A 55,378-nucleotide genomic window follows, 5' to 3' on the forward strand; every position below is an offset into this window, starting at 1 on the left:
ATCGTGAACCCGGCGGCGCAGGAAGATCCCAACAGCCCCATCGCCGGGATGCCGGTCCTTGAGGTCTGGAAGGCGAAACAGGTCTTCGTGTCGAAGCGCGGTCAGGGCACCGGCTATTCCGGCATCGAAAACCCGCTGTTCTACAAGGACAACACCCGGATGTTCTATGGCGACGCCAAGAAATCCATCGACGCATTGCTGCCCATGATCGACTGATCCGGGCCCATGTGCCGAAACGATTAAGGCGGGCCAAAGGGCCCGCCTTTTTTGTCACGCCGATCTTGTGGTGGTGGTGGGTATCAAAGAGCCTGGAGCATGGATTTGATGACATCGGCGGGCAGGGCAGGGTGCAACGCCAGCTTCCGCGTGCGCTTTCCCCTGCGGGGGATAAGCAGGGCGCAGCGCGTCGCTACGGCCTGCGAACGCTCGGTCGAACTCGCGACAATGGCGCCGGCACGCCATTTCGACTTGGGACCGAAGCGCATGACAGACTCGATCTGGCCGGGGACATAGCCCTCGGTCTCGATCGAATCGATCAGTTCTTCGTGTATGACTGGGGGCAGATACATAGGCACTCAGTACGGTCTTGGGATTTACTTTCTGTTAATCCCTTGCCGGACAGAATGCCATCTGACCTTTTGAATAGGTCTGCCATACAAGAAAAACGTGCGCTTTCAATGGCTTTTGCAACTTTAGATTGAATTATCCCCAGATCAGGGGGCAATTATGATAGGCGTGCCTTCGCGCAACATGGCATAAATATCCTCCACTTCGTCATCTGTGACGGCGATGCAGCCGACCGTCCAGTCGCGGCGTTGGGGCGCCAGCACCCGGCCTTCTGGGCCTTGGCCATGGATGAATATGTCGCCGCCCGGCAGCTTGCCCTGCGACAGCGCGAACGCGGTATCGTTCGGATTGGGATATGAGACGCCGACCGACAGGTGATAACGGCTGTTGGGATTGCGGCGGTCGATATAGTAGATGCCTTCGGGCGTTTTTCCGTCACCCTCGAACTGCTTGTGCCCGATAGGTTGCGTGCCCAGCCCGATGTCATAGACTTTTACGGCGCGATTACCGCTGACCATATACATCTTGCGTTCGCTTTTCTTGACGATGACCTGCGTGATCGGCGGACCCTTGTAGGTCTTGAACTTGCTGGGCGCACAGGCGGCCAGTCCCAGAATCAGGCCAACGGCCAGCACTTTGACGATCCAGCTTTTCATAATCCTGCCCCATGGCGTTTATTTTGCGCCATTTTGCCTTGTGACGCGGTTTCGGGCAATGATGCGCCATTCACGAAAACCGGAGCCTGCGGCATTTTGGCTCATCCCACCGGGCTTATGCTTTCCATCTTGCTGCGTTTTGGGCGACTGTTATTCATGCAGATATGAAAGACGCAGCCGATCACCCGCTTCGCTACGAACTTGTGAATGAACTTCATGCCCGGCCTTCGCCGCGGCTGGAAGCGCCGTGCACCGGCGTCTTTCTGGCGATGAAGGAACCGATGGACGCGGCGAACCGTGACCGCGTGCGCGACGTTCAGCATCTGGCGCAGCTTTGCGCCCGCCACGGTGCACCGCGACCGGATCCGCAGGCCGGGCATTACAAGGCGACGCTGGGACGCCACAAGCTGCGCTGGGAAAGCCATACCGAATTCGTGACCTATGCCGCGTTTTCGCGCGGGCTGCCGCCACGACCCTTTGATCCCTCGATAGGCGAGGTTTTTCCCGCGGATTGGCAAACCACAGCGCCGGGAAAGCGCGTGGCGGCGGTGATGATCCATGTCGATATTCTGCCCGACGACCCGCGCGACGTTCTGCCCCGGCTTGAGGAATGGTTTGCTGCAGACAGCCTTGCATCGGTCTGGGTGCTGGACCAGTCGGCGGTGGTGGCGGGCGATTTCCGCATCGACCCGGCAGGCTGGATGCGCTTTGCGATTTTCGTGCGCCCGGACACCGCCTCTGGTCGCATCGGGCGGATCGTGCAGCGCCTTCTGGATCTGGAAACCTATCGCGCCATGTCGATGCTGGGTCTGGGCCGTGCCCGCGACCTGACGCAGCAGATGAATGCGCTGGACCCGCTGCTGAACGACATCGTTCAGGGCATGACCGACGATGCCCGCCCGGCCGAGGCGGTGCTGCAGGATTTGCTGTCGGTTTCGGCCCGGCTGGAAAGTGCAGCGACCACGCACAGTTTCCGCTTTGGCGCGACGACGGCCTATGAGGCGATTGTGATGGACCGCGTGGCCTCGCTTCGGGAAACGCGCTTCATGGGCGGGCAGATGCTGACGGAGTTCATGCAACGCCGCTATCAGCCCGCCATGCGCACCGCCAAATCGGCCGAGCGGCGGCTGACCGCGATGCTGGACCGCTGCGAACGGGCGGGCGAGTTGCTGCGCACGCGGGTCGATGTCTGGCGCGGCGCCCAGAACCAGGAGATCATGGAGCGGATGGATCGCCGCGCCGACCTGCAACTGCGCCTGCAGCACACGGTCGAAGGGCTGTCGGTCGTGGCCATCAGCTATTACGCGGTCGGTCTGTTGGGTTATGCGCTTTATCCGCTGGCTCATGCGCTGCACGTGGACAAGGCTGTGCTCATCGCGGGCCTGACGCCCGTGGTCGTGGGCGGGGTCTGGCTGGCCATGCGCCGCATCAAGGCCCGCCTGCACGCCGGGCATTGAGCCTTGGTCTTGAACCGACGATAATCCCGTCATTGCCTGACGGAGAAATTCATGCGCCTGATCCTGTCCCTTGCCGCGCTGCTGTGCCTTTCGGCTTGCGGCGGCATTCCTCTGATCCCCTTGGTGTGACCGTGAAAAAACTGAAGATGTATGGCCTCGGGCATTGCTCGACCTGTCAAAAGGCCCGTGCCGAACTGGAAGCGCAAGGCTGGACCGTCGATTTCCGCGACGTCAAGGACGCGCCGCTTAGCGCTGACGAATGGCAGACGATGATTGCCGATTTCGGTGACAAGCTGGTCAACCGCGCCAGCCTGACATGGCGCGGCATGTCCGAGGATGAGCGCGCCCAGACGCCACTGCAGATGCTGGAGGCCAAGCCGTCGCTGATGAAGCGTCCCGCAATCGTTCAGGCCGAACAGCGCCTGCTGGGCTGGACCGCCAACGTCAAACGCCCGCTGGGCGTCCCGGCCTAGGCGATGTAACGGTCGCGCCGGTGGTTGATCGCAATCACCAGATTAAGCACCAGCGCGCCCAAGGCCGACCATGCCACCGCCTGCCAGTCGCGCAAGCTTAGCGCGACGGCGAACAGGCAGGCATCGAATATCAGCTGCGTCCAGCCAGCGCGGAAACCCGTGGCGTCCTGCAGATAAAGCGCGACGATGCCAATGCCGCCCAGCGACGCGCCATGCCGAAACAGCGCCAGCAGTGCCGATCCGGTCATGCAGCCGATCAGCACTGCGCCCACGGCCGGATGAACCGCGCCGAACTGCAAAAAGGCCGGCAGCCAGCCAACCAGCAACGACAAAAGCGCAACTGCGATGAAGCTTTTGACGACAAAGCGCAGCCCCAGCCGCTTATAGCCCAGCCAATAGAATGGCAGGTTCACGACAAAGAACACCGGCCCGAACCCCCAGCCGGTCGCGTATGAAATCAGGATCGCCAGCCCTGCCGTCTGCCCGGTCACGAAACCCAGATGCGTCAGCAACAACACCCCGACCGAGGCCATGAAGCTGCCATAGGCAATTGCCTGCGCATCGTCGGTCAGATTGTGGCGGTTTGATTTCTGTGGCGTGGTTTCCATGCCGCCTCATGCCTTGCAGTGCGGCATCAGGCAAGGGCGCGAACGCCCCCGCGGTCTTTTTCCATGCCCCATGCGATGCTTATTGCAGCGCCTTGTCGGTGATCGCGTGGCTCCACGCCCCTTCAGGTGCCTTGGAGATCACGGGGTCCGATCCGCCCGACAGCAGCGTGTCCACGGTGCGCTGGTAATCAGCCTCCTCCAGCGCGCCGGTTGAACCGGCGGTCAGCTTGGCGACCTCGGTGGCCATGCGGGACTGATGCTCCAGCGTCTGTGCGCCGGTTTCGTCATTCTCCAGCACGATTTCGGCGGCTTCTTTGGGGTGTTCCTCGGCGTATTTCCAGCCTTTCATGCTGGCGCGGACGAATTTCACCAGCTTTTCCTGCATGGCCGGATCGTTCAGCGTGGGTTCCAGCACGTAAAGCCCGTCTTCAAGCGTGGCCACGCCCTGATCTTCGTATTTGAAAGTCACCAGATCCTCGGGCTTGATGCCTGCGTCCAACACTTGGCCATATTCGTTATACGTCATGGTGCTGATGCAGGCGGCCTGCTTTTGCAGCAGCGGATCGACGTTGAAGCCCTGTTTCAGCACGGTCACCCCGTCGGGGCTGCCATCGGTTTTCAGCCCCAGCGTATTCATCCACGACAGGAACGGATATTCGTTGCCCGAGAACCAGACGCCCAGCGTCTTGCCCTTGAAATCCGTCTTGGGGTCGGTGATCCCGGTTTCCTTCAGGCAGGTCAGCATCATCCCCGAGGATTTGAATGGCTGGGCGATATTGACGATGGGCAGACCCTTTTCGCGCGCGGCCAATGCGGCGGGCATCCATTCGACGACCACATCCGCGCCGCCCCCGGCCAGCACCTGAACCGGGGCTATGTCGGGTCCGCCGGGCTTGATGGTGACGTTCAGGCCCTCCTCTTCGTAAAAGCCCTTGTCCAGCGCGACGTAATAGCCGCCGAACTGGGCTTGCGTCACCCATTTCAACTGCAGCGTCAGATCGTCGGCGGCCTGGGCCGTTCCCGCCATCAGCGCAAGCGTGGCCGCACTTATCAGGTATTTCATCTCTCTCTCCACTGTTGACGGGGTCTGCGCCCCTTACGCGCGCTGCGAGGGGTGCCAGAAGGTCACCCGTTTCTCGATCAGTGCCACGATTCCATAGAACGCGGTGCCAGCCAAAGCCGCCACCAGAATTTCCGCCCAGACCAAAGGCATGTTCAACTGCCCCACGGCGGTGCTGATGCGAAAGCCCATGCCGCGCGTGGGGCTGCCAAAGAACTCGGCCACGATTGCGCCGATCAGGGCCAGCGTGGTTGTGATCTTCAGTCCATTGAACAGAAAGGGCATCGCATGGGGCAGGCGCAGTTTCACCAAAGCCTGCCCGTAGCTTGCGCCCCATGTCGCGATCTGGTCGCGGGCCAGCGCGTCGGTCGCGCGCAGCCCCGCGACCATGTTCACAAGGATCGGAAAGAACACCATGACCACCACGACCGCCGCCTTGGATTGCCAGTCGAAACCGAACCACATCACAAGGATCGGCGCGATACCGACGATCGGCAGGGCCGCGACGAAATTCCCGATGGGCAGCAACCCGCGCTGCAAAAACGACGAGCGGTCGATGGAAATCGCAGTGCCCACCGCCAGCGCGGCCCCCATCAGCCAGCCTGTCAGCGCGCCGCGCAGGATGGTCTGCACGAAATCGCCCCACAGCAGCGGGATATTCTGCATAAACGCCGTCCATATCTGGCTGGGCGCGGGCAGGATCACGGCGGGGATGGCAAAGACATTCACGGCCATTTCCCACATTGCCAGCAGCGTCGCGCCGAAAATCAGCGGGATGGCCGCTCGGGTCAGGCGATTGTCATAGTGTGCAAGCCAGACGTTGATCGCCCAGCCCGCCAGCCATGCGAACAGCAGCGGAAAATACCTTGGCGCAAAAACCAGCGCAGCAAGCGCCGGAGGGGCGACAAAGCTGGCCAGAAACTTCAACTGACGCAGCATCGACACGGTTGGCTCGCCCCAGAGTTCGCCCTTCATCGCGCCAATCCCATGCGGCGCAGCGTCAACCGCTCGATCCCGCCAATGACCGCGACCAAGGCGGCAGCAAGGGCCGCTGCGGCAAACAGCGCCGCCCATATCTGCACGGTCTGGCCGTAGTAGCTGCCAGACAGCAGGCGCGCACCCAATCCCGCAGTGGCACCCGCGGGCAATTCCCCGACGATGGTGCCGACCAGCGCCGCCGCCACCGCGACCTTGAGGCTGGCGAACAGATAGGGCATGGCCGAGGGCAGCCGCAGCCGCCAGAATGTCTGCCGACCCGAGGCGTTCCACGATCGCATCAGGTCCATCTGCATTGTGTCCGGCGTCCTTAGCCCCTTGACCATGCCGACCAGCACCGGAAAAAACGACAGCCAGGCCGAGATCATGGCTTTGGGCACCAGCCCCGTGACGCCTGCGCTGGCAAAGACCACGATCACCATGGGCGCGATGGCAAGGATCGGAACGGTCTGGCTGGCAATGGCCCAAGGCATCACCGACAAATCCATGACGCGGCTATGCACGATCCCCACGGCCAGCAGAATTCCAGCCCCCGCGCCAATCGCAAAACCCGCAAGTGTTGCCGACAGCGTGATCCAGCCATGCCAGACCAGACTGCGCTTCGAGGTGATTTTCTGTCCTACCACTCCGTCCCACAGCCCGATGGCGACCTGATGCGGGGCGGGCAGAACCGGGCGTTCCTGCACCATCGTCGCGCGGACCAGTTGGGGCAGGGACAGGCTTTGCCCCGCCCGCGCCGCCTGATCGCGGGCCCAGGGCGCGTTCATCCCGACCGCTGCCAGATACCAGACCAGCACGATGGCCAGCAGCACGGTCAGAATGGGTAGCAGCCTAGTCATAGCTGTGGCCTTCGCGCAGACCCTCGCGCACCTCTTGGGCGATGCGGATGAATTCGGGCGTATCGCGGATTTCCAGCGGTCTTTCGCGGGGCAGCGTGCTTTCGATGATCCGCGTGATCCGCCCCGGTCGTGGCGACATGACGACGATCCTTGTGGACAGATAAACCGCCTCGGGGATGGAATGCGTTACGAAACCAATGGTTTTTCCGGTTTTCCTCCAAAGCTCCAGGAGCGCCTCGTTCAATCGGTCGCGCACGATTTCATCCAGGGCGCCAAAGGGTTCGTCCATCAGCAGGATATCGGCGTCGAATGCCAAGGCCCGCGCGATGCTGGCGCGTTGCTGCATCCCGCCCGAAAGCTGCCATGGGAACTTGCCGCCAAAGCCCGCAAGTTCCACCAGTTCCAGAACCCGCGCCACACGCGCCTGCCGGTCCGCTTTGGAAAATCCCATGATCTCAAGCGGTAAGGAGATATTCCCCGAAATCGTCCGCCACGGATAAAGCCCCGGTGCCTGAAAAACATAGCCATAGGCGCGTTTCCGGCGCGCCTCATCCGTGGTCATGCCGTTGACGCTAAGATTGCCGCCGGTCGGCTTTTCCAACGCGGCGATGGTGCGCAGGAACGTGGTCTTGCCGCAGCCCGAGGGGCCGATGAAACTGACGAAATCGCCCTTTTCTATCCGAAGGCTGACATCCTTTAGCGCATGGACGGGACCATCGGCGGTCTGGAATGTCAGGCTGACATCGCGGGCATCGACGACCGCCAAATCACACCCCGCTTGCGGGAATGCCGCTGCGTTCGACCGGGCGCGGCGCGGTCAGCTCCTTCCATGCCGACAATGCGCGGTTGACGGCGGGCCGCGCCTCGCGTCCGACGAATTCGCCATGCCCTTCGCGGCTGTCCACCTTGCCATCGGCCACAGCCACCACGCCGCGCGTCAGGGTATAACGGGGCAGGCCGGTGACCTTCATCCCCTCGAAGACGTTGTAATCAATAGCGGATTGCTGACTGGCCGATGTGATGACCTTCTCGGCCTTGGGATCCCAGATCACCAGATCGGCATCGGCTCCGACCAGCACCGCGCCCTTTTTCGGGTAAAGGTTCAGGATCTTTGCGATATTGGTCGATGTGACGGCGACGAATTCGTTGGGTGTCAGTCGCCCCGTGCCCACGCCATGCGTCCAAAGCAGCGGCATCCGATCCTCCAGCCCGCCAGTGCCATTGGGGATCTTGGTGAAATCACCGATGCCGGTGCGTTTCTGCTGGGTCGTAAACGCACAGTGATCCGTTGCCACCACCGACAGACTGCCCGATTGCAGCCCCGCCCAAAGACTGTCCTGATGCAGCTTGTTGCGAAACGGCGGCGACATGACGCGCCGTGCCGCGTGGTCCCAATCGGCATTGAAATATTCGCTTTCGTCCAGCACCAGATGCTGGATCAGCGGCTCACCCCAGACACGTTTGCCGTGTTGGCGGGCGCGGCGGATGGCTTCGTGGCTGTCTTCGCACGAGGTATGGACGACATATAGCGGCACGCCCGCCATATCGGCGATCATGATGGCGCGGTTTGTCGCCTCGCCCTCGACCTGCGGAGGTCGGGAATAGGCGTGGCCTTCGGGTCCGGTATTTCCTTCGGCCAGCAGGCGCGCCGAAAGCTCGGCCACGACATCGCCGTTTTCGGCATGGACCATTGCCAGACCGCCCAGATCGCCGACGCGGCGGAAGCTGGCGAACAATTCGTCATCGTTCACCATCAGCGCGCCCTTATAGGCCATGAAATGCTTGAAGCTGGTGATGCCACGATCCACGACCTCGGCCATTTCATCAAAGACCTGCTGGCCCCACCATGTCACCGCCATGTGATAGGAATAGTCGCAATGCGCGCGGCCCGACTTGTTGTCCCACATCTTCAGTGCGTCCATCAGACCCTGACCGGGCGAGGGCAGCGCGAAATCCACCACCATCGTCGTGCCGCCCGCCAGCGCGGCGCGAGTGCCGGATTCGAAATCATCGGCGGAATAGGTGCCCATGAAGGGCATTTCCAGATGCGTATGCGGATCAATCCCGCCGGGCATGATCAGGCAGCCGGTCGCATCCAGCACCTTGTCACCCGACAGGCCCTGACCGATCGCGGCGATGCGCCCGTCTTCGATCAGCACATCTGCGGGATAGCTTAGATCCGCCGTGACGATGGTGCCGCCCTTGATGACCGTGCTCATGCCCTCATCCCTTCCTTTGTCGAAATCCCGCAAGTCGTCACGCCACGACCTCGGCCGTTTCCAGAACCGCGTGCAGCAGCACATCCGCGCCGGCCGCGGCCCATTCGGGGCTTATCTCCTCGGCCTCGTTATGGGACAGGCCATCAACGCAGGGGCACATGATCATCACCGTCGGCGCGACCTTGTTGACCCAGCAGGCGTCATGACCCGCGCCTGAGACGATATCCATATGGCTGTAGCCCAATCTTTCGGCGGCGCGGCGCACCGTGCCGACCAGCGTCGGATCGAAGGCGGGCGGGTCGAACTGGCCGACGATCTGGCTGTCGAATTCGCATCCCAAAGCGGCGCAGATGTCCGGCGCGCGGTGCAGGAATTCCTGCGCCATGTCCAGCAGCACGGGCAGCAGGTGGCTGCGGAAATCGACGGTGAAGACGACCTTTTCGGCGATGATGTTGCGGCTGTTGGGATAGACATCGATATGGCCGATCGCCCCCACCGCATCGGGCTGGTGCTTCATTGCGATTTCGTGCGCCAGCTCGGTCAGTTGCGCCAGACCACGCCCGGCGTTGCGCCGCATCCGCATGGGGGTCGAGCCGGTATGCTGACCCTTGCCCGTCACGGTGCATTCGATCCAGCGCAGGCCCTGTCCGTGGGTGACGACGCCGATCTCGCGGCCCTCGGCTTCGAGGATGGGGCCTTGTTCGATGTGATATTCGAACATGGCGTGGATCTTGCGGTCGCCGGGCTTTTCATCGCCGCGCCAGCCGATGCGCGTCAGTTCATCGCCGAAGCTGGCCCCCTTGGCATCCTTGCGGCCATAGGCGAAGTCCTGATCGATCACGCCCGCAAACACCCCCGAGGCCAGCATGGCAGGGGCGAACCGCGTCCCTTCCTCATTCGTCCAGTTGGTGACGACGATGGGGCGGCGGGTGCGGATGCCCATGTCGCGAATGGCGCGGATCACCTCCAGCCCCGCCAGCACGCCCAGCACGCCGTCATATTTGCCGCCGGTGGGCTGGGTGTCCAGATGGCTGCCGATATAGACGGGATCAAGCGAAGGCTCGGTCCCTTCGTGGCGAAAGAACATGTTACCCATCTGATCGACGGACATGACCATGCCCGCATCTTCGGCCCATGACTGGAACAGGCGGCGGCCTTGGCCGTCTTCGTCGGTCAGGGCCTGACGGTTGTTGCCGCCTGCAATGCCGGGGCCGATCTTGGCCATCTCCATCAGGCTGTTCCAAAGCCGGTCGCCATCGACCTTCATATTGGCCGTGGGCAGCGCAGCCGAAATCGTTCCGCCGGTGGCAGTGGTCATCGCGTCATCCTTCCTGTCTGGCCGCCGTCTTCTGCGGACGGTCGGTTGGATCGGTGGGGCATGGAGGCGCCACGCAACCCGCGAAAATATTGACCAGTTGGTCAGGATCAGGCTAGCACGGGGCGATTGGCAGTCAAGCGCCGCGATGTCGGGGCGTCGCGCGCCGCAGTCCGGGGGCAGGGGAAACGCGATGTCAGAAAAGCCACGCCGCGTCAGCCGCATCCAGAAAAAGAACCGCGAGGCGATCCTGGCTGCCGCGTTGCAGGAATTTTCGGCACGCGGTTTTGCGGGCACGACCATCGACCAGATCGCCGATGTGGCGGGCCTGTCCAAGCCGAATGTGCTGTATTACTTCGCCTCGAAAGACGCGATCCATACGGAACTGCTGGAGGCGTTGCTGGACCTGTGGCTGGGGCCGCTGCGCGAATTGCAGGCAGCGGGCGACCCGGCGGACCAGATCCTTGCCTATGCGCGCCGCAAGTTGGAAATGTCGCGGGACTATCCACAGGAAAGCCGGCTTTTCGCGAATGAGGTTTTGCAGGGTGCACCGCGACTGGCATCGATCCTTGGCGGGGCGCTGCGCGAACTGGTCGATGAAAAAGCCGCGCTGATCGCCGTCTGGATGGCCGAGGGACGGATCGCACGCACCGACCCGCATCACCTGCTGTTTTCGATCTGGGCGCTGACCCAGCATTACGCCGATTTCGAGGTGCAGGTGCGCGCGGTGCTGGGCGACGGCCATGACCCCTTTGCCGAGGCGCAGGGGTTTCTGGATCAGCTTTACCGACGATTGCTGCGGCCCGGCGCGGATTGAACGGGGCGCAGATCGCTGCGCCCCAACCGCCTAGCTGCGCGAATAGACGTCTTCGTAGCGCACGATGTCGTCTTCGCCCAGATAAACGCCGGTCTGCACCTCGATCAGGACCATCGGCACCTTGCCGGGGTTCTCCATGCGGTGGACCGCGCCCAAGGGCACATAGATCGACTGGTTTTCCGTCACCAGGGTCACGGTTTCATCCACCGTCACGCGCGCCGTGCCCGACACCACGATCCAATGCTCGGATCGGTGGAAATGCGATTGCAGCGACAGCGCCGCGCCGGGGTTCACCACGATGCGCTTGACCTGAAAACGGTCAGCCAGCGCCAGCGTTTCATACCAGCCCCACGGACGGTTGTCGCGCAGGAACGCCTCGGCCTGACGCGCGCCCTTGGTCTTCAGTGCGGCGACGGCTTTTTTGACGTCCTGCGCGCGGTCCATGCCTGCGACCAGCACGGCATCCTTGGTCGATACGACCATCACATCCTTCAGCCCGATGCCGACGACTTCGATGCCTTCATCCTGCGAGCGCAGCAGCACATTGTCGCAATCAATGGCGGTCGAGCGGTCATCCGTCACCGCCCCGCGTTCGGCAGGGACATCGCCCTGCGATTCACGCCAGATCGCGTCCCAGCCGCCAAGGTCCGACCAATGGCCGCTGAAGCGCACGACCGACAGGTTGTCGGCCTTTTCCAGCACCGCATAGTCGATCGACAGATCGGGCAGACGCTCCCACGGTTCTGGGGCAAGACGCAGGAAACCAGATCGCGCTTGGCTTCGGTCAGGGCGGCGCGCACGGGTGTCAGGAATTCGGGTGCGTGCTGTTCGAAAGCCGCAATCAGCGTCCGGGCCGAGAACAGGAAGATCCCCGCATTCCACAGGAAATTGCCCTGCGCGATCATCGCTTCGGCATTGGCCAGATCGGGCTTTTCGACAAAGCGTTTCAGCGTCACCGGACCTTCGCCCACGCCCTCGGCCTCCATGTAACCATAGCCGGTTTCCGGGCGGGTGGGCGTGATGCCAAAGGTGACGATCCGGCCCGCCAACGCGGCAGGAACGCCCAGATCGACGGCGCGGCCAAAGGCTTCGGTATCGGGGACGACGTGATCGGACGGCGCGACCAGCAGCAGCCCCTCGGGGTCTTTTTGCGCCACGGTCAACGCGGCGGCCAGAATTGCGGGGGCGGTGTTGCGGCCCGCAGGCTCGATCAGGATGCCTGCAGGTATGATGCCGATCTTGCCCAATTGCTCGCCGACGATGAAGCGGAAATCGGCATTCGTCATCACCAGCGGGGCGGCATAACGATCGCCCGACAGACGCTTGGCCGAAGCTTGGAACAGCGTATCTTCGCCCACCAGCGGCACGAATTGCTTGGGAAAGCTTTTGCGCGAAACCGGCCAAAGCCGCGTGCCCGAGCCGCCAGCCAGCAGAACAGGGGTAATCACCATGCCATCACTCCATCGGCGCGGGCGCCGTTTTCCTACGCTTTACGGGACCGCAACCTTAGATTGCGGCGCCGCCATCATTTGCCCGATAACATGCTGCCCCAGCCAGCGTAAACAAACGGTTTCAATAGCCGCGTTTTCTATCGACCAGATGCAAAAGCGGCGCACCCTGCATGGCGCGGCGCAGGTTTTCCGCGGCCACCGGCGCAGCGGTTTCGGCCCGCGTGTCGGCGGCGACATGGGGCGTCACAGTCACGTGCCGATTGGTCCAGAACGGATGGTCGGCGGGCAGGGGTTCGGTGCGGAACACGTCCAGCACGGCATGGCCCAGATCGCCGCGATTCAGCGCCGCCAGCAGCGCCGTGTCGTCGATCAGCGTGCCGCGCCCGGAATTGATGATCGTCGCACCCTTGGGCAGCAGGGCCAGCCGTTCCGCATCCAGCAGGTTGCGCGTGTCCGGGGTGTCGGGCAGCAGGCAAATCAGGATCTCGGCCCGCGACAGGGCCTTGGGCAGCGCGTCGCCTGCCAGCATATCGACGCCCGGAACCTCGCGTCCCGATTGCGACCAGCCGGTGACGCGAAACCCCAGCGCCAGCAGCGCCGTGGCGACGGCGCGCCCCAATTCCCCCATCCCAAGAATGCTGACATTGCGCGACGAGGCAAGCGGCGGCATCACGTCGTTGCGCCACACGCCATCCTGCCGATAGACGTGCATTCCCAGATGCGCGCGCATCGTCCAGCCAAGGCAATATTCCACCATGCCACGCGTCAGTCCCGGATCGACCATCCGGCACAAGGGCTGTGTCAGCGTGGTGTTGGTCACGATCCGTTCGACCCCCGCCCACAGGCTTTGCACCACGCGGGCGCGGGTAAAGGGCGAAAAATCAAGCACCGTGCCATCTTCGGGGTAGCCGGGCGCATAGACCAGCGCATCGAAGCCGGCCGGATCGCCGTCGCGGCAAAGCTCGATCTCGGGGCAGGCATTGCGCAGGGCCGGTGCCCATTCATCCCATTGGCGCGCAGGCGCAGCAAACAGCACCCGCATCAGCGCGGCCTGTGAACATGCGCGGATTGCACGATGCCGAAACCCATCAGCAGGATCATCAGCGAGGTTCCCCCATAGCTGACCAGTGGCAAGGGTGAGCCCTTGGCAGGCAGCATTCCCATCACCGTGGCCATGTTGATGGCGAAATACAGGAAGAATGTCCCTGCGATGCCAATTGTCATCAGGCTGGCGAAGCGGTCCCGGTTGGTCAATGCGGAATGCAGGCAAAAGCCAAGGATCAGCACGTAAAGCGTCAGCAGCGATACCGCGCCGACAAAGCCGAACTCCTCGGCCAGCGAGGTGAAGATGAAGTCGGTGTGCTTTTCAGGCAGGAAGTTCAGCCGCGATTGCGTGCCTTGCATGAAGCCGCGACCGGACCACCCCCCCGATCCCAGCGCGATCTGGGCCTGCATGATATTATAGCCCGCGCCCAGCGGGTCCGAGCCGGGATCAAGGAAGGTGTCGATCCGCCGGAACTGGTAGTCGTGCAGCAACTGCCAATCCGTCCCGCGGCTTTCCATCACGGCGGTCACAAGGCCCACGACAATGGCGATCACCGCGCCAAAATACCACAGGCTGACGCCTGCCGCGAACATGACGATGCCGCCCCCCGCGATCAGCATGACCGAGGTGCCCAGATCGGGCTGCATCAGCACCAGCGCCGTGGGTGTCAGGATCAGCAGGATCGGGATCAGCACCCAAAGCGGGCGCGAGACCTTTTCGACGGGCAGCCAGTCGTAATAAGCGGCCAGCGTCATCACGAAGGCAATCTTGGTCAGCTCGGACGGCTGGATGCGGATCGGGCCGATCACCAGCCAGCGTTGGGCGCCCATGCCGACATGGCCCATCAGTTCGACCAGCACCAGCAACAGCACGCAGATCGCATAGGAGAAAACAGAGATTGACCGCCAGAACCAGATCGGAACGAAGGCCAGCGCCACCATGATGACCATGCCCGCTGCAAACCGCTCCATCTGCGGGCCGGCCCATTGGTCGATATTGCCGCCCGAAACGGAATAAAGCATCAGGAAACCGATGCAACTGACTGCAGTGACAAGGAAAACCAGCGGCCAGTTCAGATGCAGAATCTTGCGCCAGCCGGTCGGCACACGCTCGACCGTATAGTCCAGATAACTCATGCGCGGGCCCGTGCGGTATTGGGTTTCGGCTCGGGCATCAGGTTCATGCGCGACCAGATTTCCTGCACCTTGGCGCGTTCACCATCGGGATAGGCGGTGATCGGTGGCAGGCCGTCGGCCAGCGCAAACAGCAGGATGTCGCGCGCAATCGGAGCGGCCACGGTCGAGCCGCCGCTGCCATGTTCGACCACGACCGAGACCGCATAACGCGGCGTGTTATAGGGGGCGTAACAGACGAAAAGCGCATGGTCGCGGCGGTTCCATGGCAATTGTTCGTTTCGGATTACGCCGCGCGCGCGTTCGGCCGCGGTGATGTTGCGGACCTGACTGGTGCCGGTCTTGCCCGCCATTTGCCATTCGGGCGTGATGATGCGAGACCGCCGCGCCGTGCCGCGTTCGGCATTCATCACGGCGTCCATGCCCCCGCGCACCGTGCGCAGGTTCAGCGGATTCAGCCCCAGCTCGGCAAATTGCGGCACGGGTTCCTGCACGCCGTCGATCGAACGCACCAGCCGCGGGATCACCTCAAGACCCGTGGCCACGCGGGCCGTCATCACCGCAAGCTGCAACGGCGAGGCCAGCACATAGCCCTGACCGATCGAGGCATTGAGCGAATCCCCCACCTGCCATTCCTGATCGTAACGCGCGCGTTTCCACGCGCGGTCCGGGGCGATGCCTTCGGTGATGGCCGACATGGGCAGGTCGTGGCGGACACCGATGCCCATCTTGCGCGCCATGGCCGCGATGCGGTCGATGCCCACCCGTTGCGCCAGTTCATAGAAATACACGTCGCAGGAATGTTCCAGACTGCCGATCGCATCGACGGAACCATGCCCCCCCCGGCTCCAGCAGTGGAAGCGGCGCCCGGCCAGTTGCAGATAGCCGGGGCAGAAATAACGCGTGCCGGCGTTGATCACCCCTGCCTCAAGCCCCGCAAGCAGGGTCACCAGCTTGAAGGTCGAGCCGGGCGGATAAGCCCCCTGCACGGTCTTGTCGGCCAGCGGACGATGGTCGTGGGACATCAGCTCGCGGTAATCCGGGCCGCTGATGCCGCGCACGAATTTGTTGGGATCGAACACCGGAGAGGAGGAGATCGCGACAATATCGCCGTTCGTCACGTCTATCACAACGGCAGCGGCGCTTTCCGTGCCAAGCCGCTGGGTCGCAAAGTTCTGCAGTCGCGCATCCAGCGTCGTCTGCACGGTCGCGCCCTGCTGCCCCTCCTGGCGGGAAAGTTCGCGCATTTCGCGGCCTGCGCTGTTCACCTCGACCCGGCGCGCACCGGCCTTGCCGCGCAGAGCCTCCTCCAGCCGTGCCTCCATCCCGACCTTGCCAAGCTGGAATTCAGGCAGACGCAAGACCGGATCGGGGTTTTCGATCTTGGACAGGTCATAATCCGAAACCGGGCCGACATAGCCCAGCACATGCGAAAAATCGCCCGCGCGCGGATAGCTGCGCGACAGGCCGGATTCCGGCGTGACACCCGGCAGGGTCGGCGCATTCAGTGCGATCGACGAAAATTCCTGCCATGTCAGGCGGTCGGCCACCATGACCGGCGTGACCGCACTGCGACGCCGGATTTCCGCGATAAGATCACTGGCCTGTCGGTCGGTCATCGGGATGATCTTGCGCAGGCGGGCCACCACGGTCGAAAGATCGCCCGCATCCTCGCGCGTCAGGGTGACGCGGTAATTCTGTTCGTTCCCGGCGATGATCGTGCCGTTGCGGTCAAGGATCAGCCCACGTGCGGGCGGCAGCAGGCGTATCTTGATCGAGTTACCGTCGGACAGCAGCCGATACTGCTCGGCATGTTCCAGTTGCATCGACCGCAGCTTCAGCCCCAGAACGCTGACGACCGAGGCCTGAATGACGCCCAGCATCAGCACCCGGCGCGAAATTCCGCGGCTGCTTTCGGCGATTTCCTTTTGCGACTTGCGCATGGCTCAGCGATGCCTCGTGTCATTGTCCCGAAGACCCCGGCGCAGCCCAAGGGGCCAGTGCAGAAGGCCGGTGACCAGCGGATAGGATCCGGCGGTCGCGATATATTGCAAGATGACCTGACCCAGCGGCGGTGTGGGTAACAAGAACAGCGCAAGGGCAAAGCGATAGGCCAGCATCATCATCGCCAGAAGTGTTGCGATCCGCAGCCATTCAATCATGAATGGCAGCTCGCGCCAACGATGCTCGCGCCTGCGCGCGGCCTCGGTCCCGAAAAGCACGATCGCGGCCCAAAGTCCCAAGGGGCGCAGCAGCATGATGTCCTCCAGAAAGAACAGCGCGGCGATGATCGGGGCTGGTGCCAGATCGGGACGGCGCAGCACCCATGCCAGTGTCAGGCAAAGCGCGAAATCCGGGCCGGGCCAGATCGCGCGCCCCGGATTCAGCGGCATCAGCCGCAGAAACAGGATCGCCACGATCAAAAGCACGAACAGGACGATGCCGACAAGCCGCTGGCGCCGCGCTGCCTCAATCATTGGCGATATCCGCGCCGGTATCGGCCGGGGGCAGGGCTGCCGGATCGGTGTTGATCGTTGTGGGCATGGGCGGCCCGATGAATTCGGCGGGCGGAGGCGGGATCAGCAACCCCGTATCGCCCAGCCTTTCGGACGGGTGGCTACGCAGCACGCGCAGAAATTCCAGCCGCCCGTAATCGGCTGCCAGCAACACGCGCAGCCGTCCGTCGCTGGCCATTGCAACCTGCCCGACCAGCAGACCCGGCGGGAACACCCCGCCATCGCCCGAACTGACCACGCGGTCGCCGGGACGCAGGTTCTCGGGGCTTTCGATGAAATCCAGCGCCGGGGCCGAGGTATTGTCGCCCGACAACAGCGCATGTTGACCCGATGGCTGGATCGTCACCGGAATCCGGCTGGTCGGATCGGTCAGCAGCATGACGCGGCTGGTCGTTTCGCCCACGCCGGTGATGCGGCCGACCAGTCCCAGCCCGTCCATCGTGGCCCAGCCGTCCAGAATGCCGTCGCGCTTGCCCACGTTCAGCAGCACCGATTGCCGGAACGCGCTGCCGCTGTCGGTCAGCACCACGCCCGACACGCTGGTCAGTGCCGGGTCGATGCGGACGTTGTTTTGCGACAGCAGCTTGGCGTTTTCCTGCTCAAGCTGGACGGCGGCCTCTTTCCATGCCGACATCTTTTGCAGCTCGCGCCGCAATTCCTGGTTCTGCTCGTAAAGCCGGGCATAGGATTCAAAGCCCGCGACCATGCGGCTAAGTTTCGTCAGAGGCGCCATCGCCCACTCGAAACCCGGCACCACACGGTCGATCACGGCCGAGCGCATCCGCTCGGCCCGTGGGCTGTCGATCTGCCAGAACAGGAATATGCCCAGCAGGAACAGCCCCAGCAGCGAAACCAGGATGCGCCGGACCGGAGCCGCGTAGTCAGGGCCCTTGCGTGCCACGGCGCCGACCTATCAGCTGTCGTAGTCGATGACGTGGCGAAGCTGCTTTTCGAATTCCAGCGCCTTGCCGGTTCCCAGCGCCACGCAGCTCATCGGCTGGTCGGCAAGACTGATCGACAGGCCCGTCTGCTCGCGCAGCGCCAGATCCAGTTCGCCCAGCATCGCGCCGCCGCCGGTCAGCATCACGCCACGGTCCACGATGTCGGCAGCCAGATCGGGCGGCGTCGCTTCCAGCGCGACCATCACGGCTTCGCAGATCTGCTGGACCGGCTCGGCCAGCGCCTCGGCGACCATGGCCTGGGTGATTTCCATTTCCTTGGGAATGCCGTTCAGCAGATCGCGACCGCGCACCATGATCGTGGCTCCACGACCATCGTCGGGCATACGGGCGGTGCCGATCTGCGTCTTGACCCGCTCGGCGGTGGATTCGCCGATCAGCAGGTTGTGGTTGCGGCGCAGATAATTGATCAGCGAATCGTCCATGCGGTCGCCGCCGATCCGAACCGAGCGCGCATAGACCACATCACCCAGCGACAGGACCGCAACTTCGGTGGTGCCGCCGCCAATATCGACGACCATGCTGCCGGTGGGTTCCGTGATGGGCATTCCCGCGCCGATGGCGGCCGCGATAGGTTCCGCGATCAGGCCCGCCTTGCGCGCGCCTGCGGACAGAACCGACTGACGGATCGCGCGCTTTTCAACGGGGGTCGCGCCATGGGGCACGCAGACGATGATCTTGGGCTTCGAGAAGGTGCTGCGCTTGAACACCTTCTTGATGAAATGCTTGATCATTTCCTCGGCGCTGTCGAAATCGGCGATGACACCTTCGCGCATCGGGCGGATCGCCTCGATGCTGCCGGGGGTGCGGCCCAGCATCAGCTTGGCGTCTTCGCCCACTGCCAGAACCTGCTTCTTGCCGTCCTTGACGTGATAGGCGACGACCGAAGGCTCGTTCAGGATGATGCCCTTGCCCTTGACATAGATCAGCGTGTTCGCGGTCCCAAGGTCGATCGCGATGTCGGTGGAAAACAATCCGCCAAATGCCATGTCATTGTCCCTTCTGCCACCCCTGCCAAGGCGGCGGTTTCGCCATCGTTCATCGACGGCTATTGCCCGATTGCCCCGGCGAGTCGCGCCCTGCCGGGGTGCTGGACGTATATGCCGCGATTTGCTGCGCGGGAACCCGAAATCTTTGGCCTGCGCATGACTGCGCCCAGACTGACAATCTCGTGAATGACAAGGGCGGCCGGTGGACCGCCCTTGGTTTTATTCGCCAGAAAAAAGGTCAGTGCGAATACATGCTGACCTGTTTGGCGTCGGCATTCTCTCCGACCATCTCGCGGCGCACCTTCAGGCGATTCAGCGCGCCGACATAGGCGCGGACGCTGGCCAGAATGGTGTCGGTGTCGGCTGCCTGCCCGGTGGCGATGCGGCCATCTTCCTCCATACGCACGCTGACGGTTGCTTGCGCATCCGTGCCCTCGGTTACGGCGTGGACCTGATACAGCTGCAGCACGGCCTGATGCGGCCAGATCGCCTTCACGGCATTGAAGCAGGCATCGACCGGGCCGTCGCCCTCGGCGTGGACGGTCTTTTCCTCGCCGCCGACGATCATCGTCAGATCCGCCGACTGGCCATCGCTGCCACAGACGACGCGCAGGTGCTTGACCTGCAGATAGTCCGCCTCGGTATTGGCGGCGCTGTCCTGCATCAGCGCGACCAGATCGTCGTCATAGATTTCCTTCTTGCGGTCGGCCAGCGCCTTGAAGCGGACAAAGATGTCCTTCAGCTGGTTGTCGCCCACCTCATAGCCCAGATCGCGCAGCTTCGAGCGCAGCGCGGCGCGGCCCGAATGCTTGCCCATGGCGATATTGGCCTCATTCAGGCCGATATCGGCGGGGCGCATGATCTCAAAGGTTTCGACGTTTTTCAGCACGCCGTCCTGATGGATGCCGCTTTCGTGCAGAAAGGCATTCTTGCCCACGATGGCCTTGTTGGGCTGCACCGCGAAACCGGATGCCTGCGCCACGCGCCGCGACAGGCCCATGATCTTGGTCGTGTCGATCCCGGTGTCGAACGGCATGATGTCATGACGCACTTTCAGCGCCATCACGACCTCCTCCAGTGCGGTGTTGCCCGCACGTTCGCCCAGCCCGTTGATCGTGCATTCGATCTGACGCGCGCCCGCCTCGACTGCGGCCAGCGAATTCGCGGTCGCCATGCCCAGATCGTTGTGGCAATGCGTCGCAAAGACGATCTCATCGGCGCCGGGCACGCGCTCCAGCAGCATACGGATCAGGTCGGCGCTTTCGCGGGGCGCGGTATAGCCTACGGTGTCGGGAATGTTGATCGTGGTGGCGCCCGCCTTGATGGCAATCTCAACCACCCGGCACAGATAATCATGTTCGGTCCGGGTCGCATCCATGGGCGACCATTGCACATTGTCGCACAGGTTGCGGGCATGGGTCACGGTCTGGTGGATACGATCCGCCATCTGGTCCATGTCCAGATTGGGAATAGCCCGGTGCAGCGGCGAGGTGCCGATAAACGTATGAATGCGCGGACGGCGCGCATGTTTCACTGCCTCCCAGCAGCGGTCAATATCGGGCAGCTGCGCGCGGGCCAGCCCGCAGATGACGCTGTTCTGGCTGCGCTTGGCAATCTCGGTCACGGCGGCGAAATCGCCTTCGGAGGCGATCGGAAAACCCGCCTCGATCACATCGACGCCCATTTCGTCCAGCATCTGGGCGATTTCCAGCTTTTCGGCATGGGTCATGGTGGCACCGGGCGACTGCTCGCCGTCACGCAGGGTGGTGTCGAAAATCCATACGCGGTTCTTGTCGGTCATGTTCGGAATCCTTCTTACGCTTCAGGGTCCGGGCGCGAACCAAGCTGAGCGGCGGCCCGGAAGACCCGCTCAGCGCAGCGTAAGAAGAAGGAGACCGCGGAGGCTCACGGCAAAACGCGCGCTGATTTGCGCGTTCCGGGTAGTGGCGATGTGTCGCGTCCGAGTCATGGCCCGGACTATAGAACCGCCTCCAGCCGATTGAAAAGACCGAAATCACCCCGCAGACGAATTTCCGGCATGGAACGAAAAGGGGCGGCGCATCCGATGCGCCACCCCTGTATTTCTCAGTTCTTCAAATACCCATGCGACGTTACAACGCGCGCCAACCGATGTCGCGGCGATAGAAACCGCCCGGCCAGTCGATCGCGTCTGCCAGCGCATAGGCGCGGGCATGGGCCTCGGCCAGCGTCGCGCCACGCCCGGTTGCGGTCAGCACGCGCCCACCGACGGCGACGATCTGACCATCCTTAGCGGCGGTCCCGGCGTGAAACACCATATGCGACGAATCCTCGGGCAGGGTGTCCAGACCGGCGATCACGCTGCCCTTTTCATAGCTGCCCGGATAGCCATTCGCGGCCAGAACCACGGTCAGCGCATGATCATCGGCCCATGTCACCGCCGTTTCAGCCAGCCGCCCTTGCACACATGCAAGGATCAGGTCCAGCGCCTGCGCGCCCAGACGCATCATCAGAACCTGACATTCCGGGTCGCCGAAACGAACGTTGTACTCCACCAGCCGCGCGCGGTCATTCTCGATCATCAGACCGGCATACAGGATGCCCTGGAACGGCGTGCCGCGCCGCGCCATTTCGGCCACGGTCGGACGCACGATCTCTGCCATGACCTGATCCTGGATGGCCTGTGTCAGGACCGGGGCGGGGGAATAGGCGCCCATGCCGCCGGTATTTGGACCGGTATCGCCGTCGCCCACGCGCTTGTGGTCCTGCGCCGTGCCAATCGGCAGACAATCGGTGCCGTCGCACAGGATGAAGAAGCTTGCTTCCTCACCCGCCATGAATTCCTCAATCACCACCTCGGCCCCGGCATCGCCGAACGCGCCGCCAAATGCGTCGTCGATGGCAGCAAGCGCCTCATCCTCGGTCATCGCGACGGTCACGCCCTTGCCGGCGGCCAAACCATCGGCCTTGACGACGATGGGGGCACCCTGCGCGCGGATATAATCCCGCGCCGGTTCAGCCGTATCAAAGCGCGCCCAGGCGGCGGTCGGCGCATAGCAGGCGTCGCAAACCTCCTTGGTGAAGCTTTTCGACGCCTCCAGCATCGCCGCAGCTTTCGACGGGCCAAAGACCGGAATATCCGCGCGGCGCAGATCGTCGGCCACGCCAGCGGCCAATGGCGCCTCGGGACCGACCACCACCAGATCAATGGCATTGTCGGCGCAAAAGCGGATTACCTCGGTCCCCGACAGAATATCCAGGTCGGCCAGACGGGCCACGGCCTCCATGCCGACATTGCCGGGGGCTGCGAACAGGCGGTCGCATTTCGGGTTCTGGCGGATGGCCCATGCCAGCGCATGTTCGCGCCCGCCACTGCCAAGGATCAGGATGTTCATGCGATTGGCCCCTTGTCGCTGGTTGCCGCCTTCTAGGAACTGGCCAGCGCCGGATCAATCCCCTTGATCCCACGCAGCGACCGCGCCAAAACCGCAAATATGGAACTTTTCGAAGACAGCACCCCCGGCAGCAACGCGCATGAATTCACCGTGTCCGAGATTTCGGGCGCGGTGAAACGTGTCCTCGAAGGCGAATTCGGCCGCGTCCGCGTGCGCGGCGAAATCGGGCGCGTGTCGCGTCCCTCATCGGGGCATCTTTACTTCGACCTGAAGGACGACCGTTCTGTCATCGCGGCGGTGACATGGAAAGGGCAGGCATCCAAGCTCTCCACCCGCCCCGAGGAAGGGATCGAGGTCATCGCCACCGGGCGCCTGACCACATTCCCCGGCCAGTCGAAATACCAGCTCATCGTCGATGAGATCGAACCTGCGGGCGCGGGCGCGCTGATGATGATGCTGGAAAAACGCCGCAAGGCGCTGGCCGCCGCGGGTCTGTTCGATGACGCCCGCAAACGCCCGCTGCCCTATCTGCCACGCGTGATCGGGGTCGTCACCTCGCCCTCGGGCGCGGTGATCCGTGACATCCTGCACCGCCTGCGCGACCGCTTTCCAACCCGCGTGCTGATCTGGCCCGTGGCCGTGCAGGGCGAAGGGTGTGCCCCGCAGGTCAGCGCCGCCATTCGCGGCTTCAACGCGCTCACGCCCGACGGCCCGATCCCGCGCCCCGACCTGATTATCGTCGCGCGCGGAGGCGGCAGCCTTGAAGACCTGTGGGGCTTCAACGAAGAATCCGTGGTCCGCGCCGCTGCCGAAAGCACCATCCCGCTGATTTCCGCCGTGGGTCACGAAACGGACACGACCCTGATCGACTTCGCCTCGGACCGCCGCGCGCCCACGCCCACCGCCGCCGCCGAGATTGCGGTCCCCGTCCGCGCCGAACTGGCCGCGCGGCTTTCGGAAAACGCCGCCCGCATGATCCGCGCAAGCCAGACCCGCCAACAGCGTCAGCGCCAACGCCTGACCGATCTGGCGCGGGCATTGGGACGTCCGCAGGCGCTGACCGACCCAGCGCGGCAACGCTTCGATCTTTTTGCCGAACGGCTGGAACCCGCGTTGCGCGGCTTCGTCCGCACCCGGCGCGAACGGTTGAACGCGCTGCCTTTGTCGCTGTCGGTCCTGCGTGCCAGCCTGCGCAACCGGCGCGAACGGCTCGACGATCAGTCCCGCCGCCTGCCGCTATGCGCCCTGCGCAACCAGACCCGCCAACGCGAACGCCTGGTCAGCCTGGCCGAGCGATTGGTCCGGGCGCGAGGCCGCACATTGGCCGATGCCCTGCGCGGCATTGCGCGCGACCGCGAACGGACCCAGCTGCTCGCCCGCCGGATGGATGCTGCCGCAAGCCGCCTGCTGCCGCCGCGTCGCGAAAGGCTGGAACGCATCGACCGCCTGCGCCAGACCCTGGGCTACAAGGAAACGCTGCGCCGGGGCTTTGCCGTCGTGCATGGCCCGACCAGCCTCATCACCAGTGCAACCGAGGCCGCACAGACTCCGCGTTTCGACATCGAATTTGCCGATGGCCGCATGACAGCACGCCCCGACAACGCACCGCAGAAACCCGCGCGCAAAGCCGCAGGGCCAAAAGATCAGAAATCGCTCTTCTGACTTCTTTGTTCTGAAAATACCCTGGGGGTCCGGGGGCAGCGCCCCCGGCCTTGCCTTAACCGCGCAGGCTTGCGGCTTCGCGGGCGCGTGCCTCAATCGCGGACCAGTTACCAGCGGCGACCTCGGCATCGGGGGAAATCCAGCTGCCGCCGACGCAGATGACATTGGGCAGCGACAGATAATCGGGCGCGTTCTGCGGCGTCACGCCGCCGGTGGGACAAAAGCTGACCTGCGGCAGCGGACCTGCCAGAGATTTCAGAGATTTCGCCCCCCCAGCCGCTTCGGCCGGGAAGAATTTCAGCATCCGATAGCCGAATTCCATGGCCCGCATCACCTCGGATGCGGTGACGGCGCCGGGCAGCAACGGCAGGTCTATATCGTCGCAGGCCCGAACCAGCGTTTCGGTCAGGCCGGGGGCCACGGCAAAGCTTGCACCGGCATCGCGCGCGCGTTTCGCGTCATCCGGCGTCAGGACCGTGCCCGCGCCGACATGCCCGCCCGGAACCTTGGCCATCGCGCGGATCACGTCCAGCGCGGCTGGGGTGCGCAGCGTCACCTCCAGCACCGGCAGACCGCCCGCGACCAGCGCGGTCGCAAGGCCCTCGGCGCGGGCGGCGTCGCCCACCACCAGCACCGGGATCACGGGCGCAAGTTCGCATAGCGCACGGCTTTTCTGGGACTGGATTTCCGGTGTCATGGCTTGCCTCCGTCATTCATGCCACGCGCAAACTGCGCCTTTCCGACCCGATCCGCAAGGGTGGGTGTTAGCGTTAACCGCCAAAGCTGCGCGTGCTGCCGCCCGCTGCCCGTGCGGTCGATGACGCACCGAAACCGCCGCGCTGCGAGACTTGCGACGCGCTCATCGGCGGCTTGCCCGCGGTCGAGGGCGCGCGCTGGAATGTGTTGGGCGACACCTGACCCGCGCCGCGGTTTGTGGCAAAGCTCTGGTTACCCGAAGGCGTCGAGTAACGGCCATCGGCGGTCCGCACCAAGGGTTGCGAACTGACGCCGCGCCCGCCCGACAGCATCGACCCCATCATATAGCCCATCAAAAGCGGCATGAAGATCGACCCCATGCCGCCGCCCGATTGCTGGGCGACCTGATCGCCAGCGGCCTGCGTCGGATCGCCGCCGCAATTGCCCGCACCATGTTCCTGTTCGCACAACTCCTTGGATTCGTAGCGCGGGGCGGTTTCGGCATATTCCGCCTCGGCTGCGGCGAAATTCGTGCGGCAATCCTGCTCGGTGAACCAAAGGCTGTTTTCCTTGGCGGCGGCGATGCAGCTTTGCAAGTCGGGAAACGATTGCGCATCGACCTGTTCGTCACGGCAGGCGGCCAGCGCAAGCGAGGCGGTGCCGACCAGAACAAGCGCAACGCGGCGGGATCTTTTGCGGGATTTCATGTCTCAGCCCTCGATGAAATGCGGCTTGAAGCGCGAAAGGTTATGGGTGATGCGCGCGCGATCTTCGCGGATGCCGATGCCCACGCAGGACTGACCCACGATCCATGCACCGATCACCGGATGGAAACCGCCGAAATCGGGCAGGGGAGCCAGCGCCTGCACGATCATCGGGTGGTGCGAATAGCTGTCGTCATCAGTCTGCGCCACCTGTTCGCCGTCCTGCCAGATGGTGACGCCCGCGCCTTCGCGCGAAAAGATCGGCTTCGTCACATGGCCGGCACGCAGGATGGGCCGGGCCGAGGCAAAGGCGTCGGCAATCCCCGGCGCGGCATCGCCCCCAGACATCGCGTCCCGCACATCGTCAGCGAAAAACGCGGGCAGCAGGTTCGGATGGTCGGGGAACATCTGCCACAGGACCGGCAGAATGCCCTTGTTCGACAAAAGCGCCTTCCACGGCGGTTCAATGAAGCGCGTGCCCGAAGGTTGCAGGTTCGGCGCGAAATCGTCGCGCAGCATGTCTTCCCACGGATACAGCTTGAACAGCGTTCCGATGATGCGGGACTGGTCGTCGGCAAACTGGCCGTCCTCGGTCAGCCCGATCTGCGAAAGATCGGTGAAATGCGCACCAAGCCCGGCTTCGCGCGCGGCCCATGCAAGGGCCTCGACCGTCGCGTAATCTTCGGGGTTCTGTGCATCTGCAGTGAAATGCACATCTTCGGCGGGGTCGCATATTTCGGCGAACCGCGCGACCAGCGCCTCATGCAGGCCGTTGAACTGGTCGGTTTCACCGTCCAGCACGCCCGCCGCCTGCTGCTGTTCGAACCACAGCCATTGAAACGAGGCGGATTCGTAAAGCGATGTCGGCGTATCGGCGTTGTATTCCAGCAGCTTGGCCGGGCCCTTGCCGTCATAGGCCAGATCAAGGCGGCCATAAAGCTCGGGCTCTCTGCGGGCCCAGCTTGCGGCGATGAAATCCCAATGCGCGGCGGGGATCGCAAGCTTTGTCAGCAGCTCCTCGTCGCCCACTACGGCCGCGACCGCCTCGCGGCACAGCGCATGGATCTCGGTCGAGGGTGCCTCAAGCTCCTCCTCGATCTGGCGCATCGTGAAGGCATAGGCGCTGGTTTCGTCCCAATAGGGCTCGCCCCCCATATCGGCAAAGGTAAAGCCCAGCTCCTCGGCTTCGGTTCGCCAGTTCGGACGTTCGGGAAGGGTGCGTTTTTCCATGATCTCTCCTTGTCACCCGAGATGGACGACCGCGCCCCCTTGCGCAAGGCCGGATGCCACAGGGCTTGCCAGAAATCCGTTCTGGCGCGAAGCTGTTACCATTCCAGTCCTGATCAACGGGACGAGACAACAGGGTAGACTCAGGATGAAACAGTTTCCGCTTCGCGCGGCGCTTTTGGCGACCGCGGTCTGCATCGCCCCCATCGCCCATGCCGAAACGCCCGCAGATACGCTGGTCGTGGCCGCCCAGATCGACGACATCATCAGCCTTGATCCGGCGCAAAGCTTCGAGTTTTCGGGCAATGACGTTGACAACAACCTGTATGACCGGCTGGTCGATTTCGACCCGCTTGACCAAAACGCCGGGATCAAGCCCAGCCTGGCCGAAGGGTGGGAGGTGACTGATGGCGGCAAGACCATCACCCTGACCATGCGCGACGGCGTCAAGTTCCATTCCGGCAACCCCGTCCGGGCCGAGGACGCGGCATGGTCGCTGCAACGCGCGGTCAAGCTGAACAAATCCCCGGCCTTCATCCTGAACCAGTTCGGCTTTACACCCGCAAACGTCGATCAGATGATTACGGCCGATGGCAACAAGATCATCCTGAAACTGGATCAGCCCTATGCGCAAAGCTTCGTGCTGAACTGCCTTGCGTCGAACGTCGCTTCGGTCGTGGACAAGGAAACCGTCATCGCCAATGCCGAGGGCGAGGATTTCGGCAATGCCTGGCTTTCCACGAACGACGCAGGTTCCGGCCCCTATAAACTGGCCACATGGCGCCCGAACGAGGCGGTGCAATTCACCGCGAATGACGAATACTGGCAGGGCGCGCCCACGATGAAGCGGGTGATCGTGCGTCATGTGCAGGAAAGCAGTGCCCAGCGTCTGTTGCTGGAACAGGGCGATATAGACGTGGCGCGCAACCTGACGCCGACCGATGTCGAAGGGCTTGCGGGCAACGACGCGCTGACGGTGGGCACCGAACCCAAGGGCCGCATCCTTTACATGGGCCTTAGCCAGAAAGACCCGATCCTGTCCAAACCCGAAGTCGTCGAGGCGATGAAATACCTTGTCGATTACGCCGGGATGGAAGGGAGCTTCCTGAAGGGGCAGTGGAAGACGCATCAGAATTTCCTGCCCGAGGGCTATCTTGGCGCGTCTGAGGACAACCCCTGGACCTATGACATCGAAAAGGCCAGTCAGATCCTGACCGATGCCGGCATCACATCGGGCACGGTCAAGACAGTCGTGCGCGACATCCGCGAATATATCGACGTGGCCCAGACCTTGCAGGGGGCGATGGCACAGGTCGGGCTGACGCTGGAAATTCAGCAGATGACCGGGGCACAGGTTCTGGACGCCTATCGCGCGCGGCAGGTGCCGATCTTTATCGGCGAATGGGGGCCGGATTACGCCGATCCGAACACCAATGCCTCGACCTTTGCCTATAACCCCAACAATGCCGACGATGCCAAGCTGTCGCAGCTGGCATGGCGCAATTCATGGGCCGTGCCTGATGACATGAACAAGGCGACCATCGCCGCCACGCTGGAGGGCGACACCGACAAGCGCATCCAGATGTATCAGGACATCCAGCAGGAATACCGGGAAATCGCGCCGATCATCCCGCTGTTCCAGAAGATCGAGCAGGTGGGCATCCAGAAGAACGTCAAGAACTGGACCACGGGCGGGGCGGTCAGCTCGGTCTTTTATCGTCAGGTCACGAAGGAATAGGGCGTGGCCCTGACCGACACGACCGGCAGCCATCGCGTGGCGCGTCTGCGCAGGCGGGCGCGCAGCGTGGGCGGGCTTGCGCTTTCCCTGGCGCTGACGCTGCTTGGCCTGCTGCTGGTCACCTTCATCATCGGGCGGGTCATGCCGATCGACCCGGTGCTGAAGGTGGTGGGTGAACGCGCGACGCAGGCGCAATATGACGCGGCCTATCAGGCAATGGGGCTGGACCGCCCGCTTTGGGAACAGTTCCTGCGCTATATGGGCGATGTGCTGCGGGGCGATTTCGGGCGCTCGATTTCCACGGGCCATCCGGTGATCGACGATCTGCGACGGGTGTTTCCGGCCACGGTCGAGCTTGCCTCGCTGGGGACGCTGATCGGGGTATTCGTCGGAGTGCCCTTGGGCGTGATCGCGGCGGCGCGGCGGGGCGGCTGGCTGGACCAGATCGCCCGCGTCGTGGCGCTTGTGGGCTATTCCATGCCGATCTTCTGGCTGGGTCTGATGGGCCTTTTGCTGTTTTATGGCATCCTTGGCTGGGTCGGCGGGCCGGGGCGGCAGGGCATCATCTATGACGGCATGGTTCCACCTGTCACCGGCATGATCCTTGTGGACAGCCTGATCGCGGGCGATTGGGGATCGTTCCGCGACGCCTTCAGCCACATCATCCTGCCCGCCAGCCTGCTGGGCTATTTCAGCCTTGCCTATATCAGCCGCATGACCCGCAGTTTCATGCTGGAACAGCTTTCCGCCGAATATATCACCACCGCCCGCGTCAAGGGGCTGTCAGAGCGGCGCGTGATCTGGGGCCACGCCTTCCGCAACATCCTTGTGCCGCTGATCACCGTGATCGCGCTTAGCTTCGGTTCGCTGCTGGAAGGCTCGGTCCTGACCGAGATCGTCTTTAGCTGGCCCGGCATCGGCCAATACATCACCAAGGCGCTGCTGTCGGGCGATATGAACGCGGTTCTTGGCGGGACGGTCCTGATTGGCACCTGCTTTGTCGGGTTGAACCTTTTGTCCGACATCCTTTACCGCCTGCTGGACCCGAGGGCGAAATGACCCGCGAATGGCTTTTGACCGATGCGCCGCAGACAAGGCGTCAGGCCCGGCTGGGGGCGCTGTATCAGGGCTGGCTGACATTCCGCGCCAATCGGCTGGCGGTTCTGGGGCTGGTGATCCTGGTGCTTTTGCTGCTGATCGCGGCATTCGCGCCGTGGATTTCGCCCCAGAACCCCTTCGCGCAGGACCTTGCCGATCGCCTTAAGCCGCCGTCAGCGCAGCATTGGCTGGGCACGGATGCGCTGGGGCGGGACATTCTGTCGCGGCTGATCCATGGGTCGCGCGTGACGCTGTTCATCGTGGGAACGGTGGCGCTGATTGCGCCGGTGATCGGGCTGTTCATCGGCACGGTGGCAGGTTTCGCGGGCGGCTGGGTCGATCAGGTGCTGATGCGCGTGACCGATATTTTCCTTGCGTTTCCGAAGCTGATCCTTGCGCTGGCCTTTGTCGCGGCGCTTGGTCCCAGCATTGCCAATGCCGTGCTGGCGCTGGCCGTGACCTCATGGCCGGCCTATGCCCGGCTTGCGCGGGCCGAGACGCTGACCATCCGCAATGCCGATTACATCGCCGCTGCAAGGTTGCAGGGTGCGGGGCCGCTGCGGCTGCTGATCGGACATATCTGGCCGCTTTGTGTCAGTTCTCTGATCGTGCGTGTGGCGCTGGACATGGCGGGCATCATCCTGTCGGCTGCGGGCCTTGGCTTTCTGGGCCTTGGCGCGCAGCCGCCCACGCCGGAATGGGGGGCGATGATTTCGGACGGGCGCACCTATATCCTTGATTTCTGGTGGGTCGCGGCCATGCCCGGCATGGCGATCTTTGTCGTCAGCCTTGCCTTCAACTTCCTTGGCGATGGCTTGCGCGACGTGCTGGACCCGAAGGGGGGCCGCGAATGACCCTGCTCTCGGTCCGCGATCTGCGCGTCAGCTTTCCCACCCGGTCGGGGATTTTCGAAGCCGTGCGCGGCGTCAGCTTCGATCTGGGCCGCGAAAGGCTGGGCGTGGTCGGCGAAAGCGGCTCGGGCAAGTCGATGACGGGGCGCGCGATCCTTGGGCTGGTGCGGCCGCCGGGGCGGGTGACCGCGCAGCGGCTGGAGCTGGAGGGCCAGTCGATCCTGAACCTGCCCGAGCCGCAGATGCGCCGCTTGCGCGGGGCGCGGATCAGCATGGTGATGCAGGATCCCAAATTCAGCCTGAACCCTGTGATGACCGTGGGTCGCCAGATCATGGAAAGCTATCGCCTGCACGGCAAGGGCGACCCACGCGCCAAGGCGCTGGAGATGCTGGCCGCCGTCCAGATCCGTGACCCGCAGCGCGTTTTCGACGCCTATCCGCACGAGGTATCGGGCGGCATGGGTCAGCGCATCATGATCGCGATGATGCTGGCCCCGGATCCCGATATTCTGATCGCCGATGAACCGACCAGCGCGCTGGATGTCTCGGTTCGCAATGAGGTTCTGCACATCCTTGACCGCTTGGTGCGCGAACGCGGCATGGGACTGATCTTTATCAGCCACGACCTGAACCTTGTCGCGCAATTCTGCGACCGCGTGCTGATCATGTATGCGGGCCGCGTGGTCGAGGAACTGCCCGCAGCCGACCTGACCCGCGCGCGCCATCCCTATACGCAGGGGCTGTTGAACAGCCTGCCGCGTCTGGACCGGCCCGTGGACCGTCTGGCGGTGCTGCAACGCCAATCCAGCTGGCGCGAGGATTAAGATGTTGCGTGTCGAAAACCTGAACGTCTGGTTCGGCTTCCCGCCCGATCGCGTCGATGCGGTGCAATCGGTCAGCTTTCAGGTGCCGCAGGGCCAAAGCTATGGGCTGGTTGGCGAAAGCGGCTCGGGCAAATCGACGATCCTGCGGGCGATTACCGGACTGATCGACACATGGTCGGGCGATATTCGCGTGGCCGATCAGGCCGTCGCGGGACGCAAGCGGTCGCGGGCCTTTCACAAGGCGGTGCAGATGGTGTTCCAGGATCCCTATGCCAGCCTGCATCCCCGGCATTCGGTGGATCGCGTCCTGTCCGAGACACTGCATCTGCAGGGAATGCACGACATCGACCGGCGTATCGCCCAGCTTCTGGATGCCGTGGGGCTGGGAAGCGGGTTTCGCTTTCGCTATCCGCACCAGCTTTCCGGCGGGCAGCGACAGCGCGTGGCGATTGCGCGCGCGCTGGCGGCTGAGCCGCGTCTGCTGCTGCTGGACGAACCGACCAGCGCATTGGATGTCAGCGTTCAGGCGGAAATCCTGAACCTGCTGGCCGATCTGCGGCGCGAACGCGGGCTTACCTATGTGATGGTCAGCCATGATCTGTCGGTCGTGGCGCATATGTGCGACCGGCTGGCCGTGATGCGGCAAGGCCGGATCGTCGAGGAGATGGACGCCGCCAGCCTGCGCGCAGGCCGGGCGCAAAGCGAATATGCGCGGGAATTGCTGACAGCCAGCGCCAGCTATGACAGGGGCTGGAGCGGGGCTTAGACGACGACGCCGAATATGCGACCGATGCCGGCGGTCAAGGCCAGCGCGAATGCACCCCCAAGCACGACGCGGATCACCGCGCGGGCAGGCGGTGCGCCCCCGGCCCATGCCCCGATGGCGCCAAGGAATGCCAAAGCGAACAGAACGGCGATCAGCACGCTCATGATAATTGCGCCGCCCGGTGCGAATACCGCTGCCAGCAGCGGCACCGCAGCCGCCACGCTGAAGGTGGCGGCGGATGCAAAGGCCGCAAGCAGCGGATTGGCACTGGATGCCTCGGACAGGCCCAGCTCGTCGCGGACATGGGCGCCAAGGGCGTCATGTTCGCTGACCTCGCGTGCGGCCTGCAGCGCCGTGCCGGGGGTCATGCCACGCGATTCATAGATCGCGGCCAGTTCGTGCAGTTCCTGTTCGGGCATTTCATTCAGCGCCGCGCGTTCGCGCGCAATGTCCGCACGCTCGGTATCCGATTGCGAACTGACCGAGACGTATTCGCCCATGGCCATCGACAGCGCACCCGCCACCAGCCCTGCGCTGCCCGCGATCAGGATCGTCTGCGGGCCGGGATCGGCCGCTGCGACGCCGGTGATCAGCGCGCCGACGGAAACGATGCCGTCATTCGCCCCCAGAACCGAGGCGCGAAGCCATCCCATCCGCCCGACGTAATGGGGATCGTCGGGGTGGGCGCTGGTATCATGACTGATGCTCTGGCTCATGCGTCCGCCTTTGCAAACTTTTCAACTTATCAAAGTTTACAGTGCAGCTTTCGGATTTGGCGAGTCTGGCAGCCCCTCTCAACCGGCGACATTCCGCCGCGTGGCAAGGTTTCGCCAGATGAAGGCCAGAACGAACAGCCCCGTCAGGATCAGCACGATGGTCGGCGCGGGTGCGCTGTCCAGCCAAAAGCTGGCCCAGACGCCCGTCACGGTGCTGAATGCGGCGACCGCGACGGCGGTGGCAAGCATCGCGGACAGGCGCCGCACCATCAGGAAAGCGACCGCGCCCGGTGCGATCAGCAGCGCGACGGCTAGGATGATGCCCACCGATGACAGCATCGCGACCACCGTGGCCGAAATCATCGCCAGCACCCCGTAGTCCAGCCAGCGCACCCGCAGCCCCGAGACCCGCGCCTGAATGGGGTCGAACGCCACCAGCGCCACGTCGCGCCATTTCAGCACCATGACCGCGCCCACCACGACCGAGATCATGGCGGCCAGCCGCAGGTCCTCGGGGCCGATGCCCAGCATGTTGCCAAACAGGATGTGGTCCAGATGCAGGTCCGACGGGATGGCGGTGTAAAGCACCACCCCCAGCCCGAACATGCCCGACATGACGACGCCCAGCACCGTGTCGCGCTTGACGCGGCTGTTATCCTGCAGCCAGCCCGCCATCAAAGCCGAGCCAAGCCCGGCAGCAAATGCGCCAAGGATTAGCGGCAGACCCGCGACATAGGCCAGAACGACACCCGGCAGGATCGCATGGCTGACCGCATCGCCCATCAAGGACCAGCCGCGCAGCACCAGAAAGCAGGACAAAAGCCCGGCGGGAACGGAAATCATCAGCCCGATCAGCGCCGCATCGCGCATGAACGGGAAAGAAAAGGGCAGGGTCAGCCACTCCATCACGCATCCTCCAGCACAGCGCGGGCGCGGCGTCGGGCGGCCAGCAAGCCATGCTTGGGCGCGAACAGAAACGCGGTCAGAAAGATCAGCGTTTGCAGGCAGACGATGACGCCCCCCGTCGCTCCGTCCAGAAAGAACGAGATGTAAGCCCCCAGCGCCGAGGTGACGGCCCCGATCGCCACCGACAGCATGATAAGCCGTGGAAAGCGGTCGGTCAGCAGATAGGCGGTCGCCCCCGGTGTGACGACCAGCGCCACGACCAGAAAGGCGCCCACGGTCTGCATCGCTGCGACCGTGCAGGCCGACAGCAGCGTGAAGAACAGCACCCGCAGCCTACCGGGCCGCAGCCCGATCGTCCGTGCATGGCTTTCGTCAAAAAACACCACCATCAGGTCGCGCCATTTCAGCGTCAGGATCAGCAGCGATATGCCGCCGATCAGCGCCAGTTGCAGCGTGTCCTGTGGCGTGATGGCAAGGATGTTGCCCATGGTGATGGTCTGGACGCTGACCGCCATGGGATTCAGCGACACCATGAACAGGCCCAGTCCGAAAAAGCCGGTAAAGATCAGCCCGATGATCGCATCTTCTTTCAGCCCGCTGCGCTGGTTCAGGAACAGCATGGTCAGCGCGGCCAGACCCCCCGACATGAACGCCCCCAGCGCAAAGGGCAGGCCCAGCATATAGGCGCCCGCGACTCCGGGGACGATGGAATGGGACAGCGCATCGCCGATCAGCGACCAGCCTTTCAGCATCAGATAGGCCGACAGAAACGCACACACCGCGCCCACAAGGGCCGAGACCCAGATCGCGTCGGTCATATAGCTGTATTCAAACGGGATCAGCAGCGTTTCGATCATTTCGGCGCAGCCTCGGGCGATTTGGGCTTGCCGTCATAGAACACCAGTGGGCGTTCATCGTCCGACAGCATGGTCAGTTCGCGTGTGTCGTCATCGTCATGCAACTGCTTGGCGCCCAGCACCAGATGCCGCAGAACGCCGCCGAATGTCTCGCGCAGATTGTCGGGGGTAAAGACCTCGGCCGTGGGACCATAGGCCAGCACCGTGCCCTTGACCAGCACCACCCGGTCGCAGAATTCGGGGACCGAGCCGAGGTCGTGGGTGGATACCAGCATCACCCGGCCTTCGTCGCGCATCTGGCGCAGCAATTCGATGATCGCGGCCTCGGTCTTTACATCGACGCCGGTAAAGGGTTCGTCCAGCAGGATGACCGACGCGCCCTGCGCCAAGGCACGGGCCAGAAAGACCCGCTTTTTCTGGCCACCCGACAATTCGCCGATCTGGCGATGACGGAATTCCAGCATGTTCACGCGGGACAGCGCATCGTCCACGGCATGGCGGTCTGCATCGCGGGCGCGGCGCAGGAAACCCATATGGCCATAGCGGCCCATCATCACCACGTCCTGCACCAGGACGGGAAAGGTCCAGTCCACCTCCTCGGATTGCGGAACATAAGCAATCAGATTCTGACGCAGCGCCTGCGGGACGGACATGCCCAGCACGCGCACATCGCCCTTGGACGCCGGGACAAAGCCCATCAACGCCTTGAACAAAGTGGATTTCCCCGCACCGTTCACGCCGACCAATGCGGTGACAGACCCCTTGGGCACGGTAAAGCTGGCATCGCGCAGGGCGGTGAAGCCGTTGCGATAGGTGACGGTCAGACCGGCGGCCTCGATCCCCTCAGCCATGCGTCAGCCCCTTCACGATGGTTTCCGATGTGATGCGCAGCAGGTCCAGATAGGTGGGGACGGGGCCATCCGCTTCGGACAGGCTATCGACATACAGCACGCCGCCATAGGCCGCGCCGGTTTCCGATGCGATCTGCTTGGCCGGACGGTCCGAGACGGTGCTTTCCGAAAACACGACGGGTATCGAGTTTTCCCTGATCGCATCGACGACGCGGCGCACCTGCTGGGGCGTGCCCTGCGCATCGGCATTGATCGGCCACAGGTAAAGCTCATTCAGACCGAAATCCCGCGCGAGATATGAAAACGCGCCCTCAGAGGTCACAAGCCAGCGCCGCGCCTCGGGCAGCGCACGCGCCTGATCGCGGATCGGCGCGATGGTCTGGGCGATGCGGCCCTTGTAATCGCCCGCGCGGGCGCGAAAATCGCCCGTTCCCGCGGGATCGAGCTGCGAAAGCGCCGCCGCGATATTGTCCACATAGATCATCGCGCTATCCAGCGACATCCACGCATGGGGATTGGGCTTGCCCTTATAGCTTCCGCCGGAGATCGGCATCGGCTCAATCCCCTCGGACAGGGTGGCGGATGGGATGTCGCCCAGATTGCGCAGGAATTGTTCGAACCACAGTTCCAGATTCATGCCGTTACGCAGCACCATATCGGCGTCGCGCGCGCCGATCAGGTCGCTGGGGGTCGGTTCATAGTTGTGGATCTCGGCCCCCGGCTTGGTGATCGACACGATCTCGATGCGGTCGCCTGCCACGTTGCGGGCCATGTCGGCAAGGATGGTGAAGGTCGTCGCGACCTTCATCTTGCGGCCCTGCGCCAATGCCGGCGCGGCCAGGGTTGCGATTGCCGTGCCAAGAAACGTCCTGCGAAACATCATGGTCCCCTATGTTGCCTTGGTTATCTGCGAACCATTCGCAACTGTCAAGCCAGTTGTAAGTCATTCTCAACTAGCTTGCGTTGTAATTTCCGCAGCTTTGGGTCAAATGGAGCGATGGATATCGAGACCCGTGCCCAGGAATTCGAACAGGCCCTGCGCCGTGCGGGCGTTCGCATCACGCGCCAGCGCGCGGCGCTGTTGCGTGTTCTGGCGGGGGCGGGTGATCACCCCGATGCCAACCAGCTATACCAACGCGCAAGCGAGGCGGGGGCGGGCGTGTCGCTGGCCACCGTCTATCGCACCCTTTCCGCGCTTGAGACGCAGGGCGTCATCCTGAAACTGGAATTCGAGGGGGAGCCTGCGCGCTTTGAACCTGCGGACGGTCGGCACCACGACCACATGATCGACGTCGAAACCGGCGAGGTCATGGAATTCGTCAATGAACGGATCGAGCGGTTGCAGGCCGAAATCGCCGCCGAGATGGGCTATGAGATCGTGCGCCACCGGCTGGAGCTTTACGTTCGCCGCAAGACATGACGCTGACCATCCATGACAAGATCATTTCGGACCGCGGTTCAAAATACGCGGTATCCGGCGGTCCTGCGGCTACGCGGGCCGAGGCGGCGGCGCTGCTGGCTGAATTGCGCAGGAACAAGCGTTTCGCCAAGGCCACGCATAACACCTGGGCCGCGATTCTGTCGGGCGAAGGCGTCAAGGATGACGACGGCGAAAGCGGGGCGGCGCAGATCATCCTGCAGATGCTGGAACGCGCCGAACTGCACGATCACGTCATCATCGTCACGCGCTGGTATGGTGGCAAGCATCTGGGTGGCGACCGCTTTCGCCACGTCGTCGATGCCGTCCGCCACTATCTGGAGCAGCGCCGCTAGTCCTGCGCCGCATGGGCGCGGAGCAGCTCCAGCGGCACGATGTCCAGCGTGCGCTGATGTGTCGATTCCAGCACGACCCTAGGTGCTGCGAATTCCTGCGCCGCTTGCAGAAACCGCGCTGCGCACAGACACCAGCGGTCGCCGGGCTTCAGGCCGGGAAAGCGGAATTCGGGGCGCGGCGTGCTAAGATCGTTGCCCAGATATTTCGACAGCGCCAGAAACTCGGCCGTCACGACGACGCAGACGGTATGGCGTCCGGTATCTTCGGGCCCGGTATTGCAGCAGCCGTCGCGGTAAAAGCCCGTCATCGGATCGGTCGAGCAGGGCGCAAGGCTGCCCCCCAACACGTTCAGCGCGGCATCCATCATCGGCTCTCCTTTGGCTGCCAGTCGATCCAGCGGGCATGGGCATCGGCGCGACCCAGATCCCATGCACGGTAATTGCCATCCCAAAGCCGCAGACGCAAAGCGGTTCCGGGCGTGCCGTCGGTTTCCATGGAAAAATGCGCCAGCGGGTGTTCGGCGGTGGCGCGGGTGGCGGCATCCTGCATCGCATCTTCGACGCGGGTGCGGGTCTGGGCCGGGAAATATTGCGCGGCGACCGTATGATAGACCAACCGTGCGGCAGGCGCGGCAAGCTGCGCACCAAGCCAGGCGCCCGCATCATCGCGATCGACTTGCGGCGGATGGATCCCTGCAATCTCCAACGCGGCGCGCATCCGTTCCAGCCGTGGTCGCTGGTCGGGCCAGATATAGGCCATCAGCCTTAGCCCGTCTCGCTGCGGATCAAGCGGATTGATGTCCACGCCTCGGGCCGAGCCGATGGCAAGATCGGCCGCCGGGGGACGGCCCGAGCGCCATTGCGGGGTCAGGACAACATCTGAGGAACCGGCATAAGTTGTATTTTCAGCAATGGTATAAAGCGGAAAATTCAGGTTAAGCCCTGCACTGGCCCCCAGTTCAAGCAGGTCGAACCTGACACCGGGGGCGGCTACGCCCAGAAACCGTCCGGCAGCGATAAGCACCGCGGAACGGGCAACCTCATTGGTCTGCGGTGGATGCTTTAACCATTCTAGGATTGTGGCCTTATTGTATTGTATTGATTGGAATATTTCCGAATCAAGATCGGCATGACCCGCATATGCATCGGCCAGCCCCGGCGCATCCCCCGCGAGCACCAACCCATGCAATGCGCCGCAAAGCCGCAAGGGCACGGAATCGCCGTGATAGGTCGGATCGCCCTGCCAGTCCCGGACCCCCGCACCGATTGGGCCGGGGTCGTGCGCAATCAGTTCGGCAAGGGATTCGCAGACCCGTGCCGTCAGGTCCGAACCCAGCGCGCGGCAGGCCTTGGCCTGCATCGCAAAGGCTTCGGACCAGCGGCTCATCGAAAACGCTCGCTTAATGCGCGCAGGCGGTCGGTGAGGGTCTGCGGTTCGGTCGTTGCTGCGGGCGGATCGGCAGCGGGGCGCGGTTTTGCGGCGGCTGTCTCGGGGCGGGTGCCGCTGTTGCGGGCGGGCGCGGTGCGGGCGGCGACGGCGTTCATGAAGCGCACATCGTCGCCCATGGCCAGCGCCTCGGCCCCGTCCGAGATGCCGCGCAGCAGATCGTCCAGCCCGGCTTCCTCGGCCTTGGCGAAATCGGCCAGCACGTAGCCCGCGACGCGATCCTTGTGGCCGGGATGGCCGATGCCCAGACGCAGCCGCCGATACGCCTCGCCGATATGCTGGTGGATCGAGCGCAGGCCGTTATGCCCCGCATGACCGCCGCCAAGTTTCAGCCGCGTCTTACCGGGGGCAAGGTCCAGTTCGTCATGCAGCACGATCACGTCGCCCGGTTCCAGCTTCAGATAGCGCATCGCCTCGCCCACCGACTGCCCGGAAAGGTTCATGAAGGTCGAGGGTTTCAGCAGCGTGACCCGCGCAGACCCCAGCCGACCTTCGGAAACTTCGCCCTGAAACCGCGACCGCCACGGCGAAAATCCGTGATCCGATGCGATCCGGTCCAGTGCCATGAAGCCGATATTGTGGCGGTTTCGTTCGTATTTCGCGCCCGGATTGCCCAAGCCGACGATCAGTTTCATCATATTCTCCGTCAGTCGCGGGCAGGTTAGACCTCGATAACGGCAGGGGCAAATTTTATCGCTCTCTTGTCCTTGGGGGCTGGCGTTACTAAGACTCTGTCAAGGTTTCGTCTCTAAGGGTTTTTCCGAACCGGCTGGCCGGGGCGGCGAATCAAGAAACGGGCAGATCAGGCAGGGACTAAGGCTAGGGAAAAATATGCAAGATCCGGCAGAATTCTATATGAACACCCTTGTCCCGATGGTCGTCGAACAGACCAGCCGGGGCGAACGCGCCTATGACATCTTTTCGCGGCTGCTCAAGGAACGGATCATCTTCCTTTCCGGCCCGGTCCATGATGGCATGGCCACGCTGATGTCGGCGCAGCTTCTGTTCCTTGAGGCGGAGAACCCGACCAAGGACATCAGCATGTATATCAACAGCCCCGGCGGCGTCGTGACCGCTGGCCTGTCGATCTATGACACGATGCAATACATCAAGCCGCGCGTGTCCACGCTGGTCGTAGGGCAGGCTGCGTCGATGGGCTCGCTGTTGCTGTGTGCGGGCCAGCCGGGGCATCGCTTCTCGTTGCCCAACAGCCGTGTGATGGTGCACCAGCCGTCCGGCGGGTTCCAGGGGCAGGCGACCGACATCCTGATCCATGCGCGGGAAACCGAAAAGCTCAAGCGCCGCCTGAACGAGATTTATGTCAAGCACACCGGCCGCACACTTGAAGAAGTCGAGCAGGCGTTGGAGCGCGACCGCTTCATGTCCCCCGAAGAAGCCAAGGAATGGGGCCTGATCGACGAGATTCTGGAAGCCCGTGGCAAGGCCGAGCCGGGAAGTTGAGCAGTTGCGCCGTAAGGCGGATTGCTGACGTTTTGGGGATTGTGACGCGCGGGGGTGGCTCGTAACATGTCCTTTAACGCAAAGCGCGGCCGATGGTCGCGCCGTGAAATGTGCGGTTGCCCGGCGATTCTGCCGGGCCTCCGGGTAAGACAAGGATCGAACTGATGGCCAATCCGACCGGCGGCGACAGCAAGAACACGCTTTATTGCAGCTTCTGCGGCAAGAGCCAGCATGAGGTGCGCAAGCTGATTGCCGGTCCCACCGTGTTCATCTGCGATGAATGCGTCGAACTGTGCATGGACATCATCCGCGAAGAGACCAAGACTTCGGCGCTGAAATCCGGCGACGGCGTCCCAGCCCCGCGTGAGATCTGCAATGTGCTGGACGATTACGTCATCGGTCAGGAACATGCCAAGCGCGTGCTTTCCGTGGCCGTTCACAACCACTACAAGCGGCTGAATCACAGCTCGAAAACGGATATCGAGCTGGCGAAGTCGAACATCCTTCTGATTGGTCCGACCGGCTGCGGCAAGACGCTGCTGGCCCAGACGCTGGCCCGCATTCTGGACGTGCCCTTTACGATGGCCGATGCGACCACGCTGACCGAAGCCGGCTATGTCGGCGAGGATGTGGAAAACATCATCCTGAAGCTGCTGCAGGCATCCGAATACAACGTCGAACGCGCGCAGCGCGGCATCGTCTATATCGACGAGGTCGATAAGATCACGCGCAAGTCCGACAACCCTTCGATCACCCGTGACGTGTCGGGCGAAGGCGTGCAGCAGGCCCTGCTGAAGATCATGGAGGGCACGGTCGCCAGTGTTCCGCCGCAGGGTGGTCGCAAGCATCCGCAGCAGGAATTCCTGCAGGTGGATACGACCAACATCCTGTTCATCTGCGGCGGCGCCTTTGCCGGGCTGGATCGCATCATCGCGCAGCGCAACAAGGGCACGGCGATGGGCTTTGGCGCTGCGGTCAAGGAAAATGACGACAAGGGCGTGGGTGAGCTGTTCAAGCAGCTTGAGCCGGAAGATCTGCTGAAATTCGGGCTGATCCCGGAATTCGTCGGTCGTCTGCCGGTCATCGCCACGCTCGGCGATCTGGATGAAGATGCGCTGATTGCGATCCTGACCGCGCCAAAGAACGCGTTGGTCAAGCAATATCAGCGCCTGTTCGATCTGGAAGATGTGAAGCTGACCTTCACCGACGATGCACTGGTCGCCATCGCGCGCCGCGCTATCAAGCGCAAGACCGGCGCGCGCGGCCTGCGTTCCATCATGGAGGACATCCTGCTGGACAGCATGTTCGACCTGCCGGGCATGGACAGCGTTGCCGAAGTCGTCGTGAACGAAGAGGCGGTCGAAAACCCGTCGGCCAAGCCATTGCTGATCCATACGGACGCGAAAAAGGAAACCGCATCGGCTGGCTGATCGCAGCAGGTCGGACGTGATCGGGCCGGGGGCGATGCCTCCGGCTTTTTCATGCCGCGACGGTGCGAATGGCTGCGAGTTGATCGGCCAGACCAGCATCGCATCTGGACCTTTCCGTGGCTTTACGTCATATCTCGGCGCAACTCGGATCAAAGAGGTTCTGACATATGTCGTTTCTCCTGCGCGCACTGACCTGGTGGAACAGCCAGACCATCAACACTCAGGTCTGGACCCGTCTTTATGGCGAAAAGGTCGGCGAGGATGAGCAGGGCAATGTCTATTACCAGTCGGGCGGCGGCAAACGGCGCTGGGTCATCTATAACGGCGAATCCGAGGCAAGCCGCGTTTCGCCCGATTGGCATGGCTGGCTGCACCACACCTATAAGCAGCCGCCGACCACCGAACCGCTGAGCCGCAAGACCTGGGAAAAGCCGCACGAGTCGAACCAGACCGGCACGGCGGGCGCATATCACCCCGCAGGCTCGCTGTATAACGCCGAACCGGCGGCGCGGCGCGATTACGACGCCTGGCAGCCGGAATAACCATGCAGACCGCTGCCGAACGGGCAGAGCTTTGGGTCGGCGGCGCGGTTCTGGCCGTAGCCGCCGGTTTTCTTTTCTGGTCAATGCAGGGCAGCGCGGCACGCGGGTTGGGTTCGGGCGGCTATGAACTGCGCGCGGCTTTTCCGAATGTCGATGGGATTGATGTCGGCACGGATGTGCGCGTGGCTGGCGTCAAGGTCGGTCGCGTCAGCAGTGTCGATCTGGACCCCTCCAGCTTTCTGGCCGAGGCGCGGCTTCGCATCCCCGCCAGCATCCAACTGCCCACCGACAGCGCGGCGCTGATCCAATCGGACGGCCTGCTGGGCGGAGCCTATATCGAACTGCAGCCGGGTGGCGCTGCCGACAACCTGCAACCCGGTGATGAGATCGAGGATGTGCAGGGCGCGGTCAGCCTGCTGTCGCTGATGATGAAATTCGTCGATGCCCAATCCTCGGACAGTACGGAGCGCGCGCCATGATGCGGATTGCCCGGCACATGCTTTGCCTGTCGCTGCTGGCGGCCTTGCCCGTGATGGCGCAGGATCTGCCGGATGCCGAACTGGCGATCGATCCGGCGCTTAGCGACAATCCAGATGCCGTCGCACCTGCCGAACCCTCGGCCGCCGAGCGTGAGGCGGCTGTGGCCGCTGCGCGTGGTCCCGAAACGGCGCGTGCAAACGGTGCGGCCATTCGCGGCTTGGACAAAGTGACCGGCATGACGCAGGATTTTCAGCTGCAAGCCGGGCAGTCGATCGAATTCGGCAGGCTTGAGGTGCGGCTGGCGGAATGCCGTTATCCGGCTGCCGACCCGTCATCGGATGCTTATGCCGAACTGACCGTGATCGATAAGCGCGCGAACAACACGGTGTTTTCGGGCTGGATGATCGCGTCGTCGCCCGCTTTGTCCGCGATGGACGACTCGCGCTATGACGTCTGGGTCGTGTCCTGCAACAGAGCCTGAGCGTCGGGTAACGCGCCCGCCGTCACACGCACTGGCAGATGGATCGCGTCGTGCAGGCGGCGGTGGTATTCCCCGCGGCTGATCGCAAGCCCACCCATGCTGGACAGATGCGCCGTGGGATATTGCGTGTCCCACAGCAAAAAGCCGCAGCGTGCCAGATGCGCAGACAGCCAGATCAGTGCCGCCTTGGAGGCGTTCGGACGGCGCGAGAACATGCTTTCCGCAAAAAACGCCCCACCCAGCGTAACGCCATATGTTCCGCCGATCAGTCGATCATCTTCATAGATTTCCAGCGAATGCGCGCGGCCCATCGCGAACAACTCGTCATATAGCGCGACGAGCGGGGCGTTGATCCAGGTTTCGGGGCGGTCGGCACAACCGGCGATCACACCGCGAAAATCACGGTTGATCGTGGCGCGCCAGCGACAGTCCCGCAGGAACCGCCGCATCGAGCGCGAGATATGCACCCCGCCCACGGGAAGGATGCCGCGTTCAGGCGGGTCGAACCAGTAAAGCTGGTCGTCACCCGCCGATTCCGCCATGGGAAAGACACCCTGCGCATAGGCAAGAAGCATCTTTTCGGCGGTCAGACCCGTCATCGGCGATCAGCTATCTGCCGCTATCTTGGCCAGCCACTTTTCCAGCCAATGGATGGAATAATCGCCGTTCTGGATGTCCGGGTTTTCCAGCAATGCGCGGAACAGCGGCACGGTGGTATCAACGCCATCCACGATCAGCTCGCCCAAGGCGCGGTCCAGACGGGCCAGCGCCTCATGCCGGTCGCGACCATGCACGATCAGCTTGCCGATCAGGCTGTCGTAATAGGGCGGGATGCGATAGCCGTCGTAAATCGCGGAATCCATCCGCACACCCAGTCCGCCCGGCGCGTGATATTGCGTGATCGTGCCCGGCGAGGGGGTAAAGTTCGGCAGCCGCTCGGCGTTGATGCGAACTTCGATCGCGTGGCCGCGGATTTTCAGGTCTTCCTGACGGAATTCCATTTCCTGACCGGCTGCGACAAGGATTTGCTGCCGCACGAGGTCCACGTCGAAGATCGCTTCGGTCACCGGATGTTCCACCTGCAAGCGGGTGTTCATCTCGATGAAATAGAACTCGCCATCTTCGAACAGGAATTCGATCGTGCCCGCGCCGCGATAGCCCAGCTTGGACATGGCATCGGCGCAAATCTTACCGATACGGTTGCGCTGTTCGGGGGTGATGACGGGGCCTGGGGCTTCCTCCAGCACTTTCTGATGGCGCCGCTGCAAGGAACAGTCACGCTCGCCCAAATGCACCGCGCGGCCGCGACCGTCGCCAAAGACCTGGATCTCGATATGGCGGGGACGTTGCAGATATTTCTCGATATAGACTTCGTCATTGCCGAAGGCCGCCTTGGATTCCGACCGTGCGGTGCGGAAGGCGGTTTCCAGCGATGCTTCGTCCAGCGCAACCTTCATGCCGCGACCGCCGCCGCCGGCGGTGGCCTTAATGATGACCGGATAGCCGATCTGGGCCGCCACGCGCTTGGCGCTGTCCACGTCCGGCACGCCGCCGTCCGAGCCGGGAACCACCGGGATGCCCAGCGATTTTGCGGTTTCCTTGGCGGTGATCTTGTCGCCCATGATGCGGATATGTTCCGCCGAGGGGCCGATAAAGGCGATGCCGTGGTCTTCGACCATCTGCACGAAGCCCGCATTCTCGGACAGGAAGCCGTAGCCCGGATGGATCGCCTGTGCGCCGGTGATTTCACAGGCCGAGATGATCGCGGGCTGCGACAGATAGCTGTCGGTCGAGGAAGGTGGACCGATGCAGACCGACTCGTCGGCCATGCGGACATGCATGGCATCGGCATCGGCGGTCGAATGGACAGCCACCGATGCGATGCCCATCTCGCGGCAGGCGCGGATCACGCGAAGCGCAATCTCGCCGCGGTTGGCGATCAGGATCTTGTCGAACATCCGCGCCTCACTCGACGACCATCAGGGGGGCGCCAAATTCGACGGGGCTGCCATCATCCACAAGGATGCGCTTGACCGTGCCCGCACGCGGCGACGGGATGTGGTTCATGGTCTTCATCGCTTCGACGATCAGCAGCGTGTCGCCTTCTTTCACCTGCTGGCCGATGGTGACGAAAACGCTCGCACCCGGCTCGGGTGACAGATAGGCCGTGCCGACCATGGGCGAGGTGACAATGCCCGGCAGGCTGGCGGGGTCTTCGCTGACCGTGGGCGCAGCGACGCTGGCTGCGGGTGCCGCGACGCTGGGGGCAGCGACAGGCGCCGGTGCTGCCGCGACGGTCTGGATGATCTGCTTGCCCTGTTTGGACAGCGCGACGGTCAGGCGGTCGTTTTCGCCATATTCGCGCTTGACCGACAGTTCGGTCAGTTCGTTGCGGTTGAGGAGTTCAGCCAAGGCCTGGATGAAGGCCACGTCGCCTTCGTGGTGACGCTCGCCGTCTTGTTTCTTGTCTTCGCTCATGCCGTCCTCTGGATATTGTCGTTGGAACCGCGCCCGGTGGCACGGCGATTTGCGCCGCTTATAGCCTGCGATACAACCCGAGGGAAAGGGTTTCGGGGCTGTTGTCGCAAGGCTAAAGCCTTTGCCCGCGCTGTTTCCAGCGCCGATGCACCCAGAACCACTGCCCCATATGTGCGCGCACCTGCGCCTCAAGGTGGTCGTTCAGCGCCTGCATCATAGTTTCGGGATCGCTGTGCGGGACCGGCGCACCGACCTCGACCCGAAAGCTCAGACCGTCGGGCTGGCGGATGCCTGCGATGGGCAGGATCAGCGCGTCATAGCGGATCGCCAGTTCCGCCGGGGTCAGCACGGTCCTGGTGGGAAGGCCGAAGAATTTCAGTTCCTTGCCATGATCGTCGAATTGATCATAGCCCAGCGACAGCCACCCGCCGCCTTTCAGGAACCGCAGCATTGCGGCAAGGCCGGAACGACCGCGGGGAAACATCGGTTCGGCGATGGCCTGCATGGCGGGGATGTAATGGCGGTTGAACGCTTCGTTGTTCATCGGGCGATACAGCGCACCCACCGGCCAGCCGCGTCCGCTCAGGGCCGCGCGCATGGCGTCATAATTGCCGAAATGCGCGACGGCCAAAATCACTGGGCGATGCGCCGCAAAAGCCTGTTCCAGCGCCGCAAGGCCGGGGCCGCAAAGCGGATCGGATTGATGGATGCGGCCGGTGAATTCGTCGCCCGAATAGATTTCAGCCAGCGAGCGTCCTGCATTGTCGGGAACGGCGCGGGTCAGGCGGGCCACCTCGGCCGCAGTCAGATCGGGGCGCGCCTTGGCAAGATTGTCGCGGATGCGCCGCCGCCAGCCTGCCAGCGGGCCAAGCACATGGGCAAAGAACCATCCCATCGCAGGCACGCGCCGTTCATAGGGCAGCACGCGGGCCAGACCCATGATCGCAAGGAATGCGCCATTGGCTAACCGGTCGCGCAAAGGCGGCTTTTCTATCTCGCTCATCATCCTGCCTTTTGCATCGCGCGGGCTTCCCGAAACCAGACATATAGGCCCGCGCCGACGATGATCAACGCACCGATGACGGTCCAGCGGTCAGGCAACTGACCCCAGATCAGCCAGCCCCAGAACCCGGCCCAGATCAGCCCGGTATAGCCAAAGGGGGCGATGGCAGACGCCTCGGCCAAGGCAAATGCGCGGATCAGCAGCGCCTGCGCGACCGAGCCAAAGATGCCCAGCAGCACGAAAGCCCACAGATCGCCCATGGCGATGGGCTGCCAAAAGAACGGCACGGCCAGCGATGTGACCGCAGTGCCGATCATCGCCGACCACAGGATCGAGGTGGCGGTCGAATCCTCGCGCGCCAGCCGCGTCAGGATCGCGCCCGCGGCATAGGTGAATGCCCCGATCAGCGGCAGGATTGCGGCGGGCTGGAATACGCCCGCGCCGGGGCGAATGATGATCAGCGCGCCGATCAGCGCCACGACGATGCCGACAATGCGGCGCAAGCCGATGGATTCGCCGAGAAACAGCGCGGCAGCCAGCGTGATCAGGACGGGGTTGATGTCCATGATCGCCGTCGCCTCGGCCAGTCCGATATGCTGAAGCGCCGTGAAGAACAGCCCGATCGAACCAAGCTGCATCACCGCCCGCATCATCTGCACCTTGGGCTTTTTGCTGCGGATGGTCCGGGGCAAGGCCGAACGCACCACCAATGCCACCAGCACAAGGTTCGAGATGAAGCGGAACCAGACGATCTGGATCGGGTGATAGCTTTCGGTCAGGTGCTTGGCGGTCGCGTCCATCAGCGTGAAGGTAAAGATCGCCAGCAGTAAAAGCCCGATCCCCTGCATCTGCGTCTTGCGCGCCGGATCCCCCGGTGCTGCGATGATCTGGGGGATCGCCCCGCTGTCTGGCTGGCTCATCTGGACCTCTCTGCGCGTGGTTATGCCCGTCCGTGGCGGCGGGGTCCATGGGGGCGCAAACGAAAAACGGCCGCGACTGGGCGCGGCCGTTTCGGGATGCATGGGGCTGGATCAGTCCAGCAGGCGGCGCGCCTCGGCCACGGTCGCTTCGGCGGTGATGCCGAATTCGCGGTAAAGCGTCGGTGCGGGGGCGGACGCGCCAAAGCCGGTCATGCCGATGAAGCCCGCTTTTTTCGACTTGCCGCGTTCACCCAGCAGCAGCCAGTCCCACGGCTGGCGCACGGCAGCCTCGATCGCGATGCGGACCGGGCCTTTGGGCAGGACTTCCTTGCGATAGGCTTCGGACTGTTCGCGGAACAGCTCCATCGAGGGGACCGAGACCACGCGGGTCGGCACACCCTGCGCTTCCAGCATGTCGCGGGCAGCAACGGCAATTTCAACCTCGGAGCCGGTTGCCATCAGCACGACCTTGGCCTTGTCCGATGCTTCGCGCAGCACATAGGCGCCCTTGGCGGTCAGGTTCTCGCCTGCTTCCTCGCGCAGCGTGGGCAGGTTCTGACGCGACAGCGCCAGCACCGAAGGCGTGGTTTCCGACGACAGCGCGATTTCCCATGCCTCGGCGGTTTCGATCACGTCGCAGGGGCGGAAGGTCATGGTGTTCGGCGTTGCACGCAGCATGGCCAGATGTTCGACCGGCTGGTGGGTCGGGCCATCTTCGCCCAGCCCGATGCTGTCATGCGTCATGACATAGACCACCGGCAGACCCATCAGTGCCGACAGACGCATTGCGCCACGGGCGTAATCGGTGAAGCACATGAAGGTGCCGCCATAGGGGCGGAAGCCGCCATGCAGCCAGATGCCGTTCATCGCCGCCGCCATGCCGTGTTCGCGGATGCCGTAGTTGATGTAGCGGCCCGTGCGGTTCTCGGCCGAGAACACGCCCAGATCCTTGGTCTTGGTGTTGTTGGAACCGGTCAGATCCGCGCTGCCGCCGATGGTTTCAGGCAGTTCGGGGTTCACGACTTCCAGCACCATTTCGCTGGCCTTGCGGGTCGCGACCTTTGGCTTGGCGGTCAGCGCCTGTTCCTTCAGCGCGGCGATGGTCGGGGCCAGCTTGTCGCTGACCGCGCCCGAGATGCGGCGGGCGAATTCGTCGCGATTGGCTGCCGCATCGACGCGGGTGTTCCACGCCTCACGCTCGGCGCGGCCGCGGGCACCGATGGCACGCCATTCGTCAAGAATGTCGGCGGGGATGACAAAGGAACCGTGATCCCAGCCATAGGCGGCACGGGTCGCGGCGATTTCCTCGGCACCAAGGGGCGAGCCATGCGCGCCCGATGTGTCCTGTTTCTTGGGCGAGCCGTAGCCGATGATCGTCTTGCACGACACGAAGACCGGACGGTCATCCGCGCCCGACGCCGCATCGGTCAACGCGCGGTCAATATCGGCGGCGTCATGGCCGTCGCAGGACAGCACGCGCCAGCCCGAGGCCTCGAAACGCTTCAACTGGTCGGTCGCATCCGACAACGACACGCGGCCGTCGATGGTGATGTCGTTATTGTCCCAAAGAACGATCAGGTTCTTCAGTTTCTGCATACCGGCAAGGCCAATGGCTTCCTGGCTAATGCCCTCCATCAGGCAGCCGTCACCGGCGATGACCCAGGTTTTGTGGCTGCAAAGATCGGCACCGTATTGCGCGCGCATCGCTTCTTCGGCGATGGCAAAGCCAACGGCGGTGGCGATGCCCTGACCCAGCGGGCCGGTCGTCGTCTCGACGCCCTCGGCATGGCCGTATTCCGGGTGGCCGGCGGTGATCGCGCCCCATTGGCGGAAATTCTTGATCTGCTCCAGCGACATCTGTTCGTAGCCGGTCAGGTGCAGCAGCGAATAGATCAGCATCGAGCCATGGCCCGCCGACAGCACGAAACGGTCGCGGTCGAACCAGTTCGGGGCCGAGGCGTCGAATTTCATGTGTTTGCTGAACAGCACCGTGGCGACGTCCGCCATGCCCATGGGCATTCCGGGGTGGCCGGAATTCGCGGCCTCGACGGCGTCCATCGAAAGTGCGCGGATGGCGGCGGCAAGGCGCCAGTGGTCGGGGTCTGCCTTGCGGCGGGCGGCGATATCCATGGTCTGAATTCCGTGCTGGAGGATGCGGCACTTCCTGATATGCAGGCAAGGGCAAGGTTGCAACCCGCGACCTTCGTCTGGCGGAACGCAGGCAGGGGCCAATATGACACAGGATCACCCGCTTCTGGGCTTTCGGCAGGACCGCATCGGGGCAAGGTTGATCTGCCTTCTGGACATGATGCGGCTTTGCGAAAGGTTCGGCACTTCCGGGCGTTACCTGTGGCTTTCGCAACCGGACGGCCCATATCCCGAACTGACGGATCCGCGCGATTTCCTGTCGGATGCGGTCATCGCCAGCCATATCGATCTGGTGGATAGCCTCCCCGACCGCAGCGGACGCGAGGTGCTGCGCGACACCGCGCCCGGCATGAACTCTACCCGTTTCGCCGAGCGTTTGGCATCGGGTCAGGGTTTTCTGTGCGACTCGATGTCGGACCTGACGCGCTTTACCGATGAGACACCTGAGGCCGCCGCCCAGCAGGTGCGCCGCATCGCCGCCGGGCTGGAGCTTGCGCCCGCCATCCGCGATGCGCTGGCCCATGCCCGTGCCCGCGTAGCCATGGCGGGCGGTGGCCAGCCCATCGCCATCCACGTCCGGCGCGGCGATATTCTGGACGGCGATCCGTGGAGCTATTCCTGCTGGCCCAGCAAATATGTGCCGGATGAATTTTTCCGTGCCTTTGCCGAACAGACCGATGGGCCTGTCGTCGCATTCTCGGATACGCCTGCCGCGATTGCGCATCTGGCGCAGGGCAATCCGCGCATCGTGCCGGTCGCGGGGCTTTTCGACGATCCGGCGCTTTCGGTCGCGCAGCGCGATCTGTTGGAACTGCTGCTGATGGGCGAATGCTTCGAAGTGGGGGCGCCCAGCCAAAGCGCGTTTTCACAAGCCGCATCGGTCATCGGCGGTGCAAGGATCGTGCCGTTACCGGTCGCATTGCCGCCGGATGCCAAGGTCGCCGCCAATGACGCGCTGCTGCGCCGCGTCGTCGAAGCACCCGACAGTTTCTTCGCGCCGGGCGATCTGGCGCAATCGGTCACTTATGCCGCGCCCTATGCAGTTGCCGCCGGACGCGGGGCCGAGCCGGTCGAGGCACTGGCCGATCGCCGCGATCTGCTGGAGCGGTTCCCGTTCCTGTTTCGCGAACTGGCGGTGGCGGCCCTGGCCGTCGGACAAAAGGCCCGCGCCCGAAAACTGGCGCGACAAGGGCTGAAATCGCAGCTGATGCGCAATCGCGACAAGCCACAATGCCGTCAGGTGCTGATCGTGCTGGGCGAGGATGTTGCACCCGATGCACCGGAAGCATCGACCGAAACAGCTGATCTGCATGCGCAATTCCTGACGATGTGCTTTACCGGACGAACGGCGCAGGGGGTGATCGTGCCGTCACTGGCGCATCGGCTGATGTCGCAGCCGGGTGCGGCAGCGCAGGCGCTGCTGTTTGATCCGGCGCTTGTGCCCGATCTGGCCCGCGCAGGGCTGGATGTGCTGGCCCAGACCGAGGGGGACGAGGATCAGGGTAGCGTGCTTCCGCTATGGACGCTGCGCAGCGACTGGCTTGAACTGGTCGGTGATCCCGCCGCGCGACGTGAAATCCTGACACAGGAACTGCCGCGCAAGATCAGCTTCGCCCGTGACCTGCTGATACAGGTCGAAGCTGCGCTGCAAAAAGGCGAGCCACCGGAAAGGCCCGATCCGCTGGGCCTGCTGCGGCTGGGTTTCTGCGCCACGCAACTGCGCCTGCATGGCCGGCTTAAGCGCTCCTTCACGGTGCTGCATTGGCTGGACAGCGCGCAGCCCGATGATGTGCTGACCCATAAGCGCCTTGCAGATGCCTGTTTTGCGGCGGGCAATGCCAAGGCCGGGATGCGTTGGCTTGACTCGGCGCGTGATCTTGCCCCGGATAATGTCCTGCTTAAACTTTCAGCAGCGGTTCGCCTGATCGAGACGGGCGACCGCAAGGCTGCGAAGCATCTGCAGACGCAGGCAGCCGAGCTTTGGCCTGAGCTTGAGCTTGCGCGAAAGTTCCGTGGCCGCCTGAAACGCATCGAGCGGGATATGCAGGCGTTGCCCGAAAAACGGGCCTGACATCACCGGCCCTTCGACAGCGTTGCAAAAACGTTGCATTCGCCGGAAGCTGAATCCCAGTTGATCGCAAAGCGTATCAAGGGGGCGGGCATGGCAGAACAGGCACTGAAGGCAGCGGTGGATCCGGTCGATGAGGTGCTGCCACCCCTGCGAATGACGACATTGGGTCTGCAGCATGTTCTGGTGATGTATGCGGGCGCGGTCGCGGTGCCGCTGATCGTCGGGCGGGCGCTGAAACTTGCGCCTCAGGACGTGGCCTTTCTGATCTCGGCCGACCTATTCTGCTGCGGGATCGCGACGATCATCCAGTCGCTGGGCGTGACGCGGTATTTCGGCATACAGCTTCCGGTGATGATGGGTGTGACATTCGCCTCGGTCGGGCCGATGGTGGCGATGGCCAATGCCTATCCCGGCCCGGATGGTGCACGCATGATCTTTGGGGCGATCATCGGCGCGGGGATCATCGCGATGCTGATTGCGCCGTTTATCGGGCGGATGCTGAAATTCTTTCCGCCGCTGGTGACAGGCACGATCATTCTGGTCATCGGCGTCAGTCTGATGCGCGTCGGGATCAACTGGATTTTCGGAAACCCGGTCGGGCCGACAGCGCCCAAGATCATCGATCCGGTCGCGGCGGGTTGGCTGAACCAGCTTAAGGACATGGCGGGCAGCGGTGCCGTTCCCGCATTGCCCGAAGGGTTCAACGTTGCGCCTAGCGTGCAGAACCCGCTTTATGCCCGGCCGGTCAATATCGTCATTTCAGGCGTGGTTCTGTTGGCGATTCTGCTGATCGCCCGTTTCGGCAAAGGGTTCGTCGCCAATATCGCCGTGCTTTTGGGAATGCTGGTCGGCGCTGTGCTGACCATCCTGCTGGGTCAGATGACCTTTGAGAAGGTGGCCGAGGCGTCGTGGTTCGGACTTGTGACGCCGTTTCATTTCGGAATGCCGATCTTTGATCCTGTGCTGATCCTGACCATGGTGCTGGTGATGATCGTCGTAATGATCGAATCGACCGGCATGTTTCTGGCCTTGGGCGACATGACGGGCCGCGAGATCACACCAAGGCGCCTGACCGCCGGGTTGCGCACCGACGGTCTGGGCACGCTGATCGGAGGTATCTTCAACACCTTTCCCTATACCTCGTTCAGCCAGAATGTCGGGCTTGTCGGTGTGACGGGCATCCGCTCGCGCTATATCTGCGTGGTGGGCGGGGCGATCCTGATCCTGTTCGGGCTCGTCCCCAAGATGGGCGCCGCGGTCGAGGCGCTGCCGACCGCCGTGCTGGGCGGTGCGGGTCTGGTCATGTTCGGCATGGTCGCGGCGACCGGCATCCGCATCCTGTCCACGGTGGATTTCGCGGGCAATCGCAACAACCTGTTCGTGGTGGCGGTGTCGCTGGGCTTCGGGATGATCCCGCTGATCGCGCCCGATTTCAAACAATGGATGCCGCATTCGATCCACCCGTTGGTGGAATCAGGCATCCTGCTGGCGACCATCGCGGCAGTCGTGCTGAACGCATTCTTCAACGGTTCGGGCGGCTCGACCGATGATGCAAAACGCGCGGCCAGCATGGCCGATCATTAGGGTTGAAGCGGCCTGATGCGCAGCCGCGTCAGACGGTTTTCGCGTCGGGCCACTACCTCGATACGAAAGCCGCCAATGGAAAATGCCTGTCCCGGCGCGGGAATCGACTGGGCCATGTGAATGACCAGCCCGGCGATGGTATTCGCCTCGTCGTCGGGAAGTTTCCAGTCCAGCGCGCGGTTCAGGTCGCGGATCGTCATTGCGCCGTCTATCAGATAATCGCCCGCAGCGTTTGGCGTCAGGGTCTGCATCGCCTCGGCATCGTGTTCGTCGACGATTTCGCCCACGATCTCCTCAAGAATGTCTTCCAGCGTCACAAGCCCGCGCAGGCTGCCATATTCGTCAACAACCAGCGCGAAATGCGTGCGGCGTTTCAGAAATTCGCGCAATTGCTCGTCCAGCGGCGTGGTGTCGGGCACGAAATAGGGCGGCATCGCCACGCTGAGCAGGTCGAAATCTGCCAGCGCATCCGCGCCGTTGTCGCGCACGGCCCGGCTGACCGCACGCAGCAGGTCCTTGGCATGGATGACGCCCACGACATTCTCTCGTTCGCCGGAGAACACGGGCAGACGGGTGTGATGGCTGGCCAGCACCCGGTCCAGCACATTTCGCGCGGGCAGGCTGCTGTCGATCATTTCTATGGCCGAGCGGTGCAGCATCACCTCTTCGACGGCGCGTTCGCCCAGATCCAGCATTCCAAGAAACCGATCGCGCTGATCCTTGTGCGAGGGATCGGCAGGCGTCTCGGTTGCCAGCACATCGGCCAGCCGCTGTTCGACCGTCGCAATGGGCGGGGGCGCGCGCAAACCCAGACGCGCCAGCAGTCGATCAAGCGGGCCTGCAAAACGGCCGGTCATTCGTCGTCCTCATCCTCGTGACGGGTTGCCAGCGGATGGTGGTTCAGCACCAGATCACGCATCCGGGCGTCGATGACATGGGTGTAAATCTCGGTCGTGCCCAGATCGGCATGACCCAGCAGGCTTTGGATGGCGCGCAGATCCGCGCCGCCTTCAAGCAGATGGGTGGCGAATGCGTGGCGGATGACATGGGGCGAAACGCGGGCCGGATCAATCCCCGCCGCCAGTGCCAACTGGTTCAACAGCCCGTTCATCGCCTGCCGCGTCATATGGCCTTCGGCGCTGGGGGCGGGAAACAGCCAGCGCCCGCCCTTTCCTGCGACCAGCTTGCCCAAGGGGGATACCGCAGGCGCCTTGTCCCGCAGCGTGATCCAATCGCGCAGCGCATCGCGCGCCGGGCCGTTCAGCGGCACCATGCGCTCTTTGCCGCCCTTGCCCTTGATCAGCAGCAATTGCGGATTGCCGCGGCAACCGTTGACCGGCAGCGTCACCAATTCGCTGACGCGCATACCCGTGGCATAGATCATCTCGAACAGTGCCAAATTCCGTGCCCGCTCGGTCGCATTGCGGCCAAGCTGGGGCAGGGCGTCCAGCAGCGCCTGCACTTCGGTGCGGTCCAGCGTGCGGGGCAAGCGTTTGGCCCGGCCCGGTCCGGCGATGCGACCGGCGGGATCGTCTTCGCGCCAGCCTTCCTCAAGCGCAAAGCGCGTCAGCTGACGGATCGCGGAAAGACGGCGGGCACGCGTGGCCCGCGACAGCCCCTGTGCATCGCAATAGACCAGATAATCTTCGATCTGATCGCGGCTGACCTGCAAAAGATCGCTGTCATGCCCCACCAGCCAGGCCGAGAAATCGGCCAGATCGCGGCCATAGGCCAGCAGCGTATTGCGGGCCGCGCCCGCCTCGGCGGCCTGCGCATCCAGAAATGCCGAAATCCGGCGACGGTCGCCGGGATCTGCCGCGCTTCCAGAACCGCGGGGCATGGCGTCAGGGCTCCGCCATCAGGCCGCCGGGTCCGGCAGTCACCATGGGCGCAAGGATCAGTTCAACCGCAGCCTGACGGGCAACTTCGCCCTGATCCAGCGCGCGCAGCGTGCGCAAACCCTGGGCTGCGCGGGCCAGATCGCCGTCCAGACCCGCATCCGTATCCGCGATGGCGTCAAGCAACGCCTCTCCGCGACGATTGCCCGTGATCTGCTGGGCAGGCCGCTCGGCAAGGGGTGTATCGGCGCGAAAGGCCTGCAGCAGAACGCTGGCCCGATCGGCGCCATTGCCCGAGGGTGGGCGGGCGTCGGCCAGACCGCTGGCGAAATCCAGCAACCACAAGTCAAAG

The 55,378-nt window shown here is 63.5% G+C and carries 56 protein-coding genes and 1 pseudogene (1 of these 57 cut by a window edge); 19 read left to right on the forward strand and 38 right to left on the reverse strand.

The window, feature by feature from the left end:
- Window positions 1–216, forward strand: a 216-nt coding sequence (locus FN835_RS03825) for an NAD(P)(+) transhydrogenase (Re/Si-specific) subunit beta (RefSeq protein ID WP_142661891.1), incomplete at its 5' end; no start/stop codon positions are given.
- Window positions 217–299: 83 nt separating this feature from the next.
- Here the strand turns inward: FN835_RS03825 and FN835_RS03830 are convergent.
- Together FN835_RS03830 and FN835_RS03835 are read right to left on the reverse strand one after the other, a co-directional pair.
- Window positions 300–569: a hypothetical protein gene (locus FN835_RS03830; protein WP_142661892.1), complete on the reverse strand. Its 270-nt coding sequence runs from the start codon at window positions 567–569 to the stop codon at window positions 300–302.
- 144 nt (window positions 570–713) lie between these two features.
- Window positions 714–1,223, reverse strand: a complete 510-nt coding sequence (locus FN835_RS03835) for a L,D-transpeptidase family protein (RefSeq protein ID WP_142661893.1) — start codon at window positions 1,221–1,223, stop codon at window positions 714–716.
- Window positions 1,224–1,387: 164 nt separating this feature from the next.
- On the opposite strand from FN835_RS03835, the gene FN835_RS03840 reads away from it, so the two are divergent.
- Both FN835_RS03840 and FN835_RS03845 read left to right on the forward strand, forming a co-directional pair.
- The gene (locus FN835_RS03840; RefSeq protein ID WP_142661894.1) at window positions 1,388–2,680 is read left to right on the forward strand and encodes a DUF3422 family protein; all 1,293 of its coding nucleotides are present in this window, start codon (window positions 1,388–1,390) and stop codon (window positions 2,678–2,680) included.
- A 131-nt stretch (window positions 2,681–2,811) separates the two neighbouring features.
- Entirely contained in the window at window positions 2,812–3,153 is a 342-nt protein-coding gene (locus FN835_RS03845; RefSeq protein WP_425467449.1) for an arsenate reductase family protein, read from the forward strand.
- Here the strand turns inward: FN835_RS03845 and FN835_RS03850 are convergent.
- The 7 genes from FN835_RS03850 to FN835_RS03880 form a co-directional block, all read right to left on the reverse strand.
- Complete coding sequence (locus tag FN835_RS03850) at window positions 3,150–3,761, reverse strand: YitT family protein (RefSeq protein ID WP_142661895.1); 612 nt, start codon at window positions 3,759–3,761, stop codon at window positions 3,150–3,152. The two genes, FN835_RS03845 and FN835_RS03850, sit on opposite strands and share 4 nt — an antisense overlap.
- Window positions 3,762–3,840: 79 nt before the next feature.
- Complete coding sequence (locus FN835_RS03855; RefSeq protein ID WP_221930394.1) at window positions 3,841–4,824, reverse strand: ABC transporter substrate-binding protein; 984 nt, start codon at window positions 4,822–4,824, stop codon at window positions 3,841–3,843.
- A gap of 33 nt (window positions 4,825–4,857) precedes the next feature.
- Entirely contained in the window at window positions 4,858–5,796 is a 939-nt protein-coding gene (locus tag FN835_RS03860) for an ABC transporter permease (protein ID WP_246098646.1), read from the reverse strand.
- Window positions 5,793–6,656, reverse strand: a complete 864-nt coding sequence (locus FN835_RS03865; RefSeq protein WP_142661897.1) for an ABC transporter permease — start codon at window positions 6,654–6,656, stop codon at window positions 5,793–5,795. Before FN835_RS03865 ends, FN835_RS03860 begins: the two co-directional genes overlap by 4 nt.
- A complete protein-coding gene (locus FN835_RS03870; RefSeq protein WP_142661898.1) occupies window positions 6,649–7,422 on the reverse strand; it encodes an ABC transporter ATP-binding protein in 774 nt (257 codons plus the stop codon). Before FN835_RS03870 ends, FN835_RS03865 begins: the two co-directional genes overlap by 8 nt.
- A 1-nt stretch (window position 7,423) precedes the next feature.
- Window positions 7,424–8,875, reverse strand: coding sequence for a dihydropyrimidinase (hydA, locus tag FN835_RS03875; protein ID WP_142661899.1), 1,452 nt, complete (start codon window positions 8,873–8,875; stop codon window positions 7,424–7,426).
- A gap of 37 nt (window positions 8,876–8,912) precedes the next feature.
- The gene (locus tag FN835_RS03880) at window positions 8,913–10,193 is read right to left on the reverse strand and encodes a Zn-dependent hydrolase (protein ID WP_142661900.1); all 1,281 of its coding nucleotides are present in this window, start codon (window positions 10,191–10,193) and stop codon (window positions 8,913–8,915) included.
- 190 nt (window positions 10,194–10,383) lie between these two features.
- On the opposite strand from FN835_RS03880, the gene FN835_RS03885 reads away from it, so the two are divergent.
- Complete coding sequence (locus tag FN835_RS03885) at window positions 10,384–11,007, forward strand: TetR family transcriptional regulator C-terminal domain-containing protein (RefSeq protein ID WP_142661901.1); 624 nt, start codon at window positions 10,384–10,386, stop codon at window positions 11,005–11,007.
- 30 nt (window positions 11,008–11,037) lie between these two features.
- Here the strand turns inward: FN835_RS03885 and FN835_RS03890 are convergent.
- From FN835_RS03890 to purD, 9 genes and pseudogenes are all read right to left on the reverse strand, one after another.
- A pseudogene (locus FN835_RS03890) lies at window positions 11,038–12,458 on the reverse strand (mannose-1-phosphate guanylyltransferase/mannose-6-phosphate isomerase).
- Window positions 12,459–12,579: 121 nt separating this feature from the next.
- Window positions 12,580–13,500, reverse strand: a complete 921-nt coding sequence (locus tag FN835_RS03895; RefSeq protein WP_142661902.1) for a 2-hydroxyacid dehydrogenase — start codon at window positions 13,498–13,500, stop codon at window positions 12,580–12,582.
- Window positions 13,500–14,639, reverse strand: a complete 1,140-nt coding sequence (gene rodA, locus FN835_RS03900; protein WP_142661903.1) for a rod shape-determining protein RodA — start codon at window positions 14,637–14,639, stop codon at window positions 13,500–13,502. The genes FN835_RS03895 and rodA overlap by 1 nt, the downstream gene beginning before the upstream one ends.
- Entirely contained in the window at window positions 14,636–16,579 is a 1,944-nt protein-coding gene (mrdA, locus tag FN835_RS03905) for a penicillin-binding protein 2 (protein ID WP_142661904.1), read from the reverse strand. Before mrdA ends, rodA begins: the two co-directional genes overlap by 4 nt.
- A 3-nt stretch (window positions 16,580–16,582) precedes the next feature.
- Window positions 16,583–17,113, reverse strand: coding sequence for a rod shape-determining protein MreD (locus FN835_RS03910; RefSeq protein ID WP_142661905.1), 531 nt, complete (start codon window positions 17,111–17,113; stop codon window positions 16,583–16,585).
- A complete protein-coding gene (gene mreC, locus FN835_RS03915) occupies window positions 17,106–18,053 on the reverse strand; it encodes a rod shape-determining protein MreC (protein WP_142661906.1) in 948 nt (315 codons plus the stop codon). Before mreC ends, FN835_RS03910 begins: the two co-directional genes overlap by 8 nt.
- Window positions 18,054–18,065: 12 nt before the next feature.
- On the reverse strand, window positions 18,066–19,100 hold the full coding sequence (locus FN835_RS03920; RefSeq protein ID WP_142661907.1) for a rod shape-determining protein: 1,035 nt from the start codon (window positions 19,098–19,100) through the stop codon (window positions 18,066–18,068).
- Window positions 19,101–19,338: 238 nt separating this feature from the next.
- Window positions 19,339–20,901: a 2-isopropylmalate synthase gene (locus FN835_RS03925; RefSeq protein WP_142661908.1), complete on the reverse strand. Its 1,563-nt coding sequence runs from the start codon at window positions 20,899–20,901 to the stop codon at window positions 19,339–19,341.
- A gap of 310 nt (window positions 20,902–21,211) precedes the next feature.
- Window positions 21,212–22,474 carry a phosphoribosylamine--glycine ligase gene (purD, locus tag FN835_RS03930; protein WP_142661909.1) on the reverse strand — a complete coding sequence of 421 codons (1,263 nt, stop codon included), beginning with the start codon at window positions 22,472–22,474 and terminating at the stop codon, window positions 21,212–21,214.
- A gap of 99 nt (window positions 22,475–22,573) precedes the next feature.
- Between purD and xseA the strand changes: the two genes are divergently transcribed.
- Window positions 22,574–24,136, forward strand: a complete 1,563-nt coding sequence (xseA, locus tag FN835_RS03935) for an exodeoxyribonuclease VII large subunit (RefSeq protein ID WP_142662200.1) — start codon at window positions 22,574–22,576, stop codon at window positions 24,134–24,136.
- Between the two features lie 55 nt (window positions 24,137–24,191).
- Here xseA and eda read toward each other — a convergent pair whose 3' ends face one another.
- The 3 genes from eda to FN835_RS03950 form a co-directional block, all read right to left on the reverse strand.
- The gene (gene eda / locus FN835_RS03940; RefSeq protein WP_142661910.1) at window positions 24,192–24,833 is read right to left on the reverse strand and encodes a bifunctional 4-hydroxy-2-oxoglutarate aldolase/2-dehydro-3-deoxy-phosphogluconate aldolase; all 642 of its coding nucleotides are present in this window, start codon (window positions 24,831–24,833) and stop codon (window positions 24,192–24,194) included.
- A gap of 73 nt (window positions 24,834–24,906) precedes the next feature.
- Window positions 24,907–25,539: a DUF1190 domain-containing protein gene (locus FN835_RS03945; RefSeq protein ID WP_142661911.1), complete on the reverse strand. Its 633-nt coding sequence runs from the start codon at window positions 25,537–25,539 to the stop codon at window positions 24,907–24,909.
- Window positions 25,540–25,542: 3 nt separating this feature from the next.
- A complete protein-coding gene (locus FN835_RS03950) occupies window positions 25,543–26,766 on the reverse strand; it encodes a glutathionylspermidine synthase family protein (RefSeq protein WP_142661912.1) in 1,224 nt (407 codons plus the stop codon).
- A gap of 145 nt (window positions 26,767–26,911) precedes the next feature.
- Here FN835_RS03950 and FN835_RS03955 point away from each other — a divergent pair, with 145 nt between their 5' ends.
- The 5 genes from FN835_RS03955 to FN835_RS03975 are packed head-to-tail and all read left to right on the forward strand — an operon-like array spanning window position 26,912 to window position 32,040.
- The gene (locus FN835_RS03955; protein ID WP_142661913.1) at window positions 26,912–28,501 is read left to right on the forward strand and encodes an ABC transporter substrate-binding protein; all 1,590 of its coding nucleotides are present in this window, start codon (window positions 26,912–26,914) and stop codon (window positions 28,499–28,501) included.
- Window positions 28,502–28,537: 36 nt separating this feature from the next.
- Complete coding sequence (locus FN835_RS03960) at window positions 28,538–29,560, forward strand: ABC transporter permease (protein ID WP_425467452.1); 1,023 nt, start codon at window positions 28,538–28,540, stop codon at window positions 29,558–29,560.
- Entirely contained in the window at window positions 29,557–30,453 is an 897-nt protein-coding gene (gene nikC, locus FN835_RS03965) for a nickel transporter permease (RefSeq protein ID WP_142661914.1), read from the forward strand. The genes FN835_RS03960 and nikC overlap by 4 nt, the downstream gene beginning before the upstream one ends.
- The gene (locus FN835_RS03970) at window positions 30,450–31,274 is read left to right on the forward strand and encodes an ABC transporter ATP-binding protein (RefSeq protein WP_142661915.1); all 825 of its coding nucleotides are present in this window, start codon (window positions 30,450–30,452) and stop codon (window positions 31,272–31,274) included. Before nikC ends, FN835_RS03970 begins: the two co-directional genes overlap by 4 nt.
- A gap of 1 nt (window position 31,275) precedes the next feature.
- Window positions 31,276–32,040, forward strand: a complete 765-nt coding sequence (locus tag FN835_RS03975; protein ID WP_142661916.1) for an ABC transporter ATP-binding protein — start codon at window positions 31,276–31,278, stop codon at window positions 32,038–32,040.
- Here the strand turns inward: FN835_RS03975 and FN835_RS03980 are convergent.
- From FN835_RS03980 to FN835_RS04000, 5 genes are all read right to left on the reverse strand, one after another.
- Window positions 32,037–32,756 carry a VIT1/CCC1 transporter family protein gene (locus FN835_RS03980; protein WP_142661917.1) on the reverse strand — a complete coding sequence of 240 codons (720 nt, stop codon included), beginning with the start codon at window positions 32,754–32,756 and terminating at the stop codon, window positions 32,037–32,039. The genes FN835_RS03975 and FN835_RS03980 overlap by 4 nt on opposite strands.
- Before the next feature lie 78 nt (window positions 32,757–32,834).
- Window positions 32,835–33,662 carry a metal ABC transporter permease gene (locus FN835_RS03985; protein ID WP_142661918.1) on the reverse strand — a complete coding sequence of 276 codons (828 nt, stop codon included), beginning with the start codon at window positions 33,660–33,662 and terminating at the stop codon, window positions 32,835–32,837.
- A complete protein-coding gene (locus FN835_RS03990) occupies window positions 33,662–34,519 on the reverse strand; it encodes a metal ABC transporter permease (protein ID WP_142661919.1) in 858 nt (285 codons plus the stop codon). Before FN835_RS03990 ends, FN835_RS03985 begins: the two co-directional genes overlap by 1 nt.
- On the reverse strand, window positions 34,516–35,370 hold the full coding sequence (locus FN835_RS03995; protein WP_142661920.1) for a manganese/iron ABC transporter ATP-binding protein: 855 nt from the start codon (window positions 35,368–35,370) through the stop codon (window positions 34,516–34,518). The genes FN835_RS03990 and FN835_RS03995 overlap by 4 nt, the downstream gene beginning before the upstream one ends.
- A complete protein-coding gene (locus FN835_RS04000) occupies window positions 35,363–36,250 on the reverse strand; it encodes a metal ABC transporter substrate-binding protein (RefSeq protein WP_142661921.1) in 888 nt (295 codons plus the stop codon). The genes FN835_RS03995 and FN835_RS04000 overlap by 8 nt, the downstream gene beginning before the upstream one ends.
- Before the next feature lie 117 nt (window positions 36,251–36,367).
- Between FN835_RS04000 and FN835_RS04005 the strand changes: the two genes are divergently transcribed.
- Complete coding sequence (locus FN835_RS04005; RefSeq protein ID WP_142661922.1) at window positions 36,368–36,790, forward strand: Fur family transcriptional regulator; 423 nt, start codon at window positions 36,368–36,370, stop codon at window positions 36,788–36,790.
- Window positions 36,787–37,143, forward strand: a complete 357-nt coding sequence (locus tag FN835_RS04010) for a YigZ family protein (RefSeq protein ID WP_185958581.1) — start codon at window positions 36,787–36,789, stop codon at window positions 37,141–37,143. Before FN835_RS04005 ends, FN835_RS04010 begins: the two co-directional genes overlap by 4 nt.
- Here FN835_RS04010 and FN835_RS04015 read toward each other — a convergent pair.
- The 3 genes from FN835_RS04015 to pth are packed head-to-tail and all read right to left on the reverse strand — an operon-like array spanning window position 37,140 to window position 39,225.
- Window positions 37,140–37,511: a DUF2237 family protein gene (locus FN835_RS04015; protein ID WP_185958582.1), complete on the reverse strand. Its 372-nt coding sequence runs from the start codon at window positions 37,509–37,511 to the stop codon at window positions 37,140–37,142. The genes FN835_RS04010 and FN835_RS04015 overlap by 4 nt on opposite strands.
- On the reverse strand, window positions 37,508–38,530 hold the full coding sequence (locus FN835_RS04020; RefSeq protein ID WP_142661923.1) for a DUF2332 domain-containing protein: 1,023 nt from the start codon (window positions 38,528–38,530) through the stop codon (window positions 37,508–37,510). Before FN835_RS04020 ends, FN835_RS04015 begins: the two co-directional genes overlap by 4 nt.
- Entirely contained in the window at window positions 38,527–39,225 is a 699-nt protein-coding gene (gene pth, locus FN835_RS04025) for an aminoacyl-tRNA hydrolase (protein ID WP_142661924.1), read from the reverse strand. The genes FN835_RS04020 and pth overlap by 4 nt, the downstream gene beginning before the upstream one ends.
- A gap of 196 nt (window positions 39,226–39,421) precedes the next feature.
- On the opposite strand from pth, the gene FN835_RS04030 reads away from it, so the two are divergent.
- The 5 genes from FN835_RS04030 to FN835_RS04050 all read left to right on the forward strand — a co-directional run bounded on the left by FN835_RS04030 (window position 39,422) and on the right by FN835_RS04050 (window position 42,984).
- The gene (locus FN835_RS04030) at window positions 39,422–40,051 is read left to right on the forward strand and encodes an ATP-dependent Clp protease proteolytic subunit (protein ID WP_142661925.1); all 630 of its coding nucleotides are present in this window, start codon (window positions 39,422–39,424) and stop codon (window positions 40,049–40,051) included.
- Between the two features lie 164 nt (window positions 40,052–40,215).
- A complete protein-coding gene (gene clpX / locus FN835_RS04035) occupies window positions 40,216–41,481 on the forward strand; it encodes an ATP-dependent Clp protease ATP-binding subunit ClpX (RefSeq protein WP_142661926.1) in 1,266 nt (421 codons plus the stop codon).
- Between the two features lie 167 nt (window positions 41,482–41,648).
- Window positions 41,649–42,023, forward strand: a complete 375-nt coding sequence (locus tag FN835_RS04040) for an NADH:ubiquinone oxidoreductase subunit NDUFA12 (protein WP_142661927.1) — start codon at window positions 41,649–41,651, stop codon at window positions 42,021–42,023.
- Window positions 42,024–42,025: 2 nt separating this feature from the next.
- The gene (mlaD, locus tag FN835_RS04045) at window positions 42,026–42,502 is read left to right on the forward strand and encodes an outer membrane lipid asymmetry maintenance protein MlaD (RefSeq protein WP_142661928.1); all 477 of its coding nucleotides are present in this window, start codon (window positions 42,026–42,028) and stop codon (window positions 42,500–42,502) included.
- Window positions 42,499–42,984, forward strand: coding sequence for a DUF2155 domain-containing protein (locus FN835_RS04050; RefSeq protein ID WP_142661929.1), 486 nt, complete (start codon window positions 42,499–42,501; stop codon window positions 42,982–42,984). The genes mlaD and FN835_RS04050 overlap by 4 nt, the downstream gene beginning before the upstream one ends.
- On the opposite strand, the gene aat is transcribed toward FN835_RS04050, so the two are convergent.
- From aat to tkt, 6 genes are all read right to left on the reverse strand, one after another.
- The gene (aat, locus tag FN835_RS04055; RefSeq protein WP_142661930.1) at window positions 42,948–43,583 is read right to left on the reverse strand and encodes a leucyl/phenylalanyl-tRNA--protein transferase; all 636 of its coding nucleotides are present in this window, start codon (window positions 43,581–43,583) and stop codon (window positions 42,948–42,950) included. The genes FN835_RS04050 and aat overlap by 37 nt on opposite strands.
- 6 nt (window positions 43,584–43,589) lie before the next feature.
- A complete protein-coding gene (gene accC, locus FN835_RS04060) occupies window positions 43,590–44,942 on the reverse strand; it encodes an acetyl-CoA carboxylase biotin carboxylase subunit (protein WP_142661931.1) in 1,353 nt (450 codons plus the stop codon).
- Between the two features lie 7 nt (window positions 44,943–44,949).
- The gene (accB, locus tag FN835_RS04065; RefSeq protein WP_142661932.1) at window positions 44,950–45,462 is read right to left on the reverse strand and encodes an acetyl-CoA carboxylase biotin carboxyl carrier protein; all 513 of its coding nucleotides are present in this window, start codon (window positions 45,460–45,462) and stop codon (window positions 44,950–44,952) included.
- A 112-nt stretch (window positions 45,463–45,574) separates the two neighbouring features.
- Window positions 45,575–46,465 (reverse strand): lysophospholipid acyltransferase family protein, encoded by an 891-nt coding sequence (locus tag FN835_RS04070; protein ID WP_142661933.1) that lies wholly within the window; start codon window positions 46,463–46,465, stop codon window positions 45,575–45,577.
- Window positions 46,465–47,385, reverse strand: a complete 921-nt coding sequence (locus FN835_RS04075) for a DMT family transporter (RefSeq protein WP_142661934.1) — start codon at window positions 47,383–47,385, stop codon at window positions 46,465–46,467. Before FN835_RS04075 ends, FN835_RS04070 begins: the two co-directional genes overlap by 1 nt.
- Window positions 47,386–47,496: 111 nt before the next feature.
- Window positions 47,497–49,515, reverse strand: a complete 2,019-nt coding sequence (gene tkt, locus FN835_RS04080; RefSeq protein WP_142661935.1) for a transketolase — start codon at window positions 49,513–49,515, stop codon at window positions 47,497–47,499.
- Window positions 49,516–49,618: 103 nt separating this feature from the next.
- Here tkt and FN835_RS04085 point away from each other — a divergent pair, with 103 nt between their 5' ends.
- The gene (locus tag FN835_RS04085; protein WP_142661936.1) at window positions 49,619–51,604 is read left to right on the forward strand and encodes a hypothetical protein; all 1,986 of its coding nucleotides are present in this window, start codon (window positions 49,619–49,621) and stop codon (window positions 51,602–51,604) included.
- 90 nt (window positions 51,605–51,694) lie between these two features.
- Window positions 51,695–53,188, forward strand: a complete 1,494-nt coding sequence (locus FN835_RS04090; RefSeq protein WP_142661937.1) for a nucleobase:cation symporter-2 family protein — start codon at window positions 51,695–51,697, stop codon at window positions 53,186–53,188.
- On the opposite strand, the gene FN835_RS04095 is transcribed toward FN835_RS04090, so the two are convergent.
- The 3 genes in view from FN835_RS04095 to FN835_RS04105 are tightly spaced (at most 4 nt apart) and all read right to left on the reverse strand, a layout consistent with a single transcriptional unit that may run on beyond the window.
- Window positions 53,185–54,045 carry a transporter associated domain-containing protein gene (locus FN835_RS04095; RefSeq protein ID WP_142661938.1) on the reverse strand — a complete coding sequence of 287 codons (861 nt, stop codon included), beginning with the start codon at window positions 54,043–54,045 and terminating at the stop codon, window positions 53,185–53,187. The genes FN835_RS04090 and FN835_RS04095 overlap by 4 nt on opposite strands.
- Window positions 54,042–55,028 carry a tyrosine recombinase gene (locus FN835_RS04100; protein ID WP_142661939.1) on the reverse strand — a complete coding sequence of 329 codons (987 nt, stop codon included), beginning with the start codon at window positions 55,026–55,028 and terminating at the stop codon, window positions 54,042–54,044. Before FN835_RS04100 ends, FN835_RS04095 begins: the two co-directional genes overlap by 4 nt.
- 4 nt (window positions 55,029–55,032) lie before the next feature.
- On the reverse strand, window positions 55,033–55,378 hold the 3' portion of the coding sequence (locus tag FN835_RS04105) for a hypothetical protein (RefSeq protein WP_142661940.1). It continues 1,292 nt past the right edge of the window; only the last 346 of its 1,638 coding nucleotides appear in the window; its start codon lies beyond the right edge, outside the window; it ends in the stop codon at window positions 55,033–55,035.

Source organism: Paracoccus laeviglucosivorans (genome assembly GCF_900182695.1).
GTDB lineage: Bacteria > Pseudomonadota > Alphaproteobacteria > Rhodobacterales > Rhodobacteraceae > Paracoccus > Paracoccus laeviglucosivorans.

Bases quoted from the DNA above. Each gene is read 5' to 3' on its own strand.
- FN835_RS03830 (WP_142661892.1), bottom strand. From the start codon at position 569: ATGTATCTGCCCCCAGTCATACACGAAGAACTGATCGATTCGATCGAG.
- FN835_RS03835 (WP_142661893.1), bottom strand. From the start codon at position 1,223: ATGAAAAGCTGGATCGTCAAAGTGCTGGCCGTTGGCCTGATTCTGGGA.
- FN835_RS03840 (WP_142661894.1), top strand. From the start codon at position 1,388: ATGAAAGACGCAGCCGATCACCCGCTTCGCTACGAACTTGTGAATGAA.
- FN835_RS03850 (WP_142661895.1), bottom strand. From the start codon at position 3,761: ATGGAAACCACGCCACAGAAATCAAACCGCCACAATCTGACCGACGAT.
- FN835_RS03855 (WP_221930394.1), bottom strand. From the start codon at position 4,824: ATGAAATACCTGATAAGTGCGGCCACGCTTGCGCTGATGGCGGGAACG.
- FN835_RS03860 (WP_246098646.1), bottom strand. From the start codon at position 5,796: ATGAAGGGCGAACTCTGGGGCGAGCCAACCGTGTCGATGCTGCGTCAG.
- FN835_RS03865 (WP_142661897.1), bottom strand. From the start codon at position 6,656: ATGACTAGGCTGCTACCCATTCTGACCGTGCTGCTGGCCATCGTGCTG.
- hydA (WP_142661899.1), bottom strand. From the start codon at position 8,875: ATGAGCACGGTCATCAAGGGCGGCACCATCGTCACGGCGGATCTAAGC.
- FN835_RS03880 (WP_142661900.1), bottom strand. From the start codon at position 10,193: ATGACCACTGCCACCGGCGGAACGATTTCGGCTGCGCTGCCCACGGCC.
- FN835_RS03885 (WP_142661901.1), top strand. From the start codon at position 10,384: ATGTCAGAAAAGCCACGCCGCGTCAGCCGCATCCAGAAAAAGAACCGC.
- FN835_RS03895 (WP_142661902.1), bottom strand. From the start codon at position 13,500: ATGCGGGTGCTGTTTGCTGCGCCTGCGCGCCAATGGGATGAATGGGCA.
- rodA (WP_142661903.1), bottom strand. From the start codon at position 14,639: ATGAGTTATCTGGACTATACGGTCGAGCGTGTGCCGACCGGCTGGCGC.
- mrdA (WP_142661904.1), bottom strand. From the start codon at position 16,579: ATGCGCAAGTCGCAAAAGGAAATCGCCGAAAGCAGCCGCGGAATTTCG.
- FN835_RS03910 (WP_142661905.1), bottom strand. From the start codon at position 17,113: ATGATTGAGGCAGCGCGGCGCCAGCGGCTTGTCGGCATCGTCCTGTTC.
- FN835_RS03920 (WP_142661907.1), bottom strand. From the start codon at position 19,100: ATGGCATTTGGCGGATTGTTTTCCACCGACATCGCGATCGACCTTGGG.
- FN835_RS03925 (WP_142661908.1), bottom strand. From the start codon at position 20,901: ATGACCGACAAGAACCGCGTATGGATTTTCGACACCACCCTGCGTGAC.
- purD (WP_142661909.1), bottom strand. From the start codon at position 22,474: ATGAACATCCTGATCCTTGGCAGTGGCGGGCGCGAACATGCGCTGGCA.
- xseA (WP_142662200.1), top strand. From the start codon at position 22,574: ATGGAACTTTTCGAAGACAGCACCCCCGGCAGCAACGCGCATGAATTC.
- eda (WP_142661910.1), bottom strand. From the start codon at position 24,833: ATGACACCGGAAATCCAGTCCCAGAAAAGCCGTGCGCTATGCGAACTT.
- FN835_RS03945 (WP_142661911.1), bottom strand. From the start codon at position 25,539: ATGAAATCCCGCAAAAGATCCCGCCGCGTTGCGCTTGTTCTGGTCGGC.
- FN835_RS03950 (WP_142661912.1), bottom strand. From the start codon at position 26,766: ATGGAAAAACGCACCCTTCCCGAACGTCCGAACTGGCGAACCGAAGCC.
- FN835_RS03955 (WP_142661913.1), top strand. From the start codon at position 26,912: ATGAAACAGTTTCCGCTTCGCGCGGCGCTTTTGGCGACCGCGGTCTGC.
- nikC (WP_142661914.1), top strand. From the start codon at position 29,557: ATGACCCGCGAATGGCTTTTGACCGATGCGCCGCAGACAAGGCGTCAG.
- FN835_RS03970 (WP_142661915.1), top strand. From the start codon at position 30,450: ATGACCCTGCTCTCGGTCCGCGATCTGCGCGTCAGCTTTCCCACCCGG.
- FN835_RS03975 (WP_142661916.1), top strand. From the start codon at position 31,276: ATGTTGCGTGTCGAAAACCTGAACGTCTGGTTCGGCTTCCCGCCCGAT.
- FN835_RS03980 (WP_142661917.1), bottom strand. From the start codon at position 32,756: ATGAGCCAGAGCATCAGTCATGATACCAGCGCCCACCCCGACGATCCC.
- FN835_RS03985 (WP_142661918.1), bottom strand. From the start codon at position 33,662: ATGGAGTGGCTGACCCTGCCCTTTTCTTTCCCGTTCATGCGCGATGCG.
- FN835_RS03990 (WP_142661919.1), bottom strand. From the start codon at position 34,519: ATGATCGAAACGCTGCTGATCCCGTTTGAATACAGCTATATGACCGAC.
- FN835_RS03995 (WP_142661920.1), bottom strand. From the start codon at position 35,370: ATGGCTGAGGGGATCGAGGCCGCCGGTCTGACCGTCACCTATCGCAAC.
- FN835_RS04000 (WP_142661921.1), bottom strand. From the start codon at position 36,250: ATGTTTCGCAGGACGTTTCTTGGCACGGCAATCGCAACCCTGGCCGCG.
- FN835_RS04005 (WP_142661922.1), top strand. From the start codon at position 36,368: ATGGATATCGAGACCCGTGCCCAGGAATTCGAACAGGCCCTGCGCCGT.
- FN835_RS04010 (WP_185958581.1), top strand. From the start codon at position 36,787: ATGACGCTGACCATCCATGACAAGATCATTTCGGACCGCGGTTCAAAA.
- FN835_RS04015 (WP_185958582.1), bottom strand. From the start codon at position 37,511: ATGATGGATGCCGCGCTGAACGTGTTGGGGGGCAGCCTTGCGCCCTGC.
- FN835_RS04020 (WP_142661923.1), bottom strand. From the start codon at position 38,530: ATGAGCCGCTGGTCCGAAGCCTTTGCGATGCAGGCCAAGGCCTGCCGC.
- pth (WP_142661924.1), bottom strand. From the start codon at position 39,225: ATGAAACTGATCGTCGGCTTGGGCAATCCGGGCGCGAAATACGAACGA.
- FN835_RS04030 (WP_142661925.1), top strand. From the start codon at position 39,422: ATGCAAGATCCGGCAGAATTCTATATGAACACCCTTGTCCCGATGGTC.
- clpX (WP_142661926.1), top strand. From the start codon at position 40,216: ATGGCCAATCCGACCGGCGGCGACAGCAAGAACACGCTTTATTGCAGC.
- FN835_RS04040 (WP_142661927.1), top strand. From the start codon at position 41,649: ATGTCGTTTCTCCTGCGCGCACTGACCTGGTGGAACAGCCAGACCATC.
- mlaD (WP_142661928.1), top strand. From the start codon at position 42,026: ATGCAGACCGCTGCCGAACGGGCAGAGCTTTGGGTCGGCGGCGCGGTT.
- FN835_RS04050 (WP_142661929.1), top strand. From the start codon at position 42,499: ATGATGCGGATTGCCCGGCACATGCTTTGCCTGTCGCTGCTGGCGGCC.
- aat (WP_142661930.1), bottom strand. From the start codon at position 43,583: ATGACGGGTCTGACCGCCGAAAAGATGCTTCTTGCCTATGCGCAGGGT.
- accC (WP_142661931.1), bottom strand. From the start codon at position 44,942: ATGTTCGACAAGATCCTGATCGCCAACCGCGGCGAGATTGCGCTTCGC.
- accB (WP_142661932.1), bottom strand. From the start codon at position 45,462: ATGAGCGAAGACAAGAAACAAGACGGCGAGCGTCACCACGAAGGCGAC.
- FN835_RS04070 (WP_142661933.1), bottom strand. From the start codon at position 46,465: ATGAGCGAGATAGAAAAGCCGCCTTTGCGCGACCGGTTAGCCAATGGC.
- FN835_RS04075 (WP_142661934.1), bottom strand. From the start codon at position 47,385: ATGAGCCAGCCAGACAGCGGGGCGATCCCCCAGATCATCGCAGCACCG.
- tkt (WP_142661935.1), bottom strand. From the start codon at position 49,515: ATGGATATCGCCGCCCGCCGCAAGGCAGACCCCGACCACTGGCGCCTT.
- FN835_RS04085 (WP_142661936.1), top strand. From the start codon at position 49,619: ATGACACAGGATCACCCGCTTCTGGGCTTTCGGCAGGACCGCATCGGG.
- FN835_RS04090 (WP_142661937.1), top strand. From the start codon at position 51,695: ATGGCAGAACAGGCACTGAAGGCAGCGGTGGATCCGGTCGATGAGGTG.
- FN835_RS04095 (WP_142661938.1), bottom strand. From the start codon at position 54,045: ATGACCGGCCGTTTTGCAGGCCCGCTTGATCGACTGCTGGCGCGTCTG.
- FN835_RS04100 (WP_142661939.1), bottom strand. From the start codon at position 55,028: ATGCCCCGCGGTTCTGGAAGCGCGGCAGATCCCGGCGACCGTCGCCGG.